The following is a 57,671-nucleotide window of genomic DNA, read 5'->3' on the forward strand; positions in this document are numbered from 1 at the left end:
GGCGATCCCGCAAACATGGACAGGGGCTGCCGGCGACGCAGTGCGCCGCCCAACATCGCAAAGCCTAGAACCAACATCACCCAACTTGCCGGCTCGGGGACAGCGGTCGTAGGAACCTGGGGTGTGACCGGGTTAATGCTGTTGCCACCACCAACGCCACCACCACCCGAACCGGGTAGGACACCGTCAATACCAGACAGTCCACCAGTCCCTCCGGGACCTGTAATCGAAGCGGGATTCCCGAACCCGATCACGTCACCCGGTACGCTGCCCGGGACCAGGCCGCCAGCGTCTGGCACACCAGGAACCCCAACCAACGGCGACTGACCCGGGCCGACCGGGGTCGGCCGACGCCGAACCGACGTCAGCACTCGCTCGGTTGGTGATTCGGGTGCATAGCCGACCTTGGTGTTGAGCAGCCAACCATAGCGACGGCTGCCAGGCGAGCGCGCATCGAGCAAATTGTCGATATCGGCAGGCGGAACCGCGGGTATGGCGGCGTCGGCCGGTGATGCAGAGAAAAGGCTGCCCGGGACCATTGAGGTAGCGCCAATCCCGACGCAGGCGGTACCTGCCAGCATCAGCATCGACAGAACTGGCCTTCTGCGTACGCCACGCGTCGCTTTGCGAATATTCTTTCGTAAAGAACGCGGGTGCCTCAACATCGTTGTTAAACTCTTCGTAGTTGGAATAGTTGCGCCAGATGAACGATATTGTGGCAGGCGATTGATATATAGTTGGCAGGCATGAGTAACGCTGTAATCCAGCCTGACTTGTGACCGGTGCAGGCCGGGTTTGCACCAATCATAAGCTGCCTTGGCATGGCGGATTTTACGACGCAACCCACGCAATCCAGTGCCGTCGAGGCAATCCGACATGTTTGGGCGTTCCAGGTAATCCGCACGGCGGGACGGTTGGACAACGGTAATTCTTTCTTTATCTTGGACGAAATCGCAGCTCGCCGCATTTCCACTAATGGTACGTCAGCTCCGGCTGCAATTTTGCCTTGGCCATGTCAGCCCGCCCCAAGTCGGCCCTTTTAGCATCGCATGCTGATCGGCGAGACAATTGCCCATTGTGGCGGGTCGGCACAGGCCACGGCGACGAATCGCATTTGGCGACTGCTGGATGTGGACTCTCGACAACACCGAACATCGCCCGCATCTGACGGCGGGCGCGTACATAAGGCAGGGCTATTCGCGATGCCGGAGAGCTAATCTTATCGATTCCGCAGCTGACCCAGAGCGCGGTCTATATGATCACGTCTAGCGACGGCGAAGTCTGGTTCTTCTCGGACCCAGTGGAACGGCATACGGATTATATCAAGTTCGACCGTTCACGCTGATTTTCTGCAAAGATGGCATATTCCGACGCGCGGCCTGTAGATGCGGCGCTTGATTGGCCGACTGACCAACTGTTCAAAGGGCAAATCAGGCGATCGCATGATGCTCAAGCACGGCCCGCTCTCTCGTGCGGCAATGCGGATGATGATGGCGCCCGCACGTTAAGTCAGCACCCCGAACGCGTGCACTGCTTGCCATGCTTGCCGCGCAAGCCCGGACCGGTGGCACGTTTGTAGACACAAAAAAGCCGCCGTCCCCTCAGAACGGCGGCTTTTTCATTTCACTGAAGGATCAGGCAAACTTGACGTTCGTCGTAACCTTGGCGTTACGGCGACGCATCGCGAAGCCAACCATGCCGAAGCCAGCGAACATCAGCGCCCAGGTGGCGGGCTCTGGCACCGGTGCGGTGACCGAGAAGTTGGCAGCCTCGAAGGCATCGATCGTCGGCGCGTTACTGAACGACACCGAGTTGATAAGCGTACCGGCATTGGCGCGGAACTCGACATACTGCGAGAACAGCTGCGAACCCGTGACGCTCGGGAAGCCGAGACCGGCCGCGGTGAAAGTCTGCGTGCCAGCAGTGCTGTTGACTGTCAGCAGATTGTGGGTGTCGGGCGAGCCCCACAGGAAGTTGAGAAACGCGGTCGGCGCGAGGAAAGTCAACGTCGCAACGTTGCCCGAGGTCGGGCCAGCGGCGAGGAAGGTGCCGCCGAACACGGTGCCGGCCGGACGATCGGCAAACTGCTGATCGTTGTTATAGACAGTGCCACCCAGCAGGGTCGCGACCGGCGTGACACCGTTGAACAGGCCAGTGCTATTCAGCGTAAGCGGATTCGCGCCGGCGACGCCGAGCGAACCGGAAACCTGTGCGCTGGCAGGAGCGACCGCCATCACGGTCAGCATGGCCGCACCGGCCATCAGGAACTTCTTCATAAACATAACCCCTTTTGCGTAACGCGGCACCGACCGCGGTTTTGATTAACAAGGGGTTAAGCGTTTTTACGTTCGCAAGTAAAGCTGTTATTACTTGTCGGAGCCTTGCTCTGAAGCAGGTGTGCCATTTTGTAACAAGTTAACAAATAGTGACCCATTAGACCGTCGTGATCGCGTAACCGATCCTGCCTTTGCCGTGCGCGCAGGCGGTCAGGACGCCGGGGTGGTTTCCAGCTGCCGCGGCGACGGGTCGACCGCGGTGCGCGATCGGCGTACCGGCCTTACCATTCCTAGTCCCATCGCGAGGCCGAGGGTGATCGCGAACAAATACTGCGTGATCTCCGTGATGAATATCCATTCGTAGAGGCTGTGCGTCGCCACCGTGGCGAGGACGACGGTAACGCCGAGCAGTAGTTCGCTGTCCGGCGTGTATGGCTTGGCCCACGCCGCACGCAGCGCGGTCAGGATAGCGATGGCATAAAGCAGCACGAAGGTACTCACCCCAAGCCATCCAGTTTCGGCCGCCATCAACAAATAGACGTTGTGGACGTTTGCAGACCGCGAACCGAAACTCCAAATGACGCCGGCACGGTCGGAATAGCCCTTTGTATTCGCATTGACCACATATTCGTTCGCCCCAACGCCCATGGGATGATCGGTCCACATCGCTCGCGCTGCCCGTTCGAAGGCGGCGCGTTCATCGTAACTGCCGTTGTCGCCCGACGTGGCGAAGCGCTTCTGCAACGTCAGGTAGGCGACGGGCGACAGCGTCAGCAGGATGGCAAGGCCCGCACCCGCCACACGCATCTTCTTCGCGGTCGGCCGCCGAGCCAGCGACAGCAGCAGCAGCACCACCACGCCGGCGCTGGCGAATCCAACCGTTCCACGCGACCCGGTCAGGGCGACCGTGGCCAGCGCGGCCGCGACGCCAACCTTGAGAATCGGCGCCTTGTCGCCCGCCAGCATGGATGCGAGCGCGAGGAGCAAGGCGAAATGGGTCATCATGCCGAGCAGGTTCTGATGTCCCATCGTGCCGCTCGCCTGGACGGCGCCGCTGCCAAAGTGCTGGATGATCGAGAAAAACGCCTGGAAGACGATGCCGTAGCACAGACCATAGACGATATGGCGGGGCGCATCCTGACTGCCGCTGCTGATCCGGGCGACCGCGGCGGCCACCAGGAAGACTCGCATCAACTGCCATACGTACTGGAAGGCGGCGAAGGGGACGTCGGCCACTGCCATCGAAGCCGCGGCGGCCAGGATATAAGCGCCGAACGCAATCGGAATGGCGTGTCGGACGGGGCGTTTCGCCGTGCTCAGCAGCAGCCCGATCGCGAGCAGGTCGGGCAGGCTTACGACCAAGCCCTTCACATAACCCGGCCAATAGGCCCAGGACACGATCGACACCGTCAAATGCGCCCATCCATAGACGAACGGCGACGCACCGAGCAGCATCCAAACCCAGCGCCGCACCGCCGGGTTCGACGTGAGCGCGGTTATCAGCAGCGGGATGCATAGGAAAAAGAGCAGTAAGCCGAGATAGCGCATTGCCGTGCCTTAAACGCAATTGCGTTACGATGCGATTATTGTTGTCCCGGATCAATATCGGCGATGGCCGCGAGCTCGGTGGCATATTGCACCATAGCCCCGGCGCTTTCGGGCGACCCGCAGGGCGATGCCGCCCTTAGATGTTTGGTCTCAGCGATTGATGGTGCGGGTTTGAGATGAACCGGCCTGGGTCATCTGTCCATGCTTTGCAGATGGCTTCGTATGGCGTGAGCCCGCGCAGGGTCTTCAGGCAACGGGCGAAGTTGTAGGCGGCGAGGAAATCGGCGAGGTGCTGTCGCAATTGATCGTGCGTCTCGTAATGATAGCGTTTGACGGTTGCCTCCTTGATCGTCCGGTTCATCCGTTCGACCTGACCGTTCGTCCACGGGTGGCGCGGTTTGGTGAGGCGGTGTTCGATATCGAGATCGGCGCGAGGCTAATTCGAAGGAATGGCAGAGGAACGGCAGCTTCTTTCGGCGCATTTCCTTGATGTCCTCAGGCGTCCAGCCGTCGCCGGTTGGATCGGTGAAGTGCGTACCGTTATCGGTGAGCACTGTGTGAATCCGATACGGCACGGCAGCGACGAGGTGCCGAAGGAAGTCGGCAGCGACCCGGCGTGTGGCTTTCTCGTGCAACTCAACGAAGGCGAACTTGGACGTCCGGTCGATCGCCACCAGAAGGTACAGCTTGCCTTGCTCGGTCCGCACCTCGGTCAGATCCACGTGGAAATAGCCGGTGGGATAGGCCTTGAACTTCTTCCTGACCGGCTTGTCGCCATCAACATCGGGCAGCCGGCTGATGCCGTGACGTTGGAAACAACGGTGAAGCGACGAGCGCGTCAGATGTGGGATCGTCGCCTGTAGAGCATACAGGCAGTCATCCAGCGGCAGCAGCGTGTGGCGCCGGAAGGCCACCACCACAGCCTTCTCCTCGATCGTCAACGTCGTAGAACGGGCCTCCTTGGGTCCGGTTCGAAGATCAGCCGTCGATGAGCACTTGCGCCACTTCGCGACCGTCTTCTGGTTGACGCCGTGACGCGTCGCCAGCGCCCTCAAGTTCTCTTTACTATGCTGTATCGCTCGACGAACGACCTCTGTCGTTGTGGCGCTCCCGTGTAGAACCTGGCCCATAGTGCATCCTTCCACTCGCTTGTGGTTATTGCACCATCAATCCCCGGGACAAACATCTAGGGCTATTCACATATTCCTCGCGCGGTGGCTTTGCCGATTACGGGACATGGCGGCTATCAAGCAACGATCACCTTTCGATGATCGATCCGAACCATGCGCCGATGCTCAACGGATCAACATGGCACGCCGATTGGATGGGCGGCTGGCGGCCGTCAATTATGACGACTTGGCAGCAGAACGGAAACGATATCGACGGCTTTACGCCTCACGACATGATCGACAGCGTAATCAGTCCGACGCAGCAGCTTATCGTTAGCGCGACCGTGCCATATGGCCGATCGCCGCAGGTCAACACCGGGCAGCGGCTGGCGACAATTCCCGCCAACCTTGTTCGCCTTCCGAATGACGGGACAGGCGGAAAGGGGCCGCTTACGGTCCGTGGGCAGCCGCCGTATGGCGCTCATTTTTGAGCCGCTCGCTTCTCTCTTCCAAGGCGACGAATAGCCCTGTTGATCGGCTGCTCGTAATATCGCGTCGACACATAGGCGAGGACAAAGGTTACCAGTACTAAAAGCGGACGTTTCAGGTATTTCCCGGGTTCGGTGCCTAGCCACGTATCACCTAGCATTCCATGTATGACGTAGATGGCATAGGAAATCTCGGCGATTAGCAGCATGGCCGGAGTGGTTAGCGCCCATTGTAGGCGCCGTGGGGCCGTAATCAGCGTTGATCCCACAAGTAGCGCCGCTGCGTAAGGGCGCAGGTACTGCAGCGGCCCCGACCAAGGGTTGCTGGCTGCGATCAGGAATAGAATCATCGCCCATGTTGGAACTCGGGCTAACCATTGGCGGGAACCGAGACGGCCAGAATAGACAAGAGCGAGGCTACCCCCGGCAAGCACTTCGTCAATGCGATGCCAGGTAACGATGCTGATCGGCTCTTGTGCGGCAACTCGGGCGATCGTCACAGCAACGCATAACAGTGGCACGAGGTGGAGACCGCGCTTCCGTCCGAAGGCAAAACACATCAGCGCCGCCAGCGCGTAGAACTGCATCTCTACGCCTAGCGACCAGAGGTGGTGCCCTCCCTCCAAGAGCGAGGCTGGCGGCAAATTGGCCGTGAACGACAGATTTCGGATGACCGTTTGAGCGTCGTAAGCCTGCCAGGTCAGTAGGAAAAGTATCGCTAACCACGCCAACGGCAAGATGCGGGCCACCCGCTTCAGCAGGAAGGTGCCAAGCGGTGCCCCGGCGGCAAGGAAGCTGACAATCAGAAACCCGGAAAGGGTGAAAAACAGCGCCATACCGGCTGCTGCGGCAGTATGGTTAAAGAGTAACCCCTTTGGAGGCATGGGCACCCAATGACCCGCCAGCACGAGCAGGATGCTCACTGCCCGCCAGCCATGAAGAATGGGGATGTCAGGAACTCGCCCAAGCGCACCCACTTGTTCCTGCGCCACGACCATAAAACTCCTCAACATCGATACGTGGACGCAACCACGGCACGGGGTAAACTTCAAGCGAGATACGCTTAAACGGAAGATGGCATGCGCGGCGTGCAGCTGGGCTACGTCAGCGCGGAGCGTGCGCCCCTGATCGGCAAGCGGATGAAGGAAGACGACGCGACCGCGGTCTTCCATGCAATGCACGGGAGCGGGACCTATATCCGATCCGGTTCGGAGGCGGGCTACCTGCGCTGCCCGACCCGGTCCCTGACGTTCCGAAGCGCCCTCCCCCGCGTCAGGCACGGCCGGCGCAGCGACCGGTGTACGATCCCCACGCGTTCTATCCTGATGAGGAAGGCCAGAGTTCGGGGCTTAGCCTATCGCACTTCATGGGCGTTCAGTGCGTCCACAATCATCATCGCATCTTCCGAAGTCTGAGCAACAGGTGGCGCCGCAGGTTCTGACAATTGCCGCCATATCCATCGAAGCGACTTCATAATAAATAAAGTGGCGAAACCGACCTTCATGATCCTGCTCCATCATCTGCGAATGACCACCGTGGACAGGTAGACCAGCTGCACATTATCATGTTGCCCCTAGCTTTTGTATCTCTTTACCATCGAACTATCCTGCTAGATCCTCGGCGATGATCCTGCGGAAAAGCGGCCTCTGCGATATCGCCGGGTGAGCATCATCGTGATAAAGCGGGTGACCCTCAAACAATACGCGGCATGCCCCTCCCGCGCAAATCCGCTTTGCTGGCTGGATAAGAGTAACTTTTGGGTATCGGTCCAGTTCGCGCGTCAAGAACATGAAGCGGCTCGCATGCTCCGCGGCGCTATACGAAATGTCCCAATTCCTCCCGAGCATGGCATTTCGCGTTAGGGTAGCCGGCACAGGGCGCTTTGCACCCGGAACGGGTAGCCATACCGACAATCGGCGGCCATTCGCGGTGAGCGCGGCGATCGTTCGAGCAAGGCTCAGGCGGAAGGCATCCAGCGCTGCTTCTTCTTTGACCACCCGTCCGGCCCTGTCCGTGTAGCCAGCTTCCAGAGGCTGCCGCCAGGTCGATACGATCGCTACGTCGTGTACCTCGGGGTGAGTGGCGATCAGGTGTCCGGTCCGCTCATTAAAACGGCGGCATTCAGGGTTACCGCTGTCAAGAACGGGAAGGCATCCGGACTGGAATACGAAATAGCCTGACGAGCGCCGCAAGCGCAGAACGTCGCCGAACGAAGGGGCGAGTGCATCGGCGTGGGAATCGCCGTAAATAACCCAGCTCGGCCGCTTGCTAGTGTCGCCAATTAAGCAAGGGTTGTCGAAGCGATTCTCGCATTGACGAAACGCGCTGCCGGCATCTCCGGCTCTGGCGGCCATCGCGAGTTGTCCGGGGCCGAGGCGTTCTGGCAGGCCGTCCGATCGCAAGATTATAAGGGCGACGGCAAGAATTGCAGCGGTAGCGCCAAGGTAGGCAAGGACCAGCTTGCGGTTGTTAGCTAACAATTGGCGGCTGCGGATCGGGACTTCGGCGATGTGAAATAGCGCCGTTGCCAACAACAAGCAGAACGCGAGCCCCGCAGCCCGAGCGCTCAGAGAATAGTCTATGATGAGGACGGGCGCGAACACGCGGACCGGCCAGTGTACTAGATAAAGCTCATAGGAGATTCGTCCGAGATACGCCGGTGCCCGCTGGCTCATCAGTCGCGCCCACCATCCGTTGGAGTCGCTACCAGCCACTAGCAGTCCTACGGTGGCCGCGACGGGCAGTGTCGCGAAAAATCCCGGAAATGAAGTCGTTGGTCCGTAGAGTGCCAGCGCTAGTCCAAGCAGCCCAAGCCCCATTGCGGCCAGCCATGCCTTGGGTATTTGCCGACGCGCTGTAAGCGCAGCTAACTGCGGTGTTAGCGCCCCAGCAGCAAACTCCCACGCTCGGGTCGGCAGCAAATAGAACGTTGCCCAAGGCTTCCAATAAATAGTAGCAATATTAAGCGCGAAGGACACCAACAATATCGCCACCAAGACCGTAGTCATGCGGCGGGGCAGCAGCTTGGCTGCTCCCCAAAGCAGAGGAGGGAAGATAAGGTAGAACTGCTCCTCGATTGCAAGGCTCCAAGTGTGAAGAAGGAGAGACTGCTCCGCCTGCAGACCGAAGTAATTCACAGAGCGCCAGTAATAAATATTAGAGGCATAAAGCTGGGCAGCTATTGCCTCCTTGGCAAAGGCTTCCAACTCAAGGGGAGTAAAAATGAGCAGCGCAACCAGCAAGGTCAAGACCATAGTCGCGACTAGCGGCGGCGCCAGGCGGCGAATGCGTTTGGTGTAGAACGTACGAAATCGGAACGATTTGTCCTCAACCTGGCGGATGATAGCAGGGACGATCAGAAACCCCGATATAACGAAGAAGACGTCCACGCCGATGAAGCCCGCGGCTAAGGCGTCGCTAAGATCAAAGTGGAAAGTAACGACAAGCAGTACTGCTAGCGCCCGTAGGCCATCGATATCCTTCCGGTACCCTGGAACGATCAAAATCGGATCCTGAGAGATCGGCGCTACAACGCTCACACCCGTCATCGCGAAAAATGCATTTGCACGGCGCAATAGACCTCACCGTCAGGGTGGGCGGCATCGGTTACGTCCGAGCCGCTAAATTCGATTCTCTTGGGAAGGAAAGGAAGGCCGCGATCAATGGCGGTCAAATGAACTGTCGGGTTCGCGTGTACCATAGCCGCCTTTCCTGATGAGACCAGCGCGGTCGTCTATGTCCGCAAGTTTCAATCACAGTCGCAAATTGAAGGTCGCCCGTCCACCCCGCGCGGGACGGTGGATCAGACTGAGCCTAAGGCACCTTAAATGCAATAAATGCGCCTTCGGACGTATGTTTGAGCTTGCCAAAAACGCTTTTGAGCAGAGCCTCTCGCTGCCACGATCGCCTCGAGACGGTTTTTGTCCGATGCCGTGACGGCGATGCTGATACCGGTGCACATTCTGCGTCTTCGCACCCAAACCGGGTGACGGGCATCCCAGAAAGGGCTCTTCCGTCTCGATCAACCCAGTAATTTAAGCGTATTCACCTTGAAGTTTACCCCGCACCGTGGTTGCTTCCACATTTCGATGATGGAGCGACAATGAGCGGCAGAATGCAAGACATGAACCCGCAAGCTAGAGTGATCTTCGCTGTGCTGATCATATACTCGCTTATGACAAGCGTGCTGATCGGTTCGTTCGTATGGAAGCGTGGTGGACTCGACTATGTTGCCGAGCAGGTCGGGTTATCGCGGGCTGTTGTTAACAGGGCGGACTGGCAAATAAAGGCCGTTTCCGCTTTCGGTCATTACCCGGCCACCCCGAACAGTATTGTCTTCGCGGGTGATAGCATCACCGCCAGGATGCCGTGGTCAGAGTACTTCTCTACGATCAAAAACCGTGGAGTAGGCGGCGAAACCAGCGCGGGGCTACTCGCCCGTATCGCGCCGATTGCTGCCGACAAGCCACGAAAGGTATTTATCAACATCGGGACCAATGACTTATCGAAGGACATAGAGCCCGATGAGGTGGTTTCCAATATTACTGATACCGTCGCAGCTGTTCGAAAGTTTTCCCCGTCAACGGCAGTCTACGTCGTCTCGGTGCTGCCGACCAACCCGACCTTTGACGGCACCACACTTGCCAAACGCAAGTTTCCGAAACTGACCGAACTGAACCGCAGCCTTGAAGCGCAACAGTCGCGGCTTGGCTTCACGTTCGTTGACATAGCTCGATTTTTCAAAGGGAAGAACGGTTATCTGATGCCCGCGCTGACAACGGACGGGACTCACCTAAACGAAAAGGGCAATCATCTTTACGCTCAAGCGCTAGCTTCATACGTCGGTAGCTAGGCCACGTGGACAAAGGGCAGCCACAGCGTAACTGATGCGAGCGCGACGAAGCCGAGATATGACTCTGCTGTCTTGTCATAACGCGTTGCGACACGGCGCCAGTTCTTGAGCTTGCTGAACAAGCGCTCGACGAGATTGCGCCAACGGTATTTCTCGCGATCATGCGGGATCGGTATGCGGCGGTTACTTTTGGTTGGAATGACCGCCTCGACATCCGCCTTGGCGAGTTCCTGGCGGATGGCATCGGCGTCATAGCCCTTATCGGCAAGCAGGGCCTCGATCCGGTCAGCCAGCATTCCGAACAAGGGCCTGAAGCCCTTCACGTCGTGGGCTTGGCCCGGCGTCAGGACGAAACATAGCGGTCGCCCCTGACCATCACAGCGGGCGTGCAGCCCTTCGACAAGCTCAGGAGAGCCTTGGTTGTGAAGCCGCCTCGCGCCGATCTCGATATCGAACACCGCCTCACCAAACCGCGCCACCCGTGGACGAACGGTCAGGTCGAACGGATGAACCGGACGATCAAGGAGGCAACCGTCAAACGCTATCATTACGAGACGCACGATCAATTGCGACAGCACCTCGCCGATTTCCTCGCCGCCTACAACTTCGCCCGTTGCCTGAAGACCCTGCGCGGGCTCACGCCATACGAAGCCATCTGCAAAGCATGGACAGATGACCCAGGCCGGTTCATCTCAAACCCGCACCATCAATCGCTGAGACCAAACATCTAGACACGGTCGATCTACTTCCTGCTTTTCGGCTTACGCGATCCCGATTCCGATCCAGCAGATCCCGAGCAAGATCCAGGGGGCGACGGCGATCGTCGCAATCGTCAGCACCCGCATCCGCGAGGACAGCGACCATTCCGGGTCCGCGGCGGGCGCCGGGCCGTCGATGTGTGCAGCGGTGACACCGGGAAAGCGGATCGGTTCGGGAGGCTTCAGACCGCACAGCGCTGAGGCAAGCTCGTTTTGTGTCAGTGGCACCTGAAACTGGTAGCCGTATCCGCCGTTGCTCTCGCGCAATACGTGCGCAGTGCGCAGACCTACCCCGAACACGCCGAGGGTGATCTCGTCGCCAATCTCGACGCCGTGCGTGGCGGTAGTGCGAAACCCGGTCGCTGACAGGTCGTCGATGACCACATCTTGGGGTTCCGCCTGCGCGTTGCGCAGCGTGCCGTCGAGCGACACCGGATAGCGTTCGGCTGTCCGAATGTCATGATACAACTTTGCTACAAACAACATCGGCGTGCCCCAAGACCTGGATTCACAGTCTGGGGAGGAACAGTTAATAATGCGTAAGCGGCGGTGCGAAGGCGCGACAGATCGTGTCAGATCGGGACAACTTAAGATTAAGGAAAGTAGCAGGAGAAAATGCGTACTCGGCCATGACCATGGAAAAACAGCTATCGCCCAGGTTAAGTACTTCTGACCGATGAAGTTGCCCGGGATGGTGTCGTTCGCGCCGCTGTTCGCGGTTTGGCCGGTACCGATGCCAACATAGTTGCCGTTGTTCTGGCCAGTGATCCTGAAGCCGTCGAAGGTGGCATTGAACACGCCGCCCGTGCTGGAGAAATCGCCGACCGTCGCGTTGGAGAAGGTCTCGGTCTCGACTTGTTCAATACCGATTACAGTGACCAATATGCGATCAACCTGCCTGGTGGCACGGTGTTCTCCGGACCTCCGTTTACTCTGGCGGACAACGGCACGACCTCGGGGTTCTTCGGTCTCGTTTCCGCAACGCCGTTCACCAGTGCTGTCATCACCAACAACCAGTTCGGTGGCTACATGTCTGATGAGGGGATGGACAACTTCATTACCAACGGTGCCGGGTCGGACAATGGTGCGGTTCCCGAGCCTACGACCTGGGCGATGATGCTGCTCGGCTTCGGCGCGATCGGCTTCGCGATGCGCTCAGCCAAGCGCCGCTCGGATGCCAAGTTCGAAGTCAAGATCCAGCGTCTGACTGCGGGCGCTACTGCCTAAGCAGTCGTTTCCGGACCGGGACGAGCAGGCCACCACCCTCCCTGAGGGTGGTGGCTTTTATCTTGGTCCGGACAGATGGCCGCGGCTGGCCGTCTACATTATGCCTCCAGCCTGTGCGCGAGGCCCGGATCGTGCGTCTCGGTTGTAGATCCAGTTATGCCCTGGTTCCCGGCAGAGGGTGCGGAATGCGCGAGGTAGGCGAGGCGGCGGACCTCCCGTCGGCCGTGCACGACGGTGTCGAGGATGAGTCCGGCGAAGACGCAGAGCGCAGCGATGATAACCAGTCCCGTAATCAGGATCGCGGTGGGGAAGCGCGGCACTAGATGCGTCTGCATGTAGGTGAACGCGAGCGGTACACCGAGGATTACCCCGGCCGCGGCGAACAGCGTGCCAATCGCGCCGAAGAACAGCAGCGGGCGTTCGATCCGGTAGAGCGTCACGATTGTGGCGAGGATGCGGAAGCCGTCCCGATAGGTGCTGAGCTTGGACGCGGATCCTTCGGGCCGCGCATAATAGGGCGTTTCCAGTTCCGCACAGGGCATTTTAAGCTCGAGCGCGTGAACGCTTATTTCGGTCTCAATCTCAAATCCCGAGGACAGCGAGGGGAAGCTCTTGACGAAGCGGCGTGAGAAGACGCGATAACCCGATAGAATATCAGTAAAGCTGCGCCCAAACAGCCGCGCGAGCATGCCAGTCAGCAACGCGTTGCCGAAGCGATGGCCGCGGCGGTAACTTTCTTGGACCTGGCTGATGCGGCTGCCAACGACCATATCGCAAGGTTCGCAGCATAAGCGGGCAACGAGCGCAGGCGCGGAGGGGGCATCGTAGGTCGCATCGCCGTCGGCCATGACGTAGACGTCGGCGTCGATGTCGGCAAACATCCGGCGGACGACGTTTCCTTTGCCCTGGATGCGTTCGGTGCGGACGATCGCGCCTGCGGTACGCGCCACCGCGACGGTGTCATCGGTGGAATTGTTGTCGTAGACGTAGATGGCTGCGTTGGGCAGCGCAGCGCGAAACCCTGCGACGGTCTGCGCGATCGCCGCGCCCTCGTTGTAGCAGGGCAGCAACACTGCGATGCTCGGCTTCGTCATGATCTCGTCCCTATTCATCGTCCGGCCACTTAGGTTATCGCCGCACGTGCGGGAATGCCGCCAGAGGGTTTGATCGCGCATATCGAGAGTGAATTAGGATCAATAGCGCCACGAACGGCAACACCCAAATAATTCGCGCCTGGTAGCGTTCGTGCGGCGTCGACAGCGCGCCGCAGACGATGTCGTTGGCCAGCCAGCCGACGACCGCCACCGCGCCATAGCCCGCGACGGGCCGCATCGTTGGTCGGCGGAACGCAAAGCCGACGACCACAATCGCGGCGATCGCGAGCGGCCACAGTAATCTCTGCGAGGGATCTAGCGGCATCGTGCGGGCATAGGCGCGCGTAGTAACGATCTCGTCCATCACCGCGGCCGGCACCCGTTCAAGATGCCCATGCGGCGGATAGTTAAATTCGACGAGGCTCAGCAATCCCATCTGCCGCCCCGCCGCGCGCAGCATGGTAACGGCCGAATCGCGCGGGAAAGTCGTTACTACCGCGAGCACGAACCGGCCCTGCTCCGCCGACAGCGCGCGCTGGTTGGCGGGGGACGTCGCAGTGAATACGCCGTCGGTCGAGGCCGGACTCCACAGGAAGGTATCGCTGCCCTGAGGCATCCGGTCGCGGAAGCGGCATAGCAGAAAGCCCGAAGCAGGGCAGGTACGGTCGAGATAGGCGAGGCCGGGTCCGTCCTCGATCAGTCGCGCGGTCACGAACGGCGGCCTTATCGGGGCGGCACCGGTCAGCCGCGTCACCGTCTGCGTAAATGCGGCCTCGCCTGCCAGTCCGAGCAGCACGCCGACGACGATGAGCGCACCGCCGCGGGCGACGCCGCCATCTCGGCGAAATCCAGCAAATAATAGGGCAGGACCGGCGATGGCAAGCAGGATCAGGATGTTGGCGCTGTGCATGAGCGTCGCCGCAAGGACTAGTACGAACCAGAAACCACGTCCGCCCCAACTTTCACGCTGCCATCCGACGACGAGCGCGGCCGCCGCAACGATGCCGATCCCGGCAATAAAATCGGGCATCAGCATTGAGGTGAAGAACGGTAGCGAGGTCACCGCAAGCAGCGCGAAGCCCGCCGCACAGGCCCAGCCGAAGGCGTGCCGGCGCGGATCGATGAAGTGCCGCGTCAGCCCGATCGCCGCGGCACCGGCAACAAGGGACTGAACAACGATCGTCAGCCAGCCTGACGAGCCGAACGCGACCCCGGCGAAGGGCATGACGCCGTAATAGACCGAGCGTCCAAGCAGTACGGGTTTGGTTTCGGCCGATCCCGGCACGTCGATAGCTGCGCGCAATGCCCGGGCTTCAACGGTGGTGCCCTGTGCGGCGACCGATTCGGTCCAAACGCTCTGCCAATTCGTTGCGCGGTGGAGTGCCGCATCGACACCGCGGATATAGGCGGTAGTGTCGGGAAAATAGAAGACACCGCCATTAACAATTGCCGGCCACAAAAGGACTAATGATAGCAACAGCAACAGGTATTGCCACCGATAGAGGGGTGATATCCGCGCGGTCATGCCATTATTCTGCTGTTCACCCTGTGCATCCCAGCTTCTTCAACCCGTTGTCGCGTCCGGGTGATATTGACGACATCGCATCTGTCCATCCGTAATCCCAAATTGCCCAAGGAAGGGTAAATTGCATTGAAATTAGACGGCTAGGCTGTGGCGATGCCAGCGTTGCTGACGGCGCCGGCGCCGGCGCCGGCGTCTGGCCCTCTGCCGACGACCGCAACGGACAGTGAGCGGCGAGCGTCACGGGCCCCGTCGCTTCGTCCTGCATTGAACAATCCAGGTCTGCCTCCGGTGAGGGGCATCTGGCGGGTGACGGTCTGAGCTGAGATGTTAGCCACAGTGCAAGCACTGTGGTTTGCACCGTGGCTAGAGACGTGGCGATGACCCAGATCACTGTACTGTCCGGCGTTGAGCGGCGTCGCCACTGGAGCGACGAGCGGAAGCTTGCTCTGGTGGAGGCAGCTATTGTGCCTGGCGCGTCGGTTGCCGCTATCGCGCGCGCTGCCGATATCTCGCCCTCGTCGATCTACCGTTGGCGACGCAAACTGTGCAGCAAGCGTGCGCAGCCGACCGGTTTTGCGGCCGTGGCCGTTCATGCGGATCCGCCCGAGATCGACCACGGTGCGTCCGACATGCTGGTCATCGAGCTCCGCGGTGTGACCATCCGTGCGGCTGGCGGCGTGTCTGCGAGCTTGCTGGTGGCGGCGTTGCGCGAGCTCAAAGGATGATCCCTGTTCCAGGCGGGGCCCGGGTCTGGATAGCCACCGGCAAGACGGACATGCGCAAGGGGATGTCGTCGCTGGCGATGCAGATCCAGCAGGGGTTCGGACGCAACCCGCATGCCGGCGACCTGTATGTTTTCAGAGGTCGCCGCGGCGATCTGCTGAAGATTCTGTGGCACGATGGCCTCGGAATGTCGCTCTACGCAAAGCGGCTGGAGCGCGGTCGGTTCACCTGGCCAGCGACATCTGACGGCGTCATCTCGATCTCAGCAGGGCAACTCGGCTTCCTGCTGGAAGGCATCGACTGGCGGAATCCACAATACACGTTCAGGCCCGAACTGGCGGGCTAAAACGCCCAGTTTTCCTAGGCTTTCGGCATCAAGCGCCTCGACAAATCGGCGGTTTTCTGCTGTAAAATGAGCCTCGATGGATACCGGCGCCGAGGCCCTTCCCGATGATGTCGAAGCGCTCAAAGCGCTGCTGATTGCCGAGCGCCACACCGTCCTCATTGCCCGCGTAGCTCTACTCGAGGCCGAGGCACTTGCCGCCATCGCCCAGGCTCAGGTCGCCGATGCACACGCCATTATCGAAGATCTCAAGCTGCGCATCGCCAAAGCCCGCCAGGACAAATGGGGGCAGTCGTCCGAGCGGCACAGGCAGTTGCTCGACCAGCTCGAGATGCAACTCGAGGACGTTGTCACTACCGCAACCGAGGATGAGCTCGCCACTGAGATAGCGGTCGCCAAAGCTAGTGCAGCCGGCGTTCCCGTGGTGCCGTTCACTCGCAAGAAGCCGACCCGCGCTCCGCTATCTGCCGATCTCCCCCGCCACCGTGTCGTCGTACCCGCCCCAGAGAGCTGCCCATGCTGCCACGGTGCGGAGCCGAGGAAGATTGGCGAGACCATCACGGAAAGCCGTGAGGTCGTTCCCCGCCAGTGGATCGTCGTGCAGACGGTCCGCGAGAAGTTCATCTGCAAGGCCTGTGAAACCATCACGCAGCCGCCAGCGCCCTTCCACCCCATTCCGCGTGCATCGGCTGGCCCCAACCTGCTGGCGATGGTCCTGTTCAATAAGTTCGGCCTGCATCAGCCGCTCAACCGTCAGAGCGAGACCTATGCCGCCGAAGGCATGAGTATCAGCGTGTCGACGCTTGCCGACTATGTCGGCCACGGCACCGTCCTGCTGCGCGGCCTGGTCGATCTCATCGAGGCGCACATCCTCGCCGGCGAGCGCATCCACCATGACGATACGACCGTGCCGGTCATGGCGGCCGGCAAGACCATAACGGGCAGGATCTGGGCATCCGTCCGTGACGACCGCCCCTTTGGCGGGACCGACCCGCCCGCCGTCTGCTATTACTACACCCGCGACCGCACAGGCGTTCATCCGCAGCGACAGCTCGCTCGGTATGCCGGCATCCTGCAGGCTGACGCCTATAGCGGCTATGACGCGCTCTACGCCGCGGGACGCAAACCAAGACCCATCCTGGAGGCAGCGTGCTGGGCACACGCCCGTCGCCCGTTCTTCAAGGAAGCTCGCCTGAGCCGGACGCCGCTTGCGGTCGACATCGTCACCCGCATGGATGCGATCTTCGCGGCCGAGCGCGTGATCTGGGGTCGGAACACAAGCGAACGGCTCGCCGCGCGACAGGTCCACGTCGCCCCGCTCGTCGCCGACCTCGAGCAGTTCCTGCGTCGGCAATATGGCCGTCTGTCGCGCAAGGGTGATCTGGCCAAGGCCATCAACTACATGCTGTCACGCTGGGACAGCTTTGCCCGCTTCGTGTCTGACGGCAGGATCTGCATGACCAACAATGCCGCGGAACGCCGGGTGAGAACCGTCGCGGTCGGGCGCCGGAACTGGACCTTCTGCGGCTCGGACCGCGGCGGTGACCGTGCGGCCGCCATGTATACGCTGATCCAGACCTGCCGCCTCAACGACGTCGACCCGCATGCCTGGCTGCGCGAGGTCATCGCGCAGATCTCCGACCACCCGCAGAACCGACTTCACGAGCTATTGCCGTGGGAATGGAAAGCGCGACAGCAGCGTCCCGATGCCATCGCGCAAGCCGCCTAACCGTGCCTGCTACAAGCCGCGTCTACACCCTGCGACACGCGGCCAGACTGCTGGGCGAGACCGAGGACACCGTCTTCGACGCCTCGATCAGCATGTTTCCCGAGGATGGCGCCATCCAGATCATCGACGGCGATTTCGGCGACCAGGATTGGGCTTTGGCGTCCGCCTTCACTGATGAAGGTCTTGAGAACCTCCGCTACATCATCGACGAAACCAGGCTCCACGGCTCGTAGCATCATCTGCGCCAACCTCGAGGGCGCTCACCGAATGCGTACCAATCCAGGCCGACAAAAGCGCTTCAGTGGGATGAGCCAGAGAGATGAGAAAGCCAGGAATCCTCGGTCGCCGATCAAACGTGCCTGAAATCAACCGGTCTCGGCTGGAGAATAGTAAGCTTCGCCTTCAACACAAATACAAATCCGGCATATAGCCGGTGTCGGACGTTACGCCCGATCGGTGATACCCGGCCATCGCATCACGACCTGCCATAAATATCAGCGAAGGATTGCATAAACGCGTGATACGGCTCTGCCACACCTAGACCATCTCGATTGATAGGACGGCGGACTTGAAGGGAACTGGCGGTGGCAACCCGACGGGCACTAAGATGCGGCGCGTAAGGCGCATCCTCATGATCGAGTCCGCAATGCGTCAGCAGGCGTGAGGTCCACTCTGCCGGTTCTTTAACCAGTCCGTCGAAGGGAACGATCAGCAGCCGTTCGCCAAGGACCTGCTTCCAGAAAGTCATCAATTCGTCCTCCAGCTGAAAATGCCGGGCGATATCGGCAAAGTCGAAGCTCCAGGCGACACCATGAATGAAAAAGGTGCGAAAGCATGACCATGCGGCATCGAAAGGATCGCGCCGCATCCAGACGAGCGGTGCATCGGGAAGGACCGAGGCAATCACCCCCATGAAACGGCTCGCATCGATCGTCTTGTCGACAATCCGGCCGGACGTGCCGAACCGTTCTGACAGCAGGTGGAGGTACAGCTGGGCCAGGACGTCGAGTGAGCCGCCCCGTGCCAGATAGCGTCCGATGTCGTCGCCCGAGATACCACCAGCCGCCACGGCAACGTGCTGGATCAGGTTAAGTTCGCCGCCATCGAGTACGGCACTGTGGCTTGCCAGGATATGTTCGACCAGCGTCGTTCCCGAACGCGGTAGCCCGGTAACAAAAATTGGCCGGCTGGTTTCAACTCCCCGATCTTGCGGGAAGGGATTAAAGAAGCCGTCGGCATAACCGGTCATTGCCGCCTTGGCATTTGCTGCATCGGCATCGTGACTGTACGGTAATTCTGATTTTAGCAGCGCCGCCCCGCGCGCATAGGCCGCAAATGACGCCGCGTGGTCACCACGGTCGGCATGCAGCTTGCCAAGCGCGTAGCAATAGCGCGCCAGATCGGCCGGCCCCTGCTTCTCCGCAACAGCGGCTTCGGCGAGCAGCTGATCGCCGATCGATCCGATCGCCAGATTTTCCGCGGTCGCCAGCGACAACCACGCCGGTCCCCAGCCCGGTCGACAGCTTAACGCTGTCAGCAAATGATTGCGTGCCTCTTCAACCCGCCCCAGTGTCATCGCGGTATTGCCAAGGACATAGGCGCGGCCACAGTGATCGGGGACGTCGTCGGGCAGGCTCGCGAGCAGATCGTGCGCCTCTTGCAATCGTTGCGCCTGCGCCAGCAGCACGACTTTCGAATAGAGCGCCATCGGCTTATTTGCCGCACTCGCAATGAATTCATCGCTCGCCCGCAAGGCCAGCGTCCATTCGCCGCTCACTTGCATCAGCTTCGCGAGCGTGTTCCACCGGTCGCCGAGCGGGGCCCTGCTGTCGAGCAATAGGGTAATCGCGCGGTTGGTTTCGACGCGATCGCGGCGAGCCACTGCTGCCTTCAACAGGGCCAATACGGCAGGTTGCGTCGCACTCATTGTCGGCTCCAGAGGCTTGCGGAACGATCGATTACCATCCGATTATGCATGCGGGATGCCACGCTATGACAAATAGGGACAAGAGGATGGTATGCCAGGTTATTCAGATTGACAAAGCACATGCAGCACACAACGATGGTTAATGCGGCGTTAACGGTAATGGGCCGGACGATGACGCGGATAAAAGGGGTGCGATATGCGGGTCAGGAATATTCTTTGCTGCGGTGCAGCGATGCTGACGATGGTTGCGGCACCGGCTAACGCCGTCGTCATCAACCTGATCGATCTGGGCGGCGTTACCGGCTCCAAAGCTCAGCAGGGTTTCAACATCGCAGCGGCCTACTGGGGCTCAATGCTAACCAACAATGCAACCATCAACCTCGGCGTTGGTTTTTCGGCGTTGGGTACCGGGATCATTGGCTCGACCGGAAGCACTCGCGCAGATTATGGTGTTCTGAACTGGGAGTCGCGGGTAAACGCCACAAAAAGCGGCTCGGCGATCGATCAGAACATCGTTCTGCCTAAGCTTACCAACAATGGTGCGAGCTTCATTACCAACGGCACGACAACGACGAACGGTGTAACCCGAGACGACCTTAGCAAGCTCGCCTATGACAACGGATCGACGACAAGCAGCAAGACGTTGTACCTCAATACCGCGGTCATCAAGGCGATCGGCGGCAACACTGGTATTCCGACGTCGACGCGCGACGGCGACGTCACCTTCAGCAGTAACTTCAATTTCGATTTCGATCCGACGGACGGTATCTCGGCAAACACGTTCGATTTCATCGGCGTGGCCATTCATGAAATCGGCCATGCGTTGGGATTTGTTTCGGGCGTTGATTTCCTGGACGTTTATGGGATCAATGGCCCAGGAGCGGCGACCAACCCCAATGCTGGCGCCCTTACTTACAGCTTGAACGATACGTCGATCTACAGCGCGCTCGACATGTTTCGCTACAGCAAAGATCCGACCAACATACTGCTGGGTTCAGACCCGACGCTCGACTTGTCGGTAGGTGGGGAAAAATATTTTTCAGTTGATGGGGGTAAGACCGCATTGTTCGGGAACACCTTCTCGACGGGCCGCTACAATGGCGATGGTCAGCAGGCTTCGCACTGGAAGGATACCGCTGGCTGCGCGATCGGCAACGGTATCATGGACCCGACCTTTTGCTTCGGCCAGACCGGTTTTGTGACAGGGCTCGACCTCGCTGCCTATGACGCGATGGGTTATAACCTTAGCACCAATGCACTGACCTATGGCACCACATCGACGGCGACCATCTATCGCCAGTTCGCTGCGGTTCCCGAGCCTGCGACTTGGTTCATGATGATCGGCGGCTTCGCTCTCGCCGGTGCGGCAATGCGCCGTCGGTCCACCAAAGTCACGTTTGCCAAGGCTATTTGATACATGCCTGCCGCCGATCCGGGGATCGGCGGCAGGCAATCCCGATTTTATCGACGCTTCGAGGCTTCCTCGACCCTATTTAGCGAGGTCGCGCAGCCGAGTTTCGGCCCGACTGGCGCGCGCTGCACAGGCGTTCATCAAGGTCGCTGCTGCTGACGCGGGCATGCTTTTCTTCTGCACATCGATTGCGGCTTTCACCTGTGCCGGCTGACGCGCGTCGAGCCTACCCATGAAGTAGCTGCCGACGGATGCTCCGACCTGGCGGCCTTGAGCGTTTTTTGCGCCCGATGCCAGCGCGTTGCTTAACAATACGCACCGTACTTCATCTGTGACGGTCTGGGCATGAGCGCCGGTCGAGATCGCCATCGGTGCCGCCATAGCCAATGCGACGGCACAGATGCGGCTGATGGCATTCAGATTCACGATCATCACATTCCCCCCTGGGCTTGACGCTCCTTACTTGCCGGTTTTGCGGTACTCTCCGGCATGGCGTCGATGTAGCTTAGGGCAGTGTATGCCGGACGCAACCTTGAGCAGTGCTGGATTTTGCGGTTCTTCAGCGCGAGCCCTCAAAGCGCGATAAATCGCGCCTGCTTACATAGCGGTTACTCGCACGCCGCAGCCGCTGTTCTTCCTAGGCGTTCGATCCTAGCATTTACTAATGCGGGTTCGACCTACTGTTCGGCCAGCGCTTCACGCTGGGCGTCCGCGCGTTCGGCGCGACCTCGAAGCAGTGGGCGGATCGCGGTGCCAAGGCATTGATAAGGCTCCGCCCCGACAATACGATAGGTCCTACATGTCGGCGTGTTGACAGGTAGAATTGTCGGTAGTTCTAAAGGAACCGCTGGCCTGCGTGATCCTTGAATAATTCAGCGTTGCGAACATAGTCGGCGAGCACCTGCACCGATTTATGCCGACTGACTTCCTGAAGCTTGAAAATCGTCGCGCCTTGCGATGCGCCCTCGGTGAGGAACCCTGCGCGCAACGAATGTCCAGCGAAGTGGGCCGGATCATAGCCCGCTGCTGCCGAATGACGCTGGACTAGGCGCGCGATCGCACGGTCCGACATGGCAGCAGGGGTCAGGGCATCGAGCCGCGACAGACGCCGAAAAAGCGGTCCCTCGGCATGCCCGGCCGCAGCCATCCAGTCGAGAAGGAGCGCCTTTGGCCGAATGCGTGAGCCTTCCGGGATAGCGATGACGATGCCTTGCCGCGTCTGATCGGTTTTTGAATGGGCAATCGTAAGCCTCAGCCCTTCGGGTACGATCCCAATATGCTCGACCTGCAGTGCGACGATCTCAGACCTCCGCAACGCGGCCGCCATCCCGATCGCCAGGATTGCCCGATCGCGCAGTGCTCGCAGACCGTCGCCCTCGATGGCGGCCAACATATTGCGTAGCGCCGCTGCGTCTGCGGGGTGCTTTTGCCGTTTGGCGCCCCCGTGTTCTGCACGGATGCCAGCGAGCACTTCGGCCAGACGCCCCGCGGTCGGCATGGCAGTGGGCGCTGGATACCCTCCAACGCGGTGATGATGTCCGATCGCCGCCACCCGCCGGTTAATCGTCGACGGGTTGAGCCCCGCGGTTGCCTGGTCGCTGGCAAAGACGGCGACGACATCGGGCGTTGCCGGCAACGAGGCCAGCCCGTGCTGCGTGCACCAAGCCGTGAAGATCGCCCAATCGGAATCATAGGCCCGCCGTGTCGCACCGGCGCGGGCCGCTTTGGCGTACGCGGCCGCCCGCTCGATCTTTTCGTGGAGGATCGCGGGCAGCGTCGGCTCATTCGTGTCGAAAGTCACGAGCGCGGTCGGCGCTAGTGCAAAGTCCAGATCGACCGGTATCGGCTCAAGGGGGTGCGGAGCGACCATATAACCATGTGTGCCACGACGGATTCCCGCATGCTACCCCCTGCGTCCGAGAATGACAGTTATCGGACAGAGGATCATCCTACCAAGGTAGCAGAGTCAGCGTTTGTCATGCTCCATGTGCCAAGAGGGCCGGCTTATCTCCAGTCCGGAACGGACGGCAACGCCCAGCGGGCGGGGGGGGGGCTCGTCGCCAGTTGACCAACTATACCGGACCTACCATCGCTTCCGACTTTTACCGATCGATACAGCCGCGGATTTTTACTACTCGCCATGCTGCCTTTCTTCGCCAGCGGCGCCAACCCTAACGCTTCGTGCGAGCGGCACCTGCCACGCGCGCTTGATCGCCCGCAACGACGAACGGCGAAATTGTATTAGCCTGCGGATTATAGTTGCGATCGATCCGGTTGCGCAGGCGCGATTCAACACGGTTTTGAATGCGGTTGTTGATCCGACCGAACGGTTCGATTCCCGTATCCTTCGCCACGCTTTCACGCGTTTGGCGCTGGCCGAATTGATCGACCGGATCGACGGGCGTCCGCGTAGGAGGCGCTAGCGCTGGATCGGTCTCAGCCGGCTCACTCGAGTCGAACGTCTGGGGCGATTTTTGGATCTGGGCGGTGGCGGGAACGACTGCCCCGATTGCTACCACTGCGAACAAAATAAGGCGCTTCAACATCTGAACTCCGATAATCGCAGTATCGCCAGACACCCCGTAGGGCGCCCGCGACAATACACCGTTTTGGAGATGGTTACGTCACCGTCCGCCGACAACCGGGCGCAGCCGGACTTGTGTCACCTGTCCCGCAATACTGGACGACTGGTCTGACGCGCGCGCGATCAATGTCAGCACCTGTAACGGACAGTCGCTACCCACATGCATAGTCGCGTTAAAACGTCCCGTCGCTGGAATGGTTGCCCGCCCCAGTTCTTTCCCGTCACGACAGATCAGCGACCAATACGGCAAAGCGTCGTCTGCTCCCTCAATCCCCGTCATCGTGCCCTCCAGCACGTAATCCCCTGGGGGCAGCAGTTCGACTTGCTTCAACATCGGGCCGTTCGTGCTCGTCGATGCGGTGAAATCGAACCGTCCGCCGCCCGCGCTAGCCTGGACTGAGGATGTCGCATCGGGGTTATCGATCGCGACCCAATCAAATTGCGTCGGCGCAGCTTGTTGCGCGGTAAAACGCGGATCGCGTGATACGCCACGCATGGCGCCCGGCCGAAGCGAGGCATAATATGCCCAAGCGCCGTCGATATCGTTCGTTGCCAGCAGCGCATCGACCACACGGGCTTGGGCAGCTTCCGGAACCATGAGTCCGGCGCGCTTCATACCTGCGAGCAGTTGAGCAACCGACTTCGGGCTCGTGCTCGCGGCTGCCGCATAGATGGTAAAATCGCTACCCCAGGGTGCGCCTCGCATCATTGTCTTGATCAAGGCGGATCTGATGTCGGGGTCCGTCAAAGCCGATGCCAGGACCGGGAACAACAGGCCGCTTCCGACCTTCTGAGTCCGCAGCGCCACGTCATATTGATACAGCGCACCCGGTACGTCGCTTCGGGCGACTGCGTCCTCGATAGCCCATAATTGCGTTCGCAGATCGCGCCGAGACAGTTTTCCGGAATAGGCGAACAGCCGTCGGGCCGCAGCAGTATCACCACGAAGCTGCGCGTTCAAACCAAGGGTCGCAACCGCCGCCACGACCGTCGGGTCGTGCCGCAATGCGGCCTTCGCGAGATCGTCGGCACGGGCGCGTTGGTCTCGGGTCGCTTTCTGGTCGGTAGACAAAATTCCCGAGAGCATGCCGGCGATCCGTCCGTCCTCAGGTGCGAGCCGATGCGCGCGTTCGGTCGCATTGTCCTGCAACATCGCACCAATCGACCGGGTCAGCGAGACATAGCCAAGTACGATCGCCAACACAGCGAGTAACAGCCGGATGGCGACTGTCGAAGGTCTCCCCTTGGTGAGCACCGGTTCTATCCTTACCCGCGCGCCGCCTTCTTCTCCGCGGCAGCGTCGCGACCATAGCCATAGCCATATTCATAGCCGTAACCATAATGCGCCTTGCGAGCATCGAACTTGGTCAGGATGCCGCCCAAGACATGGGCGTTGGCGCTAGCCAGACGATTGAGCGCCGTCTTGACCATGGTGGCGCGAATTCCGTGCGATTCCACGGCATATATCACGCCTTCGACACGGCTGGCGATCAACGGTGCATCTGCGAGGCCCATAACGGGCGGTGAATCGATCACGACGTGATCATAGGTTTCGAGCAGCCGATCGATCAGCATCGACAACCTGTTGCCGGTCAGCAGTTCGGCTGCATTGGGCGGGATCGGCCCCGCAGACATCGCCATGAACCCAAGATCATGCATGTCGAACAGCAGCGAGTCGATATCGTCCTGCCCGGCCAGGAAGTTGCTGAGGCCACGGTCATGGTCGACATCGCCGAGGTGGTGGATCGACGGCGAGCGCATGTCGCCATCGATCAGGATGACCTTCCGCTTGGCACGCGCCAGCATGGTCGCGATTGCCAGAGCGGTGGTCGACTTGCCTTCGGCAGGACGCGTCGAGGTGATCGACAGCGAGCGTGGAACGCCATGTTCCGTACTGAAGCTTAGATTGGTCTGGATGGCCAGGTACGCGTCGACCAGATCGGATTTGCGATCGAGCAAGGCGTCGCGAGGCGACTGGTTCTCGACCTTGGGCACCGATCCGAGCAACGGCAGGCCAAGCCTGCGCTCGACCTCTGCCGGATCCGCAATCGCCTCGTCGATCTGCTCGAGCCCAAACGCGAGGCCAGTACCAAGGATGGCACCCACAACAAGCGCGATCAGCAGATTGAGGAACAATCTCGGGCTGGACGGACGCTGTGGCAAATCAGCCTGATCGACGATCGACACGTTGTTCACGCCGACGCCGCCCGCGACACCGATCTCCTTGAACCGCTGCAGCAGCCCTTCGTACAATGCGCGGTTAGTATCCACTTCCTGTTGGAAGATGTTGTACTGGATCGAGCGTCGACGAAGATCGAGATAATTGTTTTTTAGCTGATCGACACGGTTCTGAAGGCCGCGCTCACGCTCGACCGCACCACGAGTTTCTGCAGCAAGCGAATCCACGACCCGCCGCTCTTCGTTGCCGATGCTCCGATCGAGCTGATCAATCTGAGACTTGATCGCTCGCGCAGCGGGATAGCCCGGCTCGAACTGGGTCATCAGTTCCTGATACTGCGCCGCCAATTCCGCGCGACGTTGACGCAAGCCGCTGATCGTCGAGTTGCGCAACGCCTCTGTCGAAGCCCCGGCCCGCCCGGCTTCACGGGATCTCGCTTCGGTCTGTATCCGGTCCGCGGTAGCTTGCGACAAGGCGGAATTGAGCGAGGCCAGATCGTCCGCGACGATCGACCGCTCACTCGTTACGCCTTGGCTCGACGTTTGGGTCGGCAAATTGATGATGCGCTCTTGCGAAGCATAGGCGACAAGCTGTCGCTGCGATTCATCGAGGCGTTGCTTCTGCTGAGCGAGTTGCCCTTTCAGCAAATTACGACCGTAAGACGTCGCTTGAACCTTACGCTCCAAGTTCGTCTCGATAAAGTTCTCGGCCCAGGCATTGGCAACGCGTGCTGAGAAGGCAGGATCGGGGCTGGTAAAACGAATCTCTACCAAACGCGAAAGTCGCGTCGGCTCCACGCCCAAATGGTCCAGCAATATCTCACCGGCGATACGTTGACGTTCGGCGCGCCCGCTGGCGCTGTAGCGTCCGTTGACCATCGCGAATGTTGGGGTGTTGCCGGCTGCCCCGAACATATCGAAAAACTTCTGGTCGTCGACCAGACGTAATCGTGCCGCGACGCGTTCCGACAGAGCGCGCGAACTCAACAAGCCATATTGAGTCTGGTAGAATTCCTGATCGGCGGTACCAGGATTTCGTTCCACACCTTCGAAGTTCGTGACCTGGTTTGCTTCGCGCGATATCTCGATGGTTGCACCCGCCGTATAGTGCGGGGTCATCAAAAGCGTCACGATCAGGCTTAGCAGAATACAGCCGGCGATGACGCTGAGAATGACATAGCGACGACGCATGGCGATGCGCAGGTACTGACGGATCATCGGAACATCTTCCGGGATCGGCCGCGTCGCTTGATTGAACGCAGGAGCTAGAGCAGGCAGCGCGGCACCGCCCCCCAGGTTCGAATTCACGAGGTTCATACCCGGGCCTTTACTGTAGCAGCGCGATCAACGGTCCCGCGAGAAGCGGTGAAACCGAGACGAAATCGCGGAACATGCGTCGCTGCGGAGAATCGCCAACGATGATCACGTCGTTGGCATAGACTGGCGGGTCATCATACGTGCCGCGGCGGATTGCAGCGACATTGTACAGCCCGGCCATCCGCTGATTTTGAACGGTTCGCAGGATGACGACGTCTTCCTGTTTGGCAAATTCCGACATGCCGCGTGCGGACGCGATAACACGCATCAAGGTCATCTGATTGGTGACCGGATACAGTCCAGGCTCGTTGACCTGACCGTCGATCGTCACGACCTGGCTGACCGAGCTCTTAATGTTCACGATCACTTCGGGATTACGAACATAGCGCTGGCGCAGCGCTGCTTCGATCACGCGTGCGAGTTCCGCGGCAGTACGACCGCGGGCCTCGATCGTACCCGCCAGCGGCATAGCGATCCGACCACTCGAATCTACCTGCATCTCGCGGCTGAGCGCTGACACGTTGAACACGTCGACCTGAATCGTATCGAGCGGCCCGATGAGCGCGGGGCGATCGGCGGCAGTCAGATCGCTGCGGTCGGGCGCTGGCAGGACATTGCTGCCCTCCACTACAGTCAGCCGCTCCGTCGAGGTCAGAGGTCGCGATGTGGCGCACCCAGCGAGTATCGCGGCAACTGAAAGTACGATTAAGGGCTTGCGCATGCGCTGCAGTTTTTCCGCGATTGTATAAAGATTGGATCGCTATAGGTGTTAGCCTTCAGCGCGTAAAGCCGGCCCCTCGAGGGTGGCTTTGGACCTGCACAGCCAGCTTGCGGCGATCACCAGCATCGCCATGATCATGGGCGTACGGGCCGGATAATCGAATACGCTCGCGACGATCGTCAATCCGATCATGGTCGACCCCAATCGGGCGAGCAGCGCGTCGCTGCCGCTTCGCCACGCACGCACGCTGGCGAATGCCCACCACAGGATCGCCGATGCGAGCAGGAGGGCACCGGGCAAGCCTGCGTCCAGCACGATTTCAAGAACGTCATTATGCGCGTGGTTGAAATACGTCAGCTTCAGCAGGGACATCGGCTCATGGATGCGGAAAATCGGATCGAACCCGCCCAGTCCCGATCCGACAGGGAAATAGCTCGAGATCATGTCGAGTACCGTCGGCAGGGCTCTGCCACGCATGTCCTCGCCGCCACTAGGGGCAAAAATTCGGTTGATCGATACGGCACGGTTGCTGCTGATCGCGGTAAGGACCGCCAGCACGAGCGTAACCGCGCTGCCCCCGACTACCGTCGGAAGAACCCAGCGAGGATAGCGTCGCATGGTCTTAGCGATGGCATGACGGACCATCAGCGGTCCGACGACGAGCGCAATCGCCGCAAGTACCAATCCTGCGCGTGATCCCGTCGCGAGGATCATCAGGGTGAAGAACACCAGCATTCCCAGTGCGGCGACCATACGAAACGCCGACTGCGACGACTTCAAAAACGCCCATGTCGGCACAAGCAGACATCCGAACGCCAGGAACAGCGCCAGATGGTTGCGATTGGCGAACGACGCGCTGATCTGGCCAACGGTGTCGTTGATCAGTGGGTTGTTGAACCGAGATCCCGAAAACTGCAGCAAAGCCAACAGGGTGGACGTTGCAACCAAGCCCAGCAGGACAGTCGGCAACCATGACCGCTCGGGCTCACGCAGCCCACAGATCAGGATCAGGATCGTGAACGGCACGACCAGCGAGGCAGCTGCATTGAACGTCGCGCTGGGCACGATGGCAATCGGCCGCCAGGGCTGCGCTTCCCCCAATGCGGTTGCTGCCTCGGTGAACAAAGCGCGCCCCGGCAAGGCCTGCCAAATCGCGGGTGGTAACGGCACGAGTTGCAGCACCGCGAGCGCAAGCGCGAGGAGCAGAAAAACAAGAACAGGTCGTTCCGGCTTTAAGATCGGCTTGGGTCCGAATAGCGCAACTAGGATCAGCATCGTCCATGCTGCGCCACGTACCACGACCTGACCCGGCACGTCTCCGCGCGAGGCTCCACCCGCAATCCATAGTATCGCCAGGAACACCATCAGAAGAATGAAGGACAGGCTGGGGCGAAACGTCGTGGTAGCGCCGAACCTGCGCAGCGCACTGCCCGCCTGCCTACTACCACCCCGTCCGCTGCCAACCCGGCGGTTATCGGATCTACTGCCGGATTGCGATGTCATGAACGATAAGCCTTGTTGCCAGTCTGCATTTCTAGTCTCGCGAGGCCGGCCAATCCATTCTCACGCTGGAGAACCCCACACTGGAGATCATAGCATTTTCGAAAGTACCGGGGCATCGGACGATAGAGAAAACGCCGGCTTGTCGACCAATGTCACCCAATCCACGACGTCACTGGTCGGCGTGAACTCGACCACCATATGCTGTAATAATTCGCGCGCGCCGTAAACGTCGCTGCCTTCGATCATGCGACCCAACCGATCGAGCTGCTCGCGCACCATCGGCCAGGGCAGGCTATGCTCGGTCGCCTTCATGATCCGCGGATGGGCAGTCGGTAGCGGACTGTTGCCGATCAGCAGTTCCTCGAACAGCTTTTCGCCCGGACGCAGACCGACGATCCGAATTTCAATGTCGCCATCGGGACGCGCGGCATCGCGTACGGTAAGCCCCGAGAGGCGGATCATGTTGCGGGCCATGTCATAGATCCGCACCGGCTCGCCCATGTCCAGCACGAACACTTCACCGCCTTTCGCCATTGCCCCGGCCTGCAACACCAGCTGCACCGCCTCGGGAATAGTCATGAAATAGCGCGTGATGTCGGGATGCGTGATTGTGATCGGGCCCCCCTTCTTGATCTGGCGCGTGAACAGCGGGACCACCGAGCCACTGGACCCGAGCACGTTGCCGAACCGGACCATCGAGAAGCACGTCCGTGTCCCCGCTTCGGTCTGGCTGAGACCTTGCAAGACCAGTTCGGCCAGCCTTTTCGAGGCGCCCATGATGTTGGTCGGTCGTACCGCCTTGTCGGTGCTGATCAGCACGAAATCACGCACGTCGTGTTTCGCCGAGAGTTCCGCGACGATCGCCGTGCCCAGGACGTTGTTGCGCAACCCCTCCAGGGGATTATGCTCGACCAACGGCACATGCTTGTAGGCGGCAGCATGGAAAACCATCTGCGGTCGCCATGTTCGCAGGATGGCGTCCATACGGACCCGGTCGGTAACCGATGCGAGCAGTGGGACGAGCATGTCGCCGTTGGCTGCCTGCAACTCGTTGTGAATTGTATAGAGCGCATATTCGCTGCGATCGATCAGTAGCAGTATCCGCGGCTTGAGCGCAGCGATCTGTCGACATAGCTCGCTGCCGATCGACCCACCAGCGCCGGTCACCAGGATCACGCCACCGGTAATATGTTCGTGGAGTTCGCCATTGTCGTAGACCACCGGATCGCGCTGGAGCAGATCGGTAATCGTCACGTCATGCAGGTCGCTGATTTGAAACGTACCGTGCGCCAGGTCCATCAATCCGGGCAAGGTCCTTACACGAAGGCCCAGTCGGTTAAGACGGTCGATGATCTCGGTCCGCCGCCCCCGGCGTGCAGTTGGTATTGCGAGCAGGACTTCGGTAATCCCGAGCCGTTCGACCACCTTTTCCAGTTCTTTGGGCTCGTAAACACGCAAGCGCCGGATCCGGTTGTTGTGCAGAGAATGATCGTCGTCGAGAAAGCCGACGATCTTCATTTCTCTGCTAATGGCCATCGCTTCCGCCAACTGACGGCCGGTAGCACCTGCACCATAGATTAGCGCTCGTGATTTGTTTTGCGACGACCGAAGTTTCAGATATCGCTGACCCAATACTATACTAGCGACAGACCGGGATGCCGCCACTGCAATGAATAGCAGCACTGGCTGCAACAGTCCGATCGTACGCGGAATAAACTCGAACCCGTACGCCGTGATGAAAGCTGCGTACCCTAGGCCATATACCACGCACGCGATCGCGCAGGACGTGATCGCATCAGCCCCAGCATGACGAAAGACTATACGGTACAAGCCGAATGCTGCAAAGATTGGAATAGCTAGAATGGTCGAAAGACCGATTGCCAGCGTAGGCCGCCCGTTCATTGGCACCCATTCGCCCAGACGAATGTAGTAGGCTAGCCACACGGTCAGCGCGCAAAGCGCAACATCAACGCCAATCGCGATCGTACGCTTTAACGATCGAGGCAGAGCCAAAAGGGGTTCTGCGATAAACTTCATGCGATACTCCGGACCGGGCGATATCCACCAGACCGCCGCCCTTACCGCCAATCGATAAAGTGGGAAAGGGTTGCCTCGGAGGCGTGTCAACGCGTTGGTGCCCTTTCGTGTCGACCTAGCCGACCGGGAGTTCACCTCTGTTTACAGCTATGAACGGCAAGGATCAGAACCGCGCAAAATTCCCGGTCAATCGAGTACCCAGGACAAATTGCATGGTCCGACAGACACCTACCGATTAGAATAAATCTGATTTAATGATAAATTTGCGTGAACTGAAATATAAACAGTCCGGCACATCCAAAAACAAAAACGACGGCGGTAGAGTTTTTTATACCAAGCTTTTCCCAAGGAATTGTTGCGATCATCGCCATCAACCAAAACGGCGCCTGGCGAAATGCGGCAACTGGAGATGACGAAAAAAATAGTAATATATAAATTGCAAATGACGTCAGAACAAAGACGCTTAGTCTTTCGGATTCATTATTTTTGACGATCAAAAATAAAATTGTTAGCAGCGTTACAAATGCTAGAAATATATAATGGCCAATTTGCGTTGGTGACGAATTTATATCGGTATATACATCATACTTTGAAACAAGTGGAATAGACTGAATTAGACTTGTTACAGAACCAGAGAGTTGCGGCAGCACTCCTCCGATAGCAAATATTACAGCAATCGTTATTATATAGAATTTACGTGATTTATTGGCGCGCAATATCTTTGGAAGATAGGGCTCGAAGTACAGTATCGCTATTGGTAATGCGGCGAGCAGAGAGGAAATATGAAAAAGTGAGGCCGCTATCAGAAGTAGCCAAGCAGTAGGACGGCGATCCGTTGCATACCGCACGCCCAGCGCAACCAAGAAATAGGCGGGTGTGGCGCGCATGGTAACAAAAGCAAGCAATGGCCCTAGTATGGCAAACGTAAATAACAGCGCAGTCCACGGAGATCGTTTCGACGGAAAAACAATCGCTAGAAACGCTAGGAATATTATAGACAAGCAGTAATGGGCTAAAATTATTGCCGATAATACCGATTTAGTAAGCCAGTAACTGGACATAAGATATGTATTTGAGAATAGCTCAAAGTATATAGAACTCGTAGATGGAAAATGAACCAAGGAGTCAAGATAGTATACATATGTGTCAAGATCGGCGTACCGCGTCGGATCGGTAAATATAGCGACGCCAAAAGTTACGAAAGCTATAGCTCCGTACCATATCCAATACAGGGTACTGTTATTTGGTCTATCTATGGCTGTATTGCTGATAGGATTTTCGATCATATTATTACCCTGACACGACGTCGCCGCTTGTTCAGACGGGCTGATGCTGATTAGTTCGACAAATGCCATCGACAACGGCAGAGAAAATATTACGAATTGTTAGAGACTTTTTCGTGCTGAATACAACGTAACTTGGGATCCGATACCCCAGTTTAACGAGCTCACTCAAGCGCCAACGGATTGGAATATATGGCTTCCGTGCAAGCCAGAACGTGTTCCGGACGATGAAATAATGCCGCAAGGGCGAGCGATGGACTGGGCGAAATCTGCCCATGATGTTGATTGCGTCTTCGCCCATGTCATGAGCCATGACGGCATCTGTAATAAGCACATTTTCAAAGCCGGATGCTCGCGCCCGAAAACACCATTCATGATCGATGCCGTCGATGAACAATTGCTCCCACATCGGTCCAACAGCGAACCAGGCTTTGCGGGTTAGCATCGTTCCCGAGGTGGCAAAGGTTGCTCCCCCCGCTATGTCGTTGGATGAGGTACCGTCATGGAGCACGGCCTTTCGATCGCGCAGCAGCGGAGCGACGCAGGCCAGTGAACGGCCCTCGGTCTGAATTGCGGTAGCAGCGGCCGCAAGGCGGTCCATCATTTCGGTAGTCGGTCGGCTGTCTTGGTCTAACATCAGCACGAAGTGCGCGCCGGTATCGATTGCCGTGCCGACTGCCTGGTTCAGCGCTCGCGCCAAGCCCAGGTTGGCGGCATTAAGGATTATGGACACACCCGGCTGCGATTGCAGCTTGTCGCGTTGCTTATCGCTGATTGCGTTGACCACTGCGACGACATGGACGCCCCACGTTGCCAATGTCCTGACGTTGTCGAGGTCGCTATCGGACGGATGAAATAATACTATTGCAACCGCGATATCGGCACGGTTGACTCGAACGTTGAGTGTTTGATGTTGAGGCGTCATGGGCAAGGCCTGTTTACTGCACGCGCTGGCCAAAGTGGCGCGTACGCGGAAAGCGGCTGCGCTGCCGGTTTTCAGAAACTACGTCAATCCGCATACCAGGCCGTCGAGCGCTATACACAGGTCGACTAAATCATTCCCAGTGCGAGAGCGATGCGCAGTTGCACCACACCAGTTCGGGTCCGTCGGAATTGACCTGCCTGGCGAACAAGCCACCATCGATCGGAAAAACGTCCTTGCGCCACCGCATCGAGTACCGATCGCTCCACCTCGGAACCGAGGACAACATGTCGCATCCACAGGATGTGATCATGATACCAGCTCGAGCGAACGTCCCGTAGTTTCGCCCTCACTTCGGCCAGGCCACGCTTTGCGCCGTATAAATTGCTGGCGTGCTGCCGATAGAGGATTTCAGCGCCTTGGTCTCGGACCCATTTCATACCACGTGAACGACAGATCGCGTACAGGATCCAGTCGTGTGATGCATCGCTGCAAAGCGCTGGTGCCTGCTCCATCACCTCTGCGGCAACCTTTGCGGCGCGGCTGCTCAGTACATATGTGCACCCTGCCGACCCGCCTTGGAACAGGTAATCCAAGTTGGCGACCCGCCCGGCCTTATGCAACACCCATGCCGAATTTGCGCCGGTTTCATACGCGATGAGGTCTGACGAATACCCTTCCGCGTCCTCCTGGACCAAGCGATCCGTGGCGCGCAGCAGCTTGTCCGGCGTCCAGACATCGTCCTGGTCGGCAAATGCCACATAATCATAGGATTGGGGGTCGACTGCGCTCAACAGGAGGAAGAAGTTGCCGGTCGCCGCGCCTGTCGACAGGCCGTTGTTGTCGATGATCGTCATCCGATCGGGATGGCGCTCGGCCCAGTCGTGCAGGATCGACGGGGTGGCATCGCGCGATCCATCGTCGCGAACATAGACATGAACATCCACACCGCGCTGCCACAGGATCGAGATCAACTGCGTCTCGCAATGCGCGGCGCCGTTATAGGTGGCAAGGAGGACCGCCACCTGCGGATTTGGCATTTGTAGCTTCATCAAACCTGACCTGTCGTATCGATGCGATGGGCACCGGTGCAGCGGTTTATTCCGTTTGAGCGAACCACAGATCGAAACCTATACAAATACGCCCGCGCCGGACGATTCCGGCGGGCCTTTGGCACAGATGGGCGCAGGCTGGAACCCCGACAGGCACAAGCTGTGTTGAACCGCCATCGAAAGAGCCGCAAGGGTTTCACCATGAACGACTTCCCAACCCGCCGTACGATTATCTCGGGTGCATCGCTGGCGGGCGCATCCTTGGCCGGGGCAGCGTTGGCCAACATGTCGAACGAACAGACGGTGCCGGCCGGTGTACGAAACACCGCAGACAATGGCGTCGCCACGCCTATTTCAATCCGGCAGTTCGGCGCGATCGGCGATGGCGGCTTCCATCCGCTGTCGACCCGATTTCCTAGCCTTTCGGCCGCCCGGAACGAGTACCCGGTGGCAAGTGCTTTGTCGGAGTCGTTGGACGGCGCCGCGATCCAGGCGGCGATCGATTATGCCGAGCAACTCGGGCGGTCGCTGCAGGCACGGTGTTGCGTGCATATCCCCGCGGGGCGCTACAGGCTGTCGCGGTCCATTCGCTTGCCCAGCAACGTCGTGCTGATCGGCGATGGCATCGGTGTGTCGATCATCGACAATCAGAATACCCCCCTCGACGTCCCGCTTATCGTCAATGCCGATCCCGATGTCGTCGCGATGAGCATCGAAGACCTGTCCCTGCATGGTGGAACACACGGCATTCGGATCACGGCCAAGCAATATGTCGATGGCTTTGACCTGCACCGTGTGTCGTTCCAGATGCAATCTGACAAGAACCTGGAATGCAACAGGCTGTTGCAGATCGGCACGTTGGTTCAGTGCGTCTTCGCCAAGGCACCTTACGGTGTCTATGTCGCCGAATGGACGACGAATGTCGTATCGTTTCACGATTGTCGCTTCGAAGATCATTCGCGTACGGCATTGCGCCTCAACGGCGCGGAGTGTGTCAACTTCTTCGGTGGGCGCTTTGAATCGGGTCGGGGCATACACGGCAACGACCCCACGTTGAGCCTAGACGGTGCCGCTGCAGTGAATTTTCATGGCGTGTATTTCGAAGGTACGCCGCCCGTGCTGCTGCGCGAAAGTCGTTCCCGCCACGGTGTGACCTTTACCGGATGTCATTTCACCGGATCCGCCAATCCTGGCGGACCGCCTGGAGCCTATCGTTTCGAAAGCGATGGAATCGTCAATTTCGGACCGAACGACTGGGGCACTCCGTCCCCTGGTCCAGCACGCATGGCCATATTCGGCCCGAATGCCGGCTTGGTGGGAACGGGTCGTCGTTATCTGCTGCGTACCCCGACCGATTGGCGCATACATTCCGAACAAGTCGGTCTTGCACCGGGCGGCTCTCACGACCTCGTTACGATAACGCGCGTTGGCAGTGGCAAGGCAGCGGCGGGTATCGCTGGTACGATCGAACTGTCCCGCATGGCTCGTCGCCCGGACAATAGCGTTCTGGTGACGCTCACCACCTATCGACTGACGGCAACCGCGTCGGACGATCACCCCATCACAGTCGAACTGACGCCAACCGCCACTGGCACATCCCCGGTTCGGGTCGCATCAGGTCCAGCGGATGCGGCCCACGCGACCATTGTCATGACCGCCACGGATGGCTTGCCGAGCACCATCAGGTGGACGCTTGTTGCACAGGCTATCACATCCACGCCAGATTTCAGGATGGAACTCGATCTTGGATGAAATATGTCGGGTGTAGAGGCCGTCAGGCATCGAAGACGACGGATACTCAGTCTTTGCTAAGCGCGCGCGCCTCCTCCTCGTCGTCGGTCCGTGGATGCTCGCGACCCGGGACATCGACCGGGGGCTCGGTGGCATGCGCGGCCGCAGGTGCTTCTGGACCTTCAGGGGTCCCGTAAGAATTGCTCGGGTCTATATCGGGCATGGATGTCTCCTTGGCTTCGGTGGGAAACGCGCAGGATGACGATCTGTGCCCCTCGACCATGCGCAGCATCCAAAACGTGCATCGCCTTGTTATTGCGACGCACCGGATCTGATCCGCGTGGCAAGATCGACCGACAATGGGCTGGACGGGAAGAACTCTGCCCGCCTACGGTCTGGGTATGAGAATTGTTATAAGCCTCCTTCTTCCGATGGCGATGCTCTCGGCGTGCGCAACCTCGCGCGACCTTCCGGCTGACTATATCGGCACGATCAAAACACAGACGGGCGCATCCGAAGTCGCCGCATGCGTAGGGCAATCGGTAGCCGTCACGCCGGTGACAACCGCCGACGGCTTGGTCGTCGATGCCCCGGGCGCACGCCCTCCCCGGCGCTACACGATTAAGCAGACCAAGGAGGAAACCGTTATTGTCATTGAAGGTGGTTATGCACCGGGCTTGGCGGCTTCGGATACAGCTGCGCTGAAATGTACCATGCGGGCCCGCTGAATGCGCAAGATGCTGCATGCGGGAATACTGGCTGCGGCACTCCCACTGCTGCTGTGCGCATGCAACAAGACGGTACCTGACCGTCCAAAGGATACGACGACGAAGGATCGGCAACAGGTCGAAGAAATCGATCTGTCGGTTCGACTTCGCGTCGCCGAGGCTCGGATTGCCAAACTGGAACGTCGGGTCTTCGAGCTGCAGGCGGCACCGGGCACGGTCGAGGCAGATCTGTTGCGACAGAGATTGACCGTTACCGAAGCCGCGCTGGCCGACGCGACGCGAGCAAGTGCCGACGTGCCGATGCCCGTGCCGGCGCCTACGCCACCGGGTCCAAGACCTGGACGCAAAAGCACAGCTCGAACGGAGCCGACCTCACCAGCCGCGCCGCCTCTATCACGGTCGAGCGTCAAGTCACCGACCGTGGCGCCCCGACTAAAGCTAGTCGATCCCAAGACATTCGAAATGACGCGCTAATCCGCGATCACACCGCCTTGCTGCGTCGTAATGTCGTCAGCAAACCGAGCGCACGGCTGATCAAAGCCCGCCCCGACGGAACGATTGCCAGAGCCATGACCGCCGCTGCGTACGTCCCGATCAGCGCGACGAGAATATCCAGCACGCCGCCCCGGGGCAGAGCCTGATCAATTACGGCGAGGATCGCCGCAGAAGCACCGAGCGCCAGCGCGACCGGTCCTAAAGCCCGCAGCATCACCCCAAGACCGACATGGCCGACCCGCGTCGACACCACGACGAAGAGTGGCAATTGTACCAGATACAACGAAATCGTCGCTCCTGCCGCGACTCCGACGGCTCCCCAACGCAAGCCGACGATATAGGCGAGAATTGTGACGCAAGACGCGATCCCGGTGCAGGTGAAATATTGCTTGGTGCGCGCCTGCGACATGAACAACCAGCTTGCCGCCATCGATATCGGCATAGCCATTGTCCCCAGCGTGATCCACTGGAAGATCGGCGTCATCGCCAGCCATCTCGGGCCGAACAGCAAGCCGATCACCGTTTCGGCATTGAACACCGCAAACAACATTCCCGGCATGATAATGAACGCCAGAACCTGGAACAACAGCGTGAAGATGTTGCGGTACCGCTCCGGATCGTCATTGAGCCGCGACAGGATTGGGAAAGCCAGACGGTCCACCGGCACTGCAAGCTGACTAAACGGCGCCCATCCGAGCTTCCATGCGCGGTCATAAATGCCAAGTCCCGCCTCGCCCACGCGAATACCGATCAGGGTTTTATCGACCGAAATGCTGAGATATTGAACGAGCTTCAGCCCCGTCACGTCACCGCCATAGCGGAGCATCGCGGCGATCGGCCGCCAATGGCCCGGCCGACCGGGTTTCCATCCCGAGTAGACCCAGTTGAGCACGGCCGTGGTTAGCGAAGCGACTGCCTGGTTCACGACCAGAGACCAATAGCCGAGTCCTGCTACTGCGCTCGCGATCCCGGCGGTAACGCCGAGGATTAGCGAACAGGCGTCGATGATCGCGATACGCGTGAACTGCATGTTCCGGCTGACGAGGAACCCGTGAAGCTGACCGGTTCCGCCGATGACAATCATCAAGCTGGACGCCAGAGCGACCATCGCCACCCGCGGCTCGCCGTACATCCACGCAATTGCCGGCGAAAGCGCCGCGAATAGGATAGCGACGCCTACACTCAGCGCGATGTTCAACCAGAAGACGGTCGATAGCTCGGTCTGGTCGATCTTTCCGCGCTGAATCACCGCATGACCGAGGCCGAAGTCGGTGAAGAGTTGCACCATTCCTAAGATCGGCGCGACCATCGCCACGATACCGAATTCGGACGGGCTGAGCAGGCGTGCGAGGACGATCTGCGAGGCGAAGGTCAGGAAGAACCGAAGCCCCTGCCCGGCGAGGATCGCGGACCCACCGCGGACGGATCGGTCGCGCAGGTCGTCCGGTACAGCATCTTGCATGGATATACGCCCAGTAACGATCAGAAATTAAAGATCAGGAGTTGATGAGAGAAAATTTATTGGCCTCGACAAAGCGGTCGAGTGCTTCCGGACTGTCCATGGTTTCGATCGCACGACGATCTGAATAATGATCGCGGCTCGCTACCTTTACCCAGCTAAAACCGGCGTGTTCAGCTGTGAACAGAAACAGTCGCTCGATTGCATGTTGTATTGTCCGGCGAGTCTGTCCCTTCTCCTCGGGAAAATCATCATAGCCAAGATTGAGCGCCAGCAACGGGGCCAGCGCGGCCGTTCGCGCCCAGAACATCGAACCGGATGGAAAATCGAGAACCTGACGCGAGGTCACCGCGAATCCCATCCTACGGGCCAGCTTACGTGATCGTGAAAAGACGTGGTCCCAATGAAGATGCGCACGGATCGGCTCGAAATGCTGGGTCATAACGATCCCGAGCGAGCGATGCCGTTCGAACATCGTGATGATGCTTCGCACGGTTGCAGGCGATCCCAGCAACCCATCAATAAGGGTATCGCGCCATCTCTGCCCGACCGACGACTTTGCGCTCTTCTTGCCGTGCACGAAAAGGACATACTCATATTTGTCGTAGACGTCTGCAAAGGTGACGAGCTTCGGTGCAATGTCCCGACCGCGATTAGGGGCGATGCGAACATCGACTTTGCCTTTGCCCAACGTCGCGAACGCAGCCAGAATCCGCTGCCGCTTCTGTTCATCGCTTGTCGAGACGTAGAGATCGAACTCGAATGGTATGTTACGGAGAACCTCGCGCATCTCGCCGGCAAGGTCGTCATAGAAAAGATGGCATACGACGCAGATGCTAGGCTTGACGCCCAACAACTCGGTTTCGAAAGAGAACGGAACGGCCACGCTAAGATCTGAGACATGCTTCGGGCGCGAACGGCCATGGACGGCGGGCGTGACCACCCAATATACGCGACGCATCAGAGGTCGCAGCTTTGCCAGCGCGGCTTGATTAACCATCCTACGAATTCCTTCCCGGATCATCCCGGTCCTGCTTGGGGCGCCCCTATCCTGCTGGGATACGGATGCAAAGGTGCATGGTCATATCTGCGCTGAATGAACGATTGCAGATGATCCTAATGGCTCTGTATAGGGCGCCGATGACCTCGCCCGTCCAGCTAATCCACCCCCGCCGATTTGGTGATGCCCGCGGTTGGTTCACCGAAGTGTACAGCGAACCAGCCTTTGCCAAGCTCGGAATCGACTGTCGTTTCGTACAGGACAACCACTCGTTGTCGGTACCGAAATACACCCTGCGCGGCCTGCATTTCCAGACGCCGCCCCGCGGGCAGGACAAGCTGGTGCGGTGCGTGCGCGGTACGATCTTCGACGTCGCCGTCGACATCCGCAAGGGTTCGCCGACCTACGGCCAGTGGGTCGGGGCCGAGCTGTCGGCAGAGAACGGCCACCAGTTGTTCATCCCGATCGGCTTCGCCCATGGTTTCGTGACGCTCGAGGACAATTGCGAAGTCTCGTACAAATGCTCGGACACCTATGCACCCGAGAGCGATGGCGGTATCCGCTGGGATGACCCCGCGATCGGTTCGGGCGGCATCGACTGGCCGATGCCCGCCGGCACCGCCCCCGAGCTATCGGCCAAGGATGCGGTGCAGCCGTTGCTCGCCGATTTCGACAGCCCCTTTCCCTATGACGGCCGCCCGCTGGCGCCGCTCGCCTGAAGGACAGACCCATGCGCATCTTCGTCACCGGCGGGGCCGGCTTCATCGGTTCGGCCCTCGTCCGTCACCTGATCGAGAATACCGACCATGAGGTCCTGAACTTCGACAAGCTGACCTATGCCGGCACGCTGTCGACGGTCGAGCGCGTTGCAAGTTCGAACCGCTACCGCTTCGTCCAGGGCGACATCTGCGACGCAGACGCGGTCAAGGCCGCGATCGCCGAGTTCAAGCCCGAGATCGTCACGCATCTCGCGGCCGAAAGCCATGTCGACCGCTCGATCGACGGCCCCGGTGCGTTCGTCCAGACTAACGTCGTGGGCACCTTCACGATGCTGAGCGAAGCGCGCGCCTATTGGCTCGGTCTCGACGACGACGCGAAGGCGGCGTTCCGCTTCCATCACATCTCGACCGACGAGGTTTACGGCTCGCTCGGCGATACAGGACTGTTCACCGAAGAGACCCCGTACGACCCGCGCTCGCCTTACTCGGCGTCGAAGGCGGGCTCCGATCATCTCGTCAGCGCATGGGGTCACACCTTCGGACTGCCGGTACTGATCACCAACTGCTCGAACAATTACGGGCCGTACCACTTCCCCGAAAAGCTGATCCCGCTGATGATCGTCAAGGCGCTCGCTGGCGCCGACCTGCCGGTTTATGGCAAGGGCGACCAGGTCCGCGACTGGCTGTTCGTCGAGGATCACGTCCGCGCGCTGCACGCGGTGTTCGAAAAGGGCGAGCCCGGCCGGACCTACAATGTCGGCGGCAACAACGAGAAGCAGAACCTCGAGGTCGTGAAGACCGTCTGCACGATCCTCGATCGCCTCCGCCCGCGCGCCGATGGCCAGTCCTACGCGACGCAGATCACCTACGTCGCCGACCGTCCGGGGCACGACAAGCGCTATGCGATCGACGCGAGCCGGATCAAGAACGAGCTCGGCTGGGAGCCTGCCGAGACGTTCGAGACGGGCATCGAGAAAACCGTCGCCTGGTATCTCGACAACCAGGGCTGGTGGGAAGCGATCGTCGCCGAGCATAAGGCCGACCAGCGCCGCGGGCTTTCCGTATGAGCGACGTGAAGCGGATCCTCGTTACTGGCGGTAACGGCCAGCTTGGTACCGAGCTGAAGCGCTACGCCTGGCCAGAAGGTTGGGCGGTCACCGCGATCGACATCGACGAGCTCGATCTGCGCGATACCGCTGCGATTACCGCGATGGTCGCGTCCCAGCCATGGGCCGCGGTCATCTCAGCCGGTGCTTATACTGCCGTCGACAAGGCCGAGAGCGACATCGTCACCGCCTGGGCCGTCAACGCGATGGCACCAGCGGCGTTTGCGGAAAGCTGCGCCAAGACCGGCATCCCGATCGTCCAGGTCTCCACCGACTATGTTTTCGACGGCGCGCGCGATGGCGCGTGGGAAGTGACCGATCCGGTCGCCCCGCTCGGCGTCTACGGCGCCTCGAAGCTCGGTGGCGAACTGGCGGTGCGCACCTCGGGCGCCCGCCATGCGATCGTCCGCACCGCGTGGGTGGTCAGCGCCCACGGCAACAACTTCATCAAGACGATGCTCCGCGTCGGTGCGACCAACCCGACGCTGCGGGTGGTCGACGACCAGCATGGCAGCCCGACGTCGGCGACCGATCTCGCAGCCGCACTTGCAACGATCACGATGCGCCTAGTCGAGGACCCCACCGCGCCCACCGGGACCTACCACTTCAGCAACGCCGGTGCGGTCACTTGGGCTGGTTTCGCGCGCGAGATCTTCGCGCAGAGCGCCGCACGTGGCGGGGCCAGCGCCGAGGTGCAGGGCATCACCACCGCCGAATACCCGACGCCGGCAACGCGCCCCGCCAATTCGTTGCTGAGCCATGACGCGATCACCCGCGACTACGGCATCCATCCGCCAGCGTGGCAGACCGCGCTCGGCAATATCCTCGACGAACTGCTCGGGGCATCCAACAAGGAGACACGCGCGTGAAGGGCATCATTCTCGCAGGCGGCTCGGGCACGCGCCTCCATCCGGCCACGCTGGCGGTCAACAAGCAGTTGCTCCCGGTCTACGACAAGCCGATGATCTATTACCCGCTGTCGGTGCTGATGCTCGCCGGCATCCGCGACATCCTGATCATCTCGAGCCCCGAATATATCGGCAACTACAAGAACCTGTTCGGTGACGGGTCGGCGCTCGGCCTGACCATCGCCTATGCCGAACAGCCCAAGCCCGAGGGTCTCGCCCAGGCGTTCACGATCGGTGCTGACTTCATCGGCGACGACAATGTCGCGCTGGTGCTCGGCGACAACATCTTCTTCGGCGCGCACCTGACCGACCTGCTGGCAAGCGCGGTCGCGCGCAAGAGCGGCGCGACGGTGTTCTCCTACCGCGTCGAGGATCCCGAGCGCTACGGCGTCGTCGAATTCGGCGAAGGCGGCAAGGCGATCAGCCTCGAGGAGAAGCCCGAAAAGCCCAAGTCGCATCATGCGGTCACCGGCCTGTATTTCTACGACAACCGCGTCGTCCAGCTCGCCCGCGACCTGAAGCCGTCGGCCCGCGGCGAACTCGAGATCACCGATCTCAACCGCCTCTACATGGAAGCAGGCGATCTGTTCGTAGAACAGATGGGCCGCGGCTATGCGTGGCTCGACACCGGCACGCACGACTCTTTGCTCGAAGCCTCGGAGTTCGTCCGCACGATCCAGCACCGCCAGGGTATCCAGGTCGCGTGTCTGGAGGAGATCGCGTTCCACCAGGGCTTCATCACCACCGATCAGGCACGCGCGGCCGGCGAACGCTTCAAGAAGACCAACTACGGTCGGGCAATCCTGAACGCAGTGGAAGAGCGCTGAGCGTACGGAACCGAGGACAGAATATGGACGTCATTCCCAAGGGTATCTGGCCGAGCTTCAGCGAAGAAGAGGCGCTGGCTGTTGCGGACGTCGTCCGCTCCAACAAGGTGAACTACTGGACCGGTCAGATCGGCCGCGAGTTCGAGAAGAGCTTTGCGGCCTGGACGGGTACGCCGTACGCCGTCGCCTTGGGCAATGGTACGCTGGCCCTCGACGTTGCTCTCAAGGCATTGGGTATCGGCGCTGGCGACGAGGTTATCGTCACGCCACGCACCTTCATCGCGTCGATCTCCTGTGTGGTTAGCGCAGGTGCAACACCAGTATTTGCTGATGTCGATCCCGACAGCGGTAATATTAGCCCGGCAACCATCTCGGTCCAGATCACCGAAAAGACCCGGGCCATCATCGCCGTGCACCTTGCCGGATGGCCTTGCGACATGGACGGAATCATGGCGCTAGCCTCCGAGCACGGGCTTGTCGTCATCGAAGACTGCGCACAGGCGCATGGTGCGATGATCGGCGACCGCAAGGTCGGCAGTATCGGTCATGTCGGTGCCTGGTCGTTCTGTCAGGACAAGATCATGACCACCGGCGGCGAAGGCGGCATGGTGACGACTAACGACAAGGCGCTCTGGTCGACGATGTGGTCCTACAAGGATCATGGCAAGAACTGGGATGCGATCTACCACCGCGAGCATGCTCCGGGGTTCCGATGGGTTCATGACAGCTTCGGCACCAACTGGCGGATGCTGGAAGTCCAGGCTGTGCTCGGCGAAATCCAGCTTCGTCACATCTCGGCCTGGACGCAGCGGCGTACCGAAATCGCAATGCGCATCGCCGATGCCCTGTCGCATCACGAACAGGTCGTCCGCGTACCACTGCCTGCAGCGAACCTTCGCCATGCTTATTATCGGCAATATGGGTATGTTCGGCCGGACGGTCTCCATGCCGACTGGTCGCGCGACCGTATCGTTGCCGACCTGAACGCCGCAGGCGTTCAGGTGCTCCACGGAACATGCTCGGAAGTCTATCTGGAAAAGGCGTTCGACGGCACCAGCTATCGTCCCGAGACGCGGCTGCCGGTTGCAAAGGAACTCGGCGAGACCAGCCTGATGTTCCTTACCCATCCAACGATCAGCGATGCCGAACTCGACAGAGCGGTCGATGCGATCGACGTGGTCTTGAACAACGCCAAGCGCTAAGCTTCTAGAATGGCGTTAGTCCTGCAAACAAAGCCGTACGATTAAGGGCTCGTGCGGTAGGTTACGAAGATCGTTTAGCCACCGAGCCAAACGCTGGCGGCGTAAAGATATCAAAGAGCAGTCAAAACGACCGACTGTTCTTTGATGACGCCACGCTGAAAGTTGAGCTGGTCCCGATACGGCTAAATCCTGTGCCAATAGCGATCGAGCGCCCGCGAAACCTACTGGGGCGGGCGTTCCGATCCCATGAACTCGGTCATGGTTGCTGCCTCTCCCGAGGAAATCCCCTCGCGCTGCACGACCTTGCCTATCGTGCGCACCAGGATCCGCAGATCGAGGCCGAGCGACCGCGTGTCGACATATTCGACGTCGAGCCGCAGCTTGTCGTCCCATGACAGGGCGTTGCGACCACTGACCTGCGCCAGACCGGTCAGTCCGGGGCGCACCTCGTGTCGGCGTTGCTGCTCCGTGCTGTAACGCGGCAAATAGCGCATCAGCAGCGGCCGCGGCCCGACCAAGGTCAGGTCGCCGCGGATGATGTTGATCAGGGACGGCAATTCGTCGATGCTCGTCGATCGCAGGAACCGACCGAACGCCGGTAGTCGATCCGCGTCGGGCAGCAACATGCCGGCTTCATCCCGGGCGTCGGTCATCGTCCGGAACTTGAGGATCGGAAACGGCTCGCCGTGATATCCCGCGCGTACCTGCCGGAACAGGATCGGGCTGCCGAGCTTGATCCGCACTGCCAGGGCGACACCCAGAACCAGCGGGGACAACACTATCAGCGCCGTGCTGGCCGCGACGACGTCGATTGCCCGCTTGGTGACGGCGTAGGTTCTGGACGGCTTTGCCATGACTAGTCTCTTCCAGCGGCTTAGGTGGCGCGGTCGGGGCGAGGCCAGACCGTCGAACCATCGGCCAGCGACCGCAACGCCGTGCAACCAACCCCGAGGATGACGTCCCGACCGATCGTGATGCCCTGCAGCACTTTGGTCAGCGGGCCGATCAGCGTGCTCTCGCCGATCGCGCTCGCGCCGCCCAGGAACGCCCCCGGCGCGATGATCGCGTTGGATCCCACCTTCGCATCGTGGCCGATGATCGCACCGCTGTTGACGGCACTGAAGGGTGCGAGGATCGCCCCGACCGACAGGATCACGCCATGCGCCACGAACGCCCCGTTGCCGATCGTCACACCATCGGCGACGACCGCATGACGCGAGACCATCGGCGGACAGGCGATATTGCGCGCCTGCAGCCAGGTCACCAGGTCCATGCGACGTTTCAAGGATCGCCGATCGGTCGCGCCGATGCCGAGGATCACGCCGTCGAACTCCGTAGCCTGCACGGCGAGCTCGTCGAGGTAGCCGCGGTGGACAGGTGCGAAGCTACCAGGATCCAGCGCATAGCAGGCGGCGATCCTGTAGCCGCGCGACTGGGCGATCTCGGCGACTTCCCGGGCGAAACCACCGCCACCAAGAATGGCGAGCGTGGGTTGAGACGTTGGTTGAGACGTGGGTTGAGACATGGGGTGTCTGTGCCTAGATAGCCGCGCCCCCATCGACGCGAACGATCTGACCGGTGATCGAACGCGCGGCGGGGGAAAGCAGGAAGAGGATCGTATCCACGACGGAATCGACGGTAGCCGGTCCGGCGGGACTGTTCTTGGCGAGCCGTTCCCGGAACGCATCGTCGTAGAGATGGGAAAAACTCTGCGTCATCTCGGTATCGATCCAGCCGGGTGCGACACCGACCGCACGCCGGGGACCGATTTCGCGCGCCAGACCGCTGACGAGCGTGCTCAGTCCGGCCTTCGATGCCGCATAGGTCACGATACCGGCCTCAGGCCGCTCGGCTGCGATCGACGACACGGCACAGAAAACCGCTGCCTCGGCGGACACTCGCCGGCTCGCGAACTGGGCTCCGAACACGGTCGGGGCCATCAGGTTGAGCGTATAGAGCTGTTCGACGTCCTTGACCGACATGGTGCGCATCGGTTTCAGCCGCTGCATGCCCGCGCAATAGATCAGCGCCGTCAGGGGCCCGTTGGCGGCAACGACATCGGCCACCAGTTTCGGAATCGAATCGAGCGCCGTGACATCGGCCGGAAACGCGGTCGCGCCGCGCTCGCATAACGGCTGGAGCCGTTCGCTACGACGCGCGACGACCGAGACGGCATGATCCTCCAGCAATCGCTCGGCGAGGCGGAAGCCGATGCCGCTGCTCGCCCCGACGATCAAGGCATGGCCGCGCTCAGCCATCGGACAACGCACTTCCCGCAATCGCGACGAGATCGTCGACGGTCTCCGCCTTGCTGATCTCTTCCGGATTGGTCGCGACGTTCAGGCCGTCGTACAGCGACAGCAGGTTGAGGATCGCCAGCGAGTCATAATCGGGAATATCGGCAAGGACCTTGTCGCCCGTAAGCGGCTCTGTGGTTTCCAGCGTAGTGGCAATTTCAGCGATGAATTCTGCGCGATTCATTGGATTTCACTTTCATAGAGATAGGGAGGACAGACGAACATCGGTTCTGTCTCGATCGCGCAGGCCGCCCAGCTCAATCCCACGCCGAAGCCTGCAAATATCGATCGCTGCGCACGCGCACCATAGGAATCGGACAGGAATCCGCAGATCGTACCGGGAATGGACGCCGAATTCTGGTTGCCGTAAATCGACTGCGTCGAGCTCGGTAACTTCTCTTCGGCGAGACCCAGTCTCTTCTGGACGTTTCGCAGGATGTACCGGTTGGGCTGGTGCAGCACGAAGTGGCCGATTTCATCGGCACGCCACCCCACGCTATCGAGTATCGACGTAAGCATCGCCGGTACGCGCTTCAACGTGAAGTTGAACACCGCGGCGCCGTTCATTTCCATCAGCGCGGGCTTGCCCTCGTCCTCTGCATCGCGACGAAGGCCACTGTTGGGGATGTACAACCCCTTCTCGCCCGAACCATCGCTGTAGAGCTGAAAGCGAGCAAAGCCGGGCTTGCGCTCGATCAGGATCGCCGCGCCTGCATCGCCCATCAACGGCGTGATCGCGTGATTGTCGTTGGGTACCATGCGGCTGGCGACATCTCCGACGCACAGTAAGACGCGCTGCAATCCGCTTTCGACGAGGCTCGCCGCCATCGACAGGCCGTAAACGAACCCGCTGCACCCCAGTCGCATATCGAAGCAGGCGGTATCGATACGCATGCCGAGCATGTGCTGAAGCCGGATGGCCGTCGACGGAGATGCATAGTCCGGCGTCTGGGTGACAAGAATGAGCCCATCGATACCAGCCGCGTCTATACCGAGCCCCTCCAGCAGGCGCTGTGCCGAATGCAGGCACAGGTCCGCCGTGGTCGTATCGGGCCGGATCACAACATGCCGCGACGACAGGCCGATCGAACGCTGGAGCCGGTCGCCCTCCTCCACCGACAAGCCCAACGCTTCGCGCTCATCCACGAAATCGAGTTTGCGCCCGCCGACCGTCGTGACCATGCCGGTGATGCCGACGTTCTTGAACGTCACCTCAGCCATGTGCGATGGCCCCGGCGACATAGGCGATCCACTGGCGCAGTTCGCGCAGCGGCGATTTATCGGCGTCCAGAACGGCGTCGTTCGCGAGCGGAATATAGGACCCCGTGGCGTTCTCGACTTCCGTCTCCGTCTGCAGCAGCAGCTCGACTACGGCGAAGGAATCGATCTCGGTGAAAAGGTCGTGGTCCAGCGGCAACGCCGCGAGATCGTCGCGTGACCATTCAGCAGAGAGGTTGGCAAGCACGCGGCGGACGATTGCCTCTGCCGCGGCCAGATCAGGAGTCTGTGACGGAGAAATGCTGCTCATTCTTTGGTCCTTGCTCTAGTTGGTAACGACGCTCGAGGTCGTTGGTCGACAACACCGCAAACCCGTTGCTGTCGTAAAATTCGGCGACCATCTGGTTTCTCGGCCCCGCACGATAAGAGGCGATCACGCCGGGATGCCGGTCGCTGATATACCGCAATATCGCGGTCTCGACACGACGACCCAGCGCCCGACAACTCATCAGGAGGTTCTCGATTTCACCGTTTCGCACGATGGCGACAGCCACCAATCCCATGTCACCAAACCGATCGGCGACACGGAAGCCGTAGACATGGCCCTCCTGCATCGCCTGCTCGATTTCGGCTTCGACATACCGGCGACAGGTCAGGTTGAACTGGTTGGTCTTGTTGGTGAGCTGGGTGATACGGCGTAGCTGGGCGCGATCGTTGACGCTCGCGTCCACCGTGATGGCAAGCGATGCGAGATATTCGTCCAAGGTCGTGGCCGAACCACGCGCCTGGCTGCGTTCGGCCTCGGCCTGATACTGCTCGGCCTTGACGGCGTCTTCTGCCGTGAGACTGCGCGCGCGCAAACTCACGATCTGATCCAGGACGACCAGCGCTTCCTCGGGACGCTCGCGTGGAAACAGTCGCGCATCGACCTGTGGCAGGCGGGTACCGACCTCCTCCACTTCGAACGGATTGTCGTCCAGGAAAACGAAGGCATCGAGGCCCAAATTGAGCTGGTCGGCGATCGCCCGGATGTTCTCGCTCTTGGGCTCCCAGTTGCTGCGATATGCGGTGATGTCGGCGAGCGCGAGGGGCATCGACCGCTTCTCGAAAACATCGAGGAAATCCGCCTCGTTGTTCTTTGTCACGGCACAGATGAGAACGCCTAGCGCACGAAGCCGTTTGAGCTGCTGTTGCAGCGTGAAGTGGATGATGCCGGGGTATTCGCGGTCGATGTCCACGCCCTCGGAGCCGACCTCGCCGACGATCCCGCCCCATAATGTGTTATCGGCATCGACCACGATCGCCTTTCGTCGCGGACGCAGGAAAGTCCGCACGGCCCCTGCATAGGCTGCGATGATCGCGGTCGCCGCGGCCGGCGTATAGGGCGCCTGCATCAGGTACCGGTTGCGCTCGCGGAACGCATTGGCATAACCGATACCGGCAATGACACCCGCGATGTCGACGACGCTCACGCGCTCCGATGCCGCGGCAAGATCGAAAAAGACCCGGTCGATCGCGTTTTTGGCCTCGATCTGCTGGTGAAGGTCGCTGTCGACCGACGAGTGTGGACGATACGGAATGGTGTTGAGCACTACGACACCGGCACCACGATCCAACCAAGCGGTGACGCGTCGAGCCAGGTCTCGGGCACGCTCGATGCTTTCCCCGTCCGGCGCCACGTCGAAAAACCAGCGATGGTCGAGATGAAGCACGAGAAAGTCAAAGCGACTGTCGCTTTCCAGCGTCTGAACGATCTGGGCGAAGTCGAGGTGCTCGATCGTCATGTCGCAAACGTCGGTCAGTTGGGCCGCAAGTTTCGTGAAAGGTTGCGTGATGACATTGCCGACCATGGCAAGTGATACGCGACGCTTTGTCGTCAAAGATGCTTCGGTGTCGCTGGCGCTGGGCTTTCCGCCGACATCCTTTTGCTCAAGGATCATAGAGAATTTCTCACAGGAAATGACGGACATACGCTTGGTTTTGCGAGCTAGCCGCGCCTTGCGTTATGGATCGGAACAGTTCAAGAAAAATTTGAATGCCGCTGGATACACCCCATGCCGGCCCAATCCAAGGAACGGAAATTCGCGTGGATGTGACCGGATATTTGGCCACGAGAACCTTTTCCAAGGCTGATCAAGATACGTTCGCGGCGCTGTCCGGTGATCGCAACCCGATGCATGTCGACCCCGTCTCCGCCCGACGGACGCAGGCCGGTGCGCCCGTCGTGCACGGCGTGCACGGCGTATTATGGGCACTCGATCGGTTCGCGGAAACGGCCCCGGACCGCCGCATGGACGCGGTCAACGTGCGGTTCGAACGGTTCCTCTATGTCGGGGAAACCATCGAGGCGCTGGTCGTCGGCAATACACCCGACAAGGTGACGATCGAGCTTCGCACCGATGGCACGCGCGCCGCGCTGATCACCCTCGGCTTCACGGCGACACCCGGCCCGCTCGCACCGCCCTCGACCTCCAGCGCCCCGCATTCGGTTGCAGAACCCATATTGCGCAACGTTCAGGATCTTGACGGCGTATCCGATGCCTTCCTGCTGGTCGGCACTCCCGCCGACGCGATGGCCGCCTTTCCGGCCGTGGCAGGCGTCCTGGGTCCGAACCGGGTCCGCGGGTTTGCCGCGCTATCGACTTTGGTAGGGATGGAATGCCCCGGGCTCTTGTCGATTTTCTCCAAGCTGTCCGTCGAATTTGACGATTCCAAGGACGGTGAAGGCGAGGCGTTCCATTACACGGTGCGCCGCGTACAGCAGTTGCTACGCTCGGCAGTCATAGACCTCCAGGCTCCAGGCCTGTCCGGTTTCGTCGAAACGTTCGTTCGGCAGCCACCGATCGTCCAGCCGAGCGTCGAGACGTTGCGGTCGCAGGTCGTCGAGGGTTTCAGCCGCGACGACCGCGTGCTGGTCGTCGGTGGGTCTCGGGGCCTCGGCGAGCTGACGGCCAAGCTGACGGCGCTTGGCGGGGCGGACGTGACGATCACCTATGCGCGCGGCAGCCAGGAAGCACAGGCGATCGCGACCGAGATCACGGCAGCCGGCGGACGATGCCGCGCCGTCGCGATGGACATCGAGGCCTCGCTGGATGCCCAGCTCGCGCTGCTTGGTGGCGCGTTCACCCACTGCTATTATTTCGCGACACCGCCGATCTTTCGTAAGCGCGGCCTGCTGTATGACCGGGCGGTACTAGACAATTTCACGCTGTTCTACGTCGACGCGTTTGCGACGATCGCCCAGTATCTGATTGGATTGGATCCAAGCACGCGACTCTTCTTCCCATCCACCTCGGCCATTGACGAGCGTCCCAAAGGGGCATTGGAATATGTCATCGCCAAGCAGGCCGGCGAGGCGCTATGCGGCGAACTGGCACGCCAGTTTCCCAAGGCACGCATCGTGTCTCAACGCCTGCCGCGAATTCTGACGGATCAGACCGCGACGGTACTTCCGGTGCGCAGCGCAGATCCGCTGGAGCTGCTACTGCCGATCCTCGCCGACCTGCACCAGAGCCAGAACTGATCGGGCGGGGGGCGAGCAGCCACCCCCCGATATCAGCATGAATTGCATGCACCAGACGGGCGCTCATTAGCTGCTACTGCGTAGAAAAGCACCCCGGGGTTTTTCCTGCCGCAATCGTAACGACCGGCTTATTAGGTGGAAGCACGCCACCCCGTATGTTTGAATGGTAGCACAAAACTCCCCCGCCGAACTATTATCGACAGGGCTGGGTTCGCGGCCTTTGCTATCTCGAAGACCTTCGCAATCTAGCATATGCTGCATCATCCATGGGCGTAGAACCGCAGCCTCATTGGAATCGTCGCATTGATAATTAAAATTTATGGTAGTTTCGATACCATTCAACAAAGCGCGGCACACCTTCTGTAATGGTCGTTCGGGGTTCAAACCCCAGATCACGTTGGATTGCGCCGATGTCCGCAAAGGTGTCGCGCACGTCGCCCGGCTGCATTGGCAGCATCAGACGTTCGGCGGGACGGCCGCACGCCTGTTCTATTAATGTGATCATCTCGCCGAGATTCTCCGAACGACTGTTGCCGATGTTGTAAATCCGGTGCGGGCTGACGCTGCCGCCCGCCTTGGTCGCGCCGTCGTCGGCTGGCGGACTGTCAAGGCAGGCGGCGACGCCGGCAACGATGTCATCGATATAGGTGAAGTCACGCCGCATCCGGCCCTCGCCGAATACATTGATCTGCCGGCCATCGAAGATCGCCTTAGTGAACAGCCACATCGCCATGTCAGGCCGACCCCAGGGGCCGTAGACAGTGAAGAACCGCAAGCCGGTCTGCGGCAGGCGGTAGAGATGTGCGTAGGTCTCGCTCATCAGCTCGTCTGCCTTCTTGGTGGCGGCGTAGAGCGACAGGGGCTGGTCGACGCGGTCCTCGACGCGGAACGGCAAAGTGTCGTTGCCGCCATATACCGAGGAGGAGGACGCGTAGACAAAATGCTCAACCCGACGGTGGCGTCCGATCTCGATCATGTTGAGGTGACCGGCAAGATTGGCCTGGAGATAGGCGCGCGGATTCTCGATTGAATAGCGAACGCCGGCCTGCGCGCCAAGATGGACGATGCGGTCGAAATGCTCGCCATCGAGCGCACCGTCGAGCGCGACGTGATCAGAAAAATCGACCTGTTTGAAGGTGAAGCGTCCGTCCGAATTGGCGGCATCCTTGTCGAGCTCGGCCAGCCGCGCGTGCTTGAGCGTGACGTCGTAATAATCGTTGAGGCTGTCGATACCGAGCACCGTGTCGCCGCGGGTAAGCAGGTGTCGACTGACGTGGAAGCCAATGAACCCGGCCGCGCCGGTAACGAGAACGCGCATAAGGTGTCTCCCTGTATCGTCGGGCCTTACGAAAGGACAGTGTTGCCCGGCAAGGAGCATCGACAGCATCCCAAGCAAACGAACCATTTGGTCAGCCTGCCTTGCCAAGGCGTGGGGGCAAGGCTCAGGCCCTGCGGTATATAGTCTCGATCAAAATTTGCCCAAGTCCAAGGCGCAAAAAGCTCGTCTGTCAAAGAGCAACGTATACCGTGCCGGTTCCGGGTTTGTTGTTGACGCTGTCGGACCCGTTTGCCGACGCCCTACCCCGCCCCCTCGTAAAGGGAGGTGGCTAACGGATAACCCTGGCACGCCAGGTGGTAATGTAGTCGATGTTGCCGCGGCATTCACCCATGTCGGCTTGCTCGGAGAGGCGGAAGCGCGTGGCGTCCCAGACGAAGCTTTGCTGCGAGCCGCAGTCACCCAGCCCGCGGCCCTTGGCATAGCTTGTGAGGACGCCGTCCTTGAACTCGCCGTTGATGACGCTTTTTACAGAAGTGCCAGTGTCCACACCAGTTGCTTCGAAGCCTGAACGGGCATCGAGTTGGGCGGGGGTGATCCTGGTGCCGTCGACGATGAAGAGCGCGCCGATCAGATTGTAAGCACCCGTCGAGCAAGGAAGGATGACCAGCGACTTGCCACCGCCGAGGGCGTACGTTTCGGGAGTGGTGATCGACTCGCCAGCGCCGTCAGGGAAGCTGCCGAGATCGCAGGTGGCGCGTTTGCGCATCATTGCGATTTGGGCACCAGTGAGCTTTGCGGGGGTGCCGGAGGGAGTGATCGCGGTGATGATCGGCAGCGGCGGTATGGGCACGCTCGAGGGCGCGGGGCCTTTGGCGACGACCGCGTCAATGCTGCCGGCGCGGCCTTGTTGCGCATCGATGTAGCGAAGCGCAGCGGCTGCGCCTTTCAGCGAGAGGGTGGCCAGCGTGCCACCCTTCGCGTCGAGAATTTTCAGCGATTGGGCATTGGCGATGGCTGCGGCGAGCGCAGTAGCGTCGTGCAGGGCTATACGCTTGCTGTCGACCGCAAAACTGGCGGGCGGTCGCTTGGTGGCCGCGTCGTCGTTGCGGGTTTCCAGCGCCAGCGAAATTCTGCCGCCACCAGCCGCCACGGGGCCGGGCTCGCGCAAGAGGTTGAGTGTGATCATGTCCTCACCGCCCATCTCGGGAAGGAGCGAACCAAGCGTACAGCGGAGCGTGTTGTCGCAGCCGACGGTCCAGTCGGCAAAAGTCTTCAACTCGCCCGGTTTTGGGACCGCATGCGAGTCGATGGCGGGCTTTGACTGGGATGTTGCCGAGACGACGACGGCTGGCTCGGATTTTGGTGCCGTCTCGGTCTGGGGCTGAGATGCGGGCTGGCTTGACGAACAAGCTGCGAGCGGCAGCACAACGAAGGGCACGAGAGCGGAAAAGATCAGTTTGCACAGCATAGTTGCAGCCTAGCGGTCTGGCAGCGCGGGGAAAAGCGGCTAGGGATAGGCGATAAATCAGGAGAGTGATGTGCAGACGATCGGCGTGATTGGTGCAGGGCAGATGGGCGCAGGGATCGCGCAGGTATCGGCGCAGGCGGGGTACCGCGTGCTGCTGGCGGACGTGTCACTGGACGCTGCGAGTAAGGGTAAGGCGGGGATTGCCAAGGCGCTCGCGCGGCTGGTCGAGAAGGAGAAGATTGCGGGCGACGCTCGCGATGCAGCCCTTGCGCTGATCGAGCCGATCGCAAGCGTGGCAGACATGGGCGGCTGTGCGATCGTCGTCGAGGCGGCGACCGAGCGCGAGGGCGTTAAGCGCGCGATCTTCGCCGAGGTTGGCAAGGTACTGGGAACGGACGCAATTCTGGCGTCGAACACGTCGTCGATCCCGATCACGCGGCTGGCGCAGGCGGCCCCCGATCCGGCGCGGTTCATGGGCGTGCATTTCTTCAACCCAGTCCCTGTGATGCGGCCGATAGAGCTGATCCGGGGTCTCGCGACATCGGATGCCACGGTCGCGGCGGTCGAGGCGTTTGCGGAAAGGCTCGGCAAGCAGGTGGTGCATGCGAACGATGCGCCGGGATTCATCGTCAACCGCGTGCTGATGCCGATGATCAACGAGGCGTGCTTCGCCCTGGGCGAAGGCGTGGCGAGCGTGCGTGACATCGATCTGGCATGCCAGCTCGGGCTGAACCATCCGATGGGGCCGCTGACGCTGGCAGACTTTATCGGGCTCGACACATGCCTAGAGATCACGCGCGTACTGTTCGAGGGAACGGGCGATCCCAAGTTCCGGCCGGCGCCGGTACTGGTGAAGTATGTCGAGGCCGGGTGGTTCGGGCGGAAGACAAAACGCGGCTTCTACGATTATTCGGGCGCGGAACCTGTGCCGACCAGGTAATCCATCGCAAGCACCCTGTATCCGGCGGGTGAACCCCATCCGCCATACGATCCAAAGTCATGTCCCAGGCCGTGATGCAGCCTGGGACGTGCGGTCGACGATCAGGCCTTGATGCGACCCCATGGAGATGACGGCCCGGTCGACCGGATCGGCGGTGTGGACCAGCTACGGCGACTTTAGCCGATGATGATTGGCGGAGTGTGGCACCGCTGCTGACGTTGCACCCGCCTCCCCTCGGCTCCACTGCTACAAAATTGAGCAATGGCAACGAATTGTAGCAACGACACGATTAGGTCGCTTACGGTTCGGACGGACTGCCATCAAAAACAGTACGTCCGGAATAAAGTGCAGTCGTTGATACCTATCGCAACGAGGAAAATGCAAAGCGCCATACCACCTGTCGATTTTCAGAATATTGGTATTGTTTTGATATTGTGGACGTGACAGCATGTGCCTGTCCGAGGGTCCGGATGGTACTGCCGAACAGTGTCGACAAGGTCACGGGGCAAAAGATCCCGATGAACGAGCGGCATAACGTTCACCGACTGCTTCCGAACAGGGTCGGCAGCAGTCGATATCGTGCGGCATCATCCATTAGACCCGATCGGCGACACAGGGGGTGATTGAATGGTGTTGTTCAAGGGGTTGATGACCACGACATGTTGCGTGGCCGCGTTGGTTGCGTTGCCGGCCCAGGCCAAGGCCCAGTCGTCGGATACGGCGATGTCGAATACGGGCGTGAACGACGTCACGCAGGATGGCCAGACCGCGATTGGTGATCCCGTTGCCTCCGCCAAGCTGGCTGCAGACACGGCACGCACCGGTGAACGCGAAGGATCGGACATCGTCGTGACCGGCACGCGCATCACGCGCCCAAACAACCGGTCCGCCGCACCGATCGTCACGACGACCGCGGCGGAAATCGCGGCACAGGGCGCGACGACGATCGAGGAGGTGCTGAATCGCCTGCCGCAGGTCCAGGTGAACTCGGAACAGAATTTCAGCGATTCCGAAGGTCGTCAGCGGATCAAGCTGCGTAGCTTGGGCTATGAGCGGACACTGACGCTGATCGACGGCCTACGGGTCGGACTTGCCAACACGGTCGACGTCGGCATCATCCCCAACGCGCTTGTCGAGCGGATCGATGTGCTGACCGGTGGTGCCTCGTCGGTCTACGGCTCGGACGCGGTGTCGGGCGTCGTCAATTTCGTCCTGAAGAAGAACTTCGAGGGCATCCGGGTCGACGCGAACTACAGCTTCTTCAATCACGACAACGACAGCAATGCCGTCACAGACGCAGCGGGTCGCGCCGGGTTCAACGCCAAGCGCGGACTGACCAACGATGGCGGACGCTCCGACGTCAGCCTCGCGGCGGGCACCAACCTGTTCAACGACCGGGTGAACATCACCGGCTTCGTCAATTATCGCCAGTCCAATCCGGTCGAGCTGGTCGATCGGTCCTATTCGGTCTGTGAAGCAGTCCAGCCGACCAACACCTCGCCGCTGGGCTGTTCGCGCGCCAGCTTCACGCCGGCAGGCACGATCATCCCGCAGTCGGGGCCGCGCGCCGGGCAGATCCTGGTCAACAATCCCAATGGCAATGGTACCTTCATCCCGATCAACAGCGGACCACCGGGGACGTCGGCCAACCCTTATGACAACTGGGCGGTGCAGCGCGCGTTCAACCGCATCAACGTTGGCGGTTTCCTGACCGCGAAGATCAGCAACGACATCGAGCTTTACGGCAACGGGCTGTTCTACCGCGACAAATCCTACAACACACAGCTCAACCGCACCTTCAACTTCGCCGCGTACGGCACCGATCCGTTCCGGGTGAATTGCGACAACGCGTTCCTGTCAGGCTCGCAGGCACAGGATTTGTGCGGTGCCAATGCCGGCGTTGCCGGGCAATATGCGCCGATCGACGTACGCTATCGCTTCGACGGACTGCCGCTGGTCCAACAGCGCTTCACCAACGAAGGATACCGCATCGTCGCGGGGCTTCGCGGGCGCGGGTTCAACGACGTGTGGTCCTACGATGTTGCAGGCATGATCTCCCGCGCGCGCCTCGACACCATCGACGTGCCGTTCGCGCGCTACGACAGCATCAACCGCTCGCTCGACGTCGTCCGCGTCAATGGGACGCCGACCTGTCGCGCCGTCG

General features: G+C 60.2%; 52 protein-coding genes and 2 pseudogenes (2 of these 54 running past the window's edge). 20 read left to right on the plus strand and 34 right to left on the minus strand.

Annotated features, from left to right (window positions below; translation table 11 throughout):
- From AC1MH0_RS23100 to AC1MH0_RS23115, 4 genes and pseudogenes are all read right to left on the minus strand, one after another.
- A protein-coding gene (locus AC1MH0_RS23100; RefSeq protein ID WP_480966395.1) for a PEPxxWA-CTERM sorting domain-containing protein crosses the window boundary here: on the minus strand, positions 1-878 show its 5' portion. The gene continues 16 nt to the left of window position 1, outside the view; the window shows 878 of its 894 coding nt (coding positions 1-878); it begins with the start codon at positions 876-878; its stop codon lies beyond the left edge, outside the window.
- A 756-nt stretch (positions 879-1,634) separates the two neighbouring features.
- Complete coding sequence (locus tag AC1MH0_RS23105; RefSeq protein WP_480966396.1) at positions 1,635-2,276, minus strand: PEPxxWA-CTERM sorting domain-containing protein; 642 nt, start codon at positions 2,274-2,276, stop codon at positions 1,635-1,637.
- 210 nt (positions 2,277-2,486) lie between these two features.
- On the minus strand, positions 2,487-3,824 hold the full coding sequence (locus AC1MH0_RS23110) for an O-antigen ligase family protein (protein ID WP_480966397.1): 1,338 nt from the start codon (positions 3,822-3,824) through the stop codon (positions 2,487-2,489).
- 136 nt (positions 3,825-3,960) lie between these two features.
- Positions 3,961-4,954, minus strand: a pseudogene (locus AC1MH0_RS23115) (IS481 family transposase).
- Between the two features lie 137 nt (positions 4,955-5,091).
- Between AC1MH0_RS23115 and AC1MH0_RS23120 the strand changes: the two are divergent.
- Positions 5,092-5,424: a hypothetical protein gene (locus AC1MH0_RS23120; protein WP_480966398.1), complete on the plus strand. Its 333-nt coding sequence runs from the start codon at positions 5,092-5,094 to the stop codon at positions 5,422-5,424.
- Here AC1MH0_RS23120 and AC1MH0_RS23125 read toward each other — a convergent pair.
- The 3 genes from AC1MH0_RS23125 to AC1MH0_RS23135 all read right to left on the minus strand — a co-directional run bounded on the left by AC1MH0_RS23125 (position 5,415) and on the right by AC1MH0_RS23135 (position 8,960).
- Positions 5,415-6,593, minus strand: coding sequence for an acyltransferase family protein (locus AC1MH0_RS23125; RefSeq protein ID WP_480966399.1), 1,179 nt, complete (start codon positions 6,591-6,593; stop codon positions 5,415-5,417). The two genes, AC1MH0_RS23120 and AC1MH0_RS23125, sit on opposite strands and share 10 nt — an antisense overlap.
- 182 nt (positions 6,594-6,775) lie before the next feature.
- Positions 6,776-6,925 carry a hypothetical protein gene (locus tag AC1MH0_RS23130; RefSeq protein ID WP_480966400.1) on the minus strand — a complete coding sequence of 50 codons (150 nt, stop codon included), beginning with the start codon at positions 6,923-6,925 and terminating at the stop codon, positions 6,776-6,778.
- A gap of 97 nt (positions 6,926-7,022) precedes the next feature.
- Positions 7,023-8,960, minus strand: coding sequence for an acyltransferase family protein (locus AC1MH0_RS23135; protein WP_480966401.1), 1,938 nt, complete (start codon positions 8,958-8,960; stop codon positions 7,023-7,025).
- Between the two features lie 584 nt (positions 8,961-9,544).
- Between AC1MH0_RS23135 and AC1MH0_RS23140 the strand changes: the two genes are divergently transcribed.
- Complete coding sequence (locus AC1MH0_RS23140; protein ID WP_480966402.1) at positions 9,545-10,273, plus strand: GDSL-type esterase/lipase family protein; 729 nt, start codon at positions 9,545-9,547, stop codon at positions 10,271-10,273.
- Here the strand turns inward: AC1MH0_RS23140 and AC1MH0_RS23145 are convergent.
- Entirely contained in the window at positions 10,270-10,821 is a 552-nt protein-coding gene (locus AC1MH0_RS23145; protein ID WP_480966403.1) for an IS5 family transposase, read from the minus strand. The two genes, AC1MH0_RS23140 and AC1MH0_RS23145, sit on opposite strands and share 4 nt — an antisense overlap.
- On the opposite strand from AC1MH0_RS23145, the pseudogene AC1MH0_RS23150 reads away from it, so the two are divergent.
- Positions 10,720-11,004: pseudogene (locus AC1MH0_RS23150) on the plus strand (integrase core domain-containing protein); the annotation flags it as partial. The gene AC1MH0_RS23145 and the pseudogene AC1MH0_RS23150 sit on opposite strands and share 102 nt — an antisense overlap.
- Positions 11,005-11,034: 30 nt before the next feature.
- On the opposite strand, the gene AC1MH0_RS23155 reads toward AC1MH0_RS23150, so the two are convergent.
- The gene (locus AC1MH0_RS23155; protein WP_480966404.1) at positions 11,035-11,913 is read right to left on the minus strand and encodes a PilZ domain-containing protein; all 879 of its coding nucleotides are present in this window, start codon (positions 11,911-11,913) and stop codon (positions 11,035-11,037) included.
- Between AC1MH0_RS23155 and AC1MH0_RS23160 the strand changes: the two genes are divergently transcribed.
- The gene (locus AC1MH0_RS23160; RefSeq protein WP_480966405.1) at positions 11,887-12,258 is read left to right on the plus strand and encodes a PEPxxWA-CTERM sorting domain-containing protein; all 372 of its coding nucleotides are present in this window, start codon (positions 11,887-11,889) and stop codon (positions 12,256-12,258) included. The two genes, AC1MH0_RS23155 and AC1MH0_RS23160, sit on opposite strands and share 27 nt — an antisense overlap.
- 98 nt (positions 12,259-12,356) lie before the next feature.
- Here AC1MH0_RS23160 and AC1MH0_RS23165 read toward each other — a convergent pair whose 3' ends face one another.
- Positions 12,357-13,352 carry a glycosyltransferase family 2 protein gene (locus tag AC1MH0_RS23165; protein ID WP_480966406.1) on the minus strand — a complete coding sequence of 332 codons (996 nt, stop codon included), beginning with the start codon at positions 13,350-13,352 and terminating at the stop codon, positions 12,357-12,359.
- A gap of 34 nt (positions 13,353-13,386) precedes the next feature.
- Positions 13,387-14,877 (minus strand): hypothetical protein, encoded by a 1,491-nt coding sequence (locus tag AC1MH0_RS23170; RefSeq protein ID WP_480966407.1) that lies wholly within the window; start codon positions 14,875-14,877, stop codon positions 13,387-13,389.
- A gap of 377 nt (positions 14,878-15,254) precedes the next feature.
- On the opposite strand from AC1MH0_RS23170, the gene tnpA reads away from it, so the two are divergent.
- The 4 genes from tnpA (at position 15,255) to AC1MH0_RS23190 (ending at position 17,905) form a co-directional block, all read left to right on the plus strand.
- Complete coding sequence (gene tnpA / locus AC1MH0_RS23175; RefSeq protein WP_480966283.1) at positions 15,255-15,602, plus strand: IS66-like element accessory protein TnpA; 348 nt, start codon at positions 15,255-15,257, stop codon at positions 15,600-15,602.
- A complete protein-coding gene (tnpB, locus tag AC1MH0_RS23180; protein ID WP_056489367.1) occupies positions 15,599-15,946 on the plus strand; it encodes an IS66 family insertion sequence element accessory protein TnpB in 348 nt (115 codons plus the stop codon). The genes tnpA and tnpB overlap by 4 nt, the downstream gene beginning before the upstream one ends.
- Before the next feature lie 76 nt (positions 15,947-16,022).
- The gene (tnpC, locus tag AC1MH0_RS23185) at positions 16,023-17,672 is read left to right on the plus strand and encodes an IS66 family transposase (protein ID WP_480966408.1); all 1,650 of its coding nucleotides are present in this window, start codon (positions 16,023-16,025) and stop codon (positions 17,670-17,672) included.
- 2 nt (positions 17,673-17,674) lie between these two features.
- A complete protein-coding gene (locus tag AC1MH0_RS23190) occupies positions 17,675-17,905 on the plus strand; it encodes a hypothetical protein (RefSeq protein ID WP_480966409.1) in 231 nt (76 codons plus the stop codon).
- 242 nt (positions 17,906-18,147) lie between these two features.
- Here AC1MH0_RS23190 and AC1MH0_RS23195 read toward each other — a convergent pair whose 3' ends face one another.
- Positions 18,148-19,599, minus strand: a complete 1,452-nt coding sequence (locus AC1MH0_RS23195; RefSeq protein WP_480966410.1) for a sulfotransferase family protein — start codon at positions 19,597-19,599, stop codon at positions 18,148-18,150.
- 196 nt (positions 19,600-19,795) lie between these two features.
- Between AC1MH0_RS23195 and AC1MH0_RS23200 the strand changes: the two genes are divergently transcribed.
- Positions 19,796-21,013 (plus strand): NF038122 family metalloprotease, encoded by a 1,218-nt coding sequence (locus AC1MH0_RS23200; protein ID WP_480966411.1) that lies wholly within the window; start codon positions 19,796-19,798, stop codon positions 21,011-21,013.
- Between the two features lie 75 nt (positions 21,014-21,088).
- Here the strand turns inward: AC1MH0_RS23200 and AC1MH0_RS23205 are convergent, their stop codons facing one another.
- From AC1MH0_RS23205 to AC1MH0_RS23255, 11 genes are all read right to left on the minus strand, one after another.
- A complete protein-coding gene (locus AC1MH0_RS23205; RefSeq protein WP_480966412.1) occupies positions 21,089-21,442 on the minus strand; it encodes a hypothetical protein in 354 nt (117 codons plus the stop codon).
- A 403-nt stretch (positions 21,443-21,845) separates the two neighbouring features.
- A complete protein-coding gene (locus AC1MH0_RS23210; protein ID WP_480966413.1) occupies positions 21,846-22,811 on the minus strand; it encodes a site-specific integrase in 966 nt (321 codons plus the stop codon).
- Positions 22,812-23,181: 370 nt separating this feature from the next.
- Positions 23,182-23,364 (minus strand): hypothetical protein, encoded by a 183-nt coding sequence (locus AC1MH0_RS23215; RefSeq protein ID WP_480966414.1) that lies wholly within the window; start codon positions 23,362-23,364, stop codon positions 23,182-23,184.
- Between the two features lie 270 nt (positions 23,365-23,634).
- Positions 23,635-24,795, minus strand: coding sequence for a hypothetical protein (locus tag AC1MH0_RS23220; protein ID WP_480966415.1), 1,161 nt, complete (start codon positions 24,793-24,795; stop codon positions 23,635-23,637).
- Between the two features lie 65 nt (positions 24,796-24,860).
- A complete protein-coding gene (locus tag AC1MH0_RS23225; protein WP_480966416.1) occupies positions 24,861-27,089 on the minus strand; it encodes a GumC family protein in 2,229 nt (742 codons plus the stop codon).
- A gap of 10 nt (positions 27,090-27,099) precedes the next feature.
- Positions 27,100-27,810, minus strand: coding sequence for a polysaccharide biosynthesis/export family protein (locus AC1MH0_RS23230; protein WP_480966417.1), 711 nt, complete (start codon positions 27,808-27,810; stop codon positions 27,100-27,102).
- A gap of 48 nt (positions 27,811-27,858) precedes the next feature.
- Positions 27,859-29,313, minus strand: a complete 1,455-nt coding sequence (locus AC1MH0_RS23235; protein ID WP_480966418.1) for an O-antigen ligase family protein — start codon at positions 29,311-29,313, stop codon at positions 27,859-27,861.
- Between the two features lie 87 nt (positions 29,314-29,400).
- Complete coding sequence (locus AC1MH0_RS23240) at positions 29,401-31,350, minus strand: polysaccharide biosynthesis protein (RefSeq protein ID WP_480966419.1); 1,950 nt, start codon at positions 31,348-31,350, stop codon at positions 29,401-29,403.
- Positions 31,351-31,601: 251 nt separating this feature from the next.
- On the minus strand, positions 31,602-32,705 hold the full coding sequence (locus AC1MH0_RS23245) for an EpsG family protein (RefSeq protein ID WP_480966420.1): 1,104 nt from the start codon (positions 32,703-32,705) through the stop codon (positions 31,602-31,604).
- Positions 32,668-33,558, minus strand: a complete 891-nt coding sequence (locus AC1MH0_RS23250; RefSeq protein ID WP_480966421.1) for a glycosyltransferase family protein — start codon at positions 33,556-33,558, stop codon at positions 32,668-32,670. Before AC1MH0_RS23250 ends, AC1MH0_RS23245 begins: the two co-directional genes overlap by 38 nt.
- 125 nt (positions 33,559-33,683) lie before the next feature.
- The gene (locus AC1MH0_RS23255; RefSeq protein ID WP_480966422.1) at positions 33,684-34,607 is read right to left on the minus strand and encodes a glycosyltransferase; all 924 of its coding nucleotides are present in this window, start codon (positions 34,605-34,607) and stop codon (positions 33,684-33,686) included.
- 201 nt (positions 34,608-34,808) lie between these two features.
- On the opposite strand from AC1MH0_RS23255, the gene AC1MH0_RS23260 reads away from it, so the two are divergent.
- The 3 genes from AC1MH0_RS23260 to AC1MH0_RS23270 all read left to right on the plus strand — a co-directional run bounded on the left by AC1MH0_RS23260 (position 34,809) and on the right by AC1MH0_RS23270 (position 37,540).
- On the plus strand, positions 34,809-36,359 hold the full coding sequence (locus AC1MH0_RS23260) for a glycosyl hydrolase family 28-related protein (RefSeq protein WP_480966423.1): 1,551 nt from the start codon (positions 34,809-34,811) through the stop codon (positions 36,357-36,359).
- Between the two features lie 410 nt (positions 36,360-36,769).
- Complete coding sequence (locus AC1MH0_RS23265) at positions 36,770-37,066, plus strand: hypothetical protein (RefSeq protein ID WP_480966424.1); 297 nt, start codon at positions 36,770-36,772, stop codon at positions 37,064-37,066.
- Positions 37,067-37,540: a hypothetical protein gene (locus AC1MH0_RS23270; protein WP_480966425.1), complete on the plus strand. Its 474-nt coding sequence runs from the start codon at positions 37,067-37,069 to the stop codon at positions 37,538-37,540. It begins immediately after the preceding gene.
- A gap of 7 nt (positions 37,541-37,547) precedes the next feature.
- Here the strand turns inward: AC1MH0_RS23270 and AC1MH0_RS23275 are convergent, their stop codons facing one another.
- A complete protein-coding gene (locus tag AC1MH0_RS23275; RefSeq protein ID WP_480966426.1) occupies positions 37,548-39,023 on the minus strand; it encodes a lipopolysaccharide biosynthesis protein in 1,476 nt (491 codons plus the stop codon).
- A gap of 34 nt (positions 39,024-39,057) precedes the next feature.
- Complete coding sequence (locus AC1MH0_RS23280) at positions 39,058-40,020, minus strand: rhamnan synthesis F family protein (RefSeq protein ID WP_480966427.1); 963 nt, start codon at positions 40,018-40,020, stop codon at positions 39,058-39,060.
- Between the two features lie 140 nt (positions 40,021-40,160).
- On the opposite strand from AC1MH0_RS23280, the gene rfbC reads away from it, so the two are divergent.
- Genes rfbC through AC1MH0_RS23305 form a run of 5 tightly spaced genes read left to right on the plus strand, consistent with a single transcriptional unit; the run spans position 40,161 to position 44,782 of the window.
- On the plus strand, positions 40,161-40,739 hold the full coding sequence (rfbC, locus tag AC1MH0_RS23285; RefSeq protein ID WP_480966428.1) for a dTDP-4-dehydrorhamnose 3,5-epimerase: 579 nt from the start codon (positions 40,161-40,163) through the stop codon (positions 40,737-40,739).
- A gap of 11 nt (positions 40,740-40,750) precedes the next feature.
- The gene (gene rfbB, locus AC1MH0_RS23290; protein WP_480966429.1) at positions 40,751-41,806 is read left to right on the plus strand and encodes a dTDP-glucose 4,6-dehydratase; all 1,056 of its coding nucleotides are present in this window, start codon (positions 40,751-40,753) and stop codon (positions 41,804-41,806) included.
- Positions 41,803-42,714: a dTDP-4-dehydrorhamnose reductase gene (gene rfbD, locus AC1MH0_RS23295; RefSeq protein ID WP_480966430.1), complete on the plus strand. Its 912-nt coding sequence runs from the start codon at positions 41,803-41,805 to the stop codon at positions 42,712-42,714. Before rfbB ends, rfbD begins: the two co-directional genes overlap by 4 nt.
- Entirely contained in the window at positions 42,711-43,580 is an 870-nt protein-coding gene (gene rfbA / locus AC1MH0_RS23300) for a glucose-1-phosphate thymidylyltransferase RfbA (RefSeq protein ID WP_480966431.1), read from the plus strand. Before rfbD ends, rfbA begins: the two co-directional genes overlap by 4 nt.
- A 23-nt stretch (positions 43,581-43,603) precedes the next feature.
- The gene (locus AC1MH0_RS23305; RefSeq protein WP_480966432.1) at positions 43,604-44,782 is read left to right on the plus strand and encodes a DegT/DnrJ/EryC1/StrS family aminotransferase; all 1,179 of its coding nucleotides are present in this window, start codon (positions 43,604-43,606) and stop codon (positions 44,780-44,782) included.
- 221 nt (positions 44,783-45,003) lie between these two features.
- Here the strand turns inward: AC1MH0_RS23305 and AC1MH0_RS23310 are convergent, their stop codons facing one another.
- From AC1MH0_RS23310 to AC1MH0_RS23340, 7 genes are read right to left on the minus strand one after another with little or no spacing between them, the layout of a single operon-like run.
- Positions 45,004-45,636, minus strand: coding sequence for a sugar transferase (locus AC1MH0_RS23310; RefSeq protein ID WP_480966433.1), 633 nt, complete (start codon positions 45,634-45,636; stop codon positions 45,004-45,006).
- Between the two features lie 20 nt (positions 45,637-45,656).
- The gene (locus tag AC1MH0_RS23315; protein ID WP_480966434.1) at positions 45,657-46,307 is read right to left on the minus strand and encodes a PglD-related sugar-binding protein; all 651 of its coding nucleotides are present in this window, start codon (positions 46,305-46,307) and stop codon (positions 45,657-45,659) included.
- 13 nt (positions 46,308-46,320) lie between these two features.
- Positions 46,321-47,040, minus strand: coding sequence for an SDR family NAD(P)-dependent oxidoreductase (locus tag AC1MH0_RS23320; protein WP_480966435.1), 720 nt, complete (start codon positions 47,038-47,040; stop codon positions 46,321-46,323).
- The gene (locus AC1MH0_RS23325; protein WP_480966436.1) at positions 47,033-47,263 is read right to left on the minus strand and encodes a hypothetical protein; all 231 of its coding nucleotides are present in this window, start codon (positions 47,261-47,263) and stop codon (positions 47,033-47,035) included. Before AC1MH0_RS23325 ends, AC1MH0_RS23320 begins: the two co-directional genes overlap by 8 nt.
- The gene (locus AC1MH0_RS23330; RefSeq protein WP_480966437.1) at positions 47,260-48,300 is read right to left on the minus strand and encodes a ketoacyl-ACP synthase III; all 1,041 of its coding nucleotides are present in this window, start codon (positions 48,298-48,300) and stop codon (positions 47,260-47,262) included. The genes AC1MH0_RS23325 and AC1MH0_RS23330 overlap by 4 nt, the downstream gene beginning before the upstream one ends.
- Positions 48,293-48,607 (minus strand): hypothetical protein, encoded by a 315-nt coding sequence (locus AC1MH0_RS23335; protein ID WP_480966438.1) that lies wholly within the window; start codon positions 48,605-48,607, stop codon positions 48,293-48,295. Before AC1MH0_RS23335 ends, AC1MH0_RS23330 begins: the two co-directional genes overlap by 8 nt.
- A complete protein-coding gene (locus AC1MH0_RS23340; RefSeq protein ID WP_480966439.1) occupies positions 48,576-50,267 on the minus strand; it encodes an HAD-IIIC family phosphatase in 1,692 nt (563 codons plus the stop codon). Before AC1MH0_RS23340 ends, AC1MH0_RS23335 begins: the two co-directional genes overlap by 32 nt.
- Positions 50,268-50,332: 65 nt before the next feature.
- On the opposite strand from AC1MH0_RS23340, the gene AC1MH0_RS23345 reads away from it, so the two are divergent.
- Positions 50,333-51,820, plus strand: coding sequence for an SDR family NAD(P)-dependent oxidoreductase (locus AC1MH0_RS23345; RefSeq protein ID WP_480966440.1), 1,488 nt, complete (start codon positions 50,333-50,335; stop codon positions 51,818-51,820).
- A 310-nt stretch (positions 51,821-52,130) separates the two neighbouring features.
- On the opposite strand, the gene AC1MH0_RS23350 is transcribed toward AC1MH0_RS23345, so the two are convergent.
- Positions 52,131-53,138, minus strand: a complete 1,008-nt coding sequence (locus tag AC1MH0_RS23350; protein ID WP_480966467.1) for a GDP-mannose 4,6-dehydratase — start codon at positions 53,136-53,138, stop codon at positions 52,131-52,133.
- 289 nt (positions 53,139-53,427) lie between these two features.
- Positions 53,428-54,567, minus strand: coding sequence for a DUF1176 domain-containing protein (locus AC1MH0_RS23355; RefSeq protein ID WP_480966441.1), 1,140 nt, complete (start codon positions 54,565-54,567; stop codon positions 53,428-53,430).
- Between the two features lie 70 nt (positions 54,568-54,637).
- On the opposite strand from AC1MH0_RS23355, the gene AC1MH0_RS23360 reads away from it, so the two are divergent.
- Together AC1MH0_RS23360 and AC1MH0_RS23365 are read left to right on the plus strand one after the other, a co-directional pair.
- The gene (locus AC1MH0_RS23360; RefSeq protein WP_480966442.1) at positions 54,638-55,507 is read left to right on the plus strand and encodes a 3-hydroxyacyl-CoA dehydrogenase NAD-binding domain-containing protein; all 870 of its coding nucleotides are present in this window, start codon (positions 54,638-54,640) and stop codon (positions 55,505-55,507) included.
- 627 nt (positions 55,508-56,134) lie between these two features.
- Positions 56,135-57,671 carry the 5' end (the start) of a TonB-dependent receptor domain-containing protein gene (locus tag AC1MH0_RS23365; protein WP_480966443.1) on the plus strand. It continues 1,568 nt past the right edge of the window, so only the first 1,537 of its 3,105 coding nucleotides appear in the window; the start codon lies at positions 56,135-56,137; its stop codon lies off the right edge, out of view.

The sequence above is a fragment of the Sphingomonas sp. AP28 genome, from assembly GCF_056680455.1.

What these genes read in the sequence shown, in the direction of transcription:
- AC1MH0_RS23105 (WP_480966396.1), bottom strand. Translation starts at nt 2,276, where the DNA reads ATGAAGAAGTTCCTGATGGCCGGTGCGGCCATGCTGACCGTGATGGCG.
- AC1MH0_RS23110 (WP_480966397.1), bottom strand. Translation starts at nt 3,824, where the DNA reads ATGCGCTATCTCGGCTTACTGCTCTTTTTCCTATGCATCCCGCTGCTG.
- AC1MH0_RS23120 (WP_480966398.1), top strand. Translation starts at nt 5,092, where the DNA reads ATGATCGATCCGAACCATGCGCCGATGCTCAACGGATCAACATGGCAC.
- AC1MH0_RS23125 (WP_480966399.1), bottom strand. Translation starts at nt 6,593, where the DNA reads ATGGAAGACCGCGGTCGCGTCGTCTTCCTTCATCCGCTTGCCGATCAG.
- AC1MH0_RS23130 (WP_480966400.1), bottom strand. Translation starts at nt 6,925, where the DNA reads ATGAAGGTCGGTTTCGCCACTTTATTTATTATGAAGTCGCTTCGATGG.
- AC1MH0_RS23140 (WP_480966402.1), top strand. Translation starts at nt 9,545, where the DNA reads ATGAACCCGCAAGCTAGAGTGATCTTCGCTGTGCTGATCATATACTCG.
- AC1MH0_RS23145 (WP_480966403.1), bottom strand. Translation starts at nt 10,821, where the DNA reads ATGATAGCGTTTGACGGTTGCCTCCTTGATCGTCCGGTTCATCCGTTC.
- AC1MH0_RS23165 (WP_480966406.1), bottom strand. Translation starts at nt 13,352, where the DNA reads ATGACGAAGCCGAGCATCGCAGTGTTGCTGCCCTGCTACAACGAGGGC.
- AC1MH0_RS23170 (WP_480966407.1), bottom strand. Translation starts at nt 14,877, where the DNA reads ATGACCGCGCGGATATCACCCCTCTATCGGTGGCAATACCTGTTGCTG.
- tnpA (WP_480966283.1), top strand. Translation starts at nt 15,255, where the DNA reads ATGACCCAGATCACTGTACTGTCCGGCGTTGAGCGGCGTCGCCACTGG.
- tnpB (WP_056489367.1), top strand. Translation starts at nt 15,599, where the DNA reads ATGATCCCTGTTCCAGGCGGGGCCCGGGTCTGGATAGCCACCGGCAAG.
- tnpC (WP_480966408.1), top strand. Translation starts at nt 16,023, where the DNA reads ATGGATACCGGCGCCGAGGCCCTTCCCGATGATGTCGAAGCGCTCAAA.
- AC1MH0_RS23195 (WP_480966410.1), bottom strand. Translation starts at nt 19,599, where the DNA reads ATGAGTGCGACGCAACCTGCCGTATTGGCCCTGTTGAAGGCAGCAGTG.
- AC1MH0_RS23200 (WP_480966411.1), top strand. Translation starts at nt 19,796, where the DNA reads ATGCGGGTCAGGAATATTCTTTGCTGCGGTGCAGCGATGCTGACGATG.
- AC1MH0_RS23205 (WP_480966412.1), bottom strand. Translation starts at nt 21,442, where the DNA reads ATGATCGTGAATCTGAATGCCATCAGCCGCATCTGTGCCGTCGCATTG.
- AC1MH0_RS23225 (WP_480966416.1), bottom strand. Translation starts at nt 27,089, where the DNA reads ATGAACCTCGTGAATTCGAACCTGGGGGGCGGTGCCGCGCTGCCTGCT.
- AC1MH0_RS23230 (WP_480966417.1), bottom strand. Translation starts at nt 27,810, where the DNA reads ATGCGCAAGCCCTTAATCGTACTTTCAGTTGCCGCGATACTCGCTGGG.
- AC1MH0_RS23235 (WP_480966418.1), bottom strand. Translation starts at nt 29,313, where the DNA reads ATGACATCGCAATCCGGCAGTAGATCCGATAACCGCCGGGTTGGCAGC.
- AC1MH0_RS23240 (WP_480966419.1), bottom strand. Translation starts at nt 31,350, where the DNA reads ATGAAGTTTATCGCAGAACCCCTTTTGGCTCTGCCTCGATCGTTAAAG.
- AC1MH0_RS23245 (WP_480966420.1), bottom strand. Translation starts at nt 32,705, where the DNA reads ATGGCATTTGTCGAACTAATCAGCATCAGCCCGTCTGAACAAGCGGCG.
- AC1MH0_RS23250 (WP_480966421.1), bottom strand. Translation starts at nt 33,558, where the DNA reads ATGACGCCTCAACATCAAACACTCAACGTTCGAGTCAACCGTGCCGAT.
- AC1MH0_RS23255 (WP_480966422.1), bottom strand. Translation starts at nt 34,607, where the DNA reads ATGAAGCTACAAATGCCAAATCCGCAGGTGGCGGTCCTCCTTGCCACC.
- AC1MH0_RS23260 (WP_480966423.1), top strand. Translation starts at nt 34,809, where the DNA reads ATGAACGACTTCCCAACCCGCCGTACGATTATCTCGGGTGCATCGCTG.
- AC1MH0_RS23265 (WP_480966424.1), top strand. Translation starts at nt 36,770, where the DNA reads ATGGCGATGCTCTCGGCGTGCGCAACCTCGCGCGACCTTCCGGCTGAC.
- AC1MH0_RS23270 (WP_480966425.1), top strand. Translation starts at nt 37,067, where the DNA reads ATGCGCAAGATGCTGCATGCGGGAATACTGGCTGCGGCACTCCCACTG.
- AC1MH0_RS23275 (WP_480966426.1), bottom strand. Translation starts at nt 39,023, where the DNA reads ATGCAAGATGCTGTACCGGACGACCTGCGCGACCGATCCGTCCGCGGT.
- AC1MH0_RS23280 (WP_480966427.1), bottom strand. Translation starts at nt 40,020, where the DNA reads ATGGTTAATCAAGCCGCGCTGGCAAAGCTGCGACCTCTGATGCGTCGC.
- rfbC (WP_480966428.1), top strand. Translation starts at nt 40,161, where the DNA reads ATGACCTCGCCCGTCCAGCTAATCCACCCCCGCCGATTTGGTGATGCC.
- rfbB (WP_480966429.1), top strand. Translation starts at nt 40,751, where the DNA reads ATGCGCATCTTCGTCACCGGCGGGGCCGGCTTCATCGGTTCGGCCCTC.
- rfbD (WP_480966430.1), top strand. Translation starts at nt 41,803, where the DNA reads ATGAGCGACGTGAAGCGGATCCTCGTTACTGGCGGTAACGGCCAGCTT.
- AC1MH0_RS23305 (WP_480966432.1), top strand. Translation starts at nt 43,604, where the DNA reads ATGGACGTCATTCCCAAGGGTATCTGGCCGAGCTTCAGCGAAGAAGAG.
- AC1MH0_RS23310 (WP_480966433.1), bottom strand. Translation starts at nt 45,636, where the DNA reads ATGGCAAAGCCGTCCAGAACCTACGCCGTCACCAAGCGGGCAATCGAC.
- AC1MH0_RS23315 (WP_480966434.1), bottom strand. Translation starts at nt 46,307, where the DNA reads ATGTCTCAACCCACGTCTCAACCAACGTCTCAACCCACGCTCGCCATT.
- AC1MH0_RS23320 (WP_480966435.1), bottom strand. Translation starts at nt 47,040, where the DNA reads ATGGCTGAGCGCGGCCATGCCTTGATCGTCGGGGCGAGCAGCGGCATC.
- AC1MH0_RS23325 (WP_480966436.1), bottom strand. Translation starts at nt 47,263, where the DNA reads ATGAATCGCGCAGAATTCATCGCTGAAATTGCCACTACGCTGGAAACC.
- AC1MH0_RS23330 (WP_480966437.1), bottom strand. Translation starts at nt 48,300, where the DNA reads ATGGCTGAGGTGACGTTCAAGAACGTCGGCATCACCGGCATGGTCACG.
- AC1MH0_RS23335 (WP_480966438.1), bottom strand. Translation starts at nt 48,607, where the DNA reads ATGAGCAGCATTTCTCCGTCACAGACTCCTGATCTGGCCGCGGCAGAG.
- AC1MH0_RS23340 (WP_480966439.1), bottom strand. Translation starts at nt 50,267, where the DNA reads ATGTCCGTCATTTCCTGTGAGAAATTCTCTATGATCCTTGAGCAAAAG.
- AC1MH0_RS23345 (WP_480966440.1), top strand. Translation starts at nt 50,333, where the DNA reads ATGCCGCTGGATACACCCCATGCCGGCCCAATCCAAGGAACGGAAATT.
- AC1MH0_RS23350 (WP_480966467.1), bottom strand. Translation starts at nt 53,138, where the DNA reads ATGCGCGTTCTCGTTACCGGCGCGGCCGGGTTCATTGGCTTCCACGTC.
- AC1MH0_RS23355 (WP_480966441.1), bottom strand. Translation starts at nt 54,567, where the DNA reads ATGCTGTGCAAACTGATCTTTTCCGCTCTCGTGCCCTTCGTTGTGCTG.